The sequence below is a fragment of the Candidatus Falkowbacteria bacterium genome (assembly GCA_016699775.1).
Lineage (GTDB): Bacteria > Patescibacteriota > Patescibacteriia > Patescibacteriales > Patescibacteriaceae > Patescibacterium > Patescibacterium danicum.
Genome location: CP065010.1, coordinates 173,015 through 230,685 on the forward strand (window position 1 = coordinate 173,015; position 57,671 = coordinate 230,685).

General features: G+C 35.6%; 56 protein-coding genes and 4 tRNA genes (2 of these 60 running past the window's edge). 31 read left to right on the forward strand and 29 right to left on the reverse strand.

Translation table 11 applies throughout. The features are described from left to right. A protein-coding gene (locus tag IPN41_00920; protein ID QQS60527.1) for a T9SS type A sorting domain-containing protein crosses the window boundary here: on the reverse strand, positions 1-221 show its 5' end (the start). 1,615 nt of this gene lie to the left of the window's left edge; 221 of the gene's 1,836 nt are visible here — the first part of the coding sequence; the start codon lies at positions 219-221; its stop codon lies off the left edge, out of view. Positions 222-440: 219 nt separating this feature from the next. On the opposite strand from IPN41_00920, the gene IPN41_00925 reads away from it, so the two are divergent. The 7 genes from IPN41_00925 (at position 441) to IPN41_00955 (ending at position 7,951) form a co-directional block, all read left to right on the forward strand. Beyond that, positions 441-1,154 (forward strand): YdcF family protein, encoded by a 714-nt coding sequence (locus IPN41_00925; GenBank protein QQS60528.1) that lies wholly within the window; start codon positions 441-443, stop codon positions 1,152-1,154. A gap of 148 nt (positions 1,155-1,302) precedes the next feature. Beyond that, positions 1,303-3,288, forward strand: a complete 1,986-nt coding sequence (locus tag IPN41_00930) for a translation initiation factor IF-2 (GenBank protein ID QQS60529.1) — start codon at positions 1,303-1,305, stop codon at positions 3,286-3,288. 5 nt (positions 3,289-3,293) lie between these two features. Beyond that, entirely contained in the window at positions 3,294-3,617 is a 324-nt protein-coding gene (locus IPN41_00935) for a ribosome-binding factor A (protein QQS60530.1), read from the forward strand. Further along, a complete protein-coding gene (locus tag IPN41_00940; protein ID QQS60531.1) occupies positions 3,617-4,582 on the forward strand; it encodes a bifunctional oligoribonuclease/PAP phosphatase NrnA in 966 nt (321 codons plus the stop codon). The genes IPN41_00935 and IPN41_00940 overlap by 1 nt, the downstream gene beginning before the upstream one ends. Before the next feature lie 135 nt (positions 4,583-4,717). Then, positions 4,718-6,412 (forward strand): hypothetical protein, encoded by a 1,695-nt coding sequence (locus tag IPN41_00945; protein ID QQS60532.1) that lies wholly within the window; start codon positions 4,718-4,720, stop codon positions 6,410-6,412. Positions 6,413-6,505: 93 nt separating this feature from the next. After that, positions 6,506-7,021, forward strand: a complete 516-nt coding sequence (locus IPN41_00950; protein QQS60533.1) for a CvpA family protein — start codon at positions 6,506-6,508, stop codon at positions 7,019-7,021. Between the two features lie 87 nt (positions 7,022-7,108). Beyond that, positions 7,109-7,951 carry a TatD family hydrolase gene (locus IPN41_00955; GenBank protein QQS60534.1) on the forward strand — a complete coding sequence of 281 codons (843 nt, stop codon included), beginning with the start codon at positions 7,109-7,111 and terminating at the stop codon, positions 7,949-7,951. 1 nt (position 7,952) lies between these two features. On the opposite strand, the gene IPN41_00960 is transcribed toward IPN41_00955, so the two are convergent. Together IPN41_00960 and IPN41_00965 are read right to left on the reverse strand one after the other, a co-directional pair. Continuing rightward, positions 7,953-8,381 carry a hypothetical protein gene (locus IPN41_00960; protein QQS60535.1) on the reverse strand — a complete coding sequence of 143 codons (429 nt, stop codon included), beginning with the start codon at positions 8,379-8,381 and terminating at the stop codon, positions 7,953-7,955. 666 nt (positions 8,382-9,047) lie between these two features. Beyond that, positions 9,048-9,449, reverse strand: coding sequence for a hypothetical protein (locus IPN41_00965; GenBank protein ID QQS60536.1), 402 nt, complete (start codon positions 9,447-9,449; stop codon positions 9,048-9,050). Between the two features lie 399 nt (positions 9,450-9,848). Between IPN41_00965 and IPN41_00970 the strand changes: the two genes are divergently transcribed. From IPN41_00970 to IPN41_01020, 11 genes are all read left to right on the forward strand, one after another. Beyond that, the gene (locus IPN41_00970; GenBank protein ID QQS60537.1) at positions 9,849-10,094 is read left to right on the forward strand and encodes an AtpZ/AtpI family protein; all 246 of its coding nucleotides are present in this window, start codon (positions 9,849-9,851) and stop codon (positions 10,092-10,094) included. A gap of 1 nt (position 10,095) precedes the next feature. Next, the gene (locus IPN41_00975; GenBank protein ID QQS60538.1) at positions 10,096-10,995 is read left to right on the forward strand and encodes a F0F1 ATP synthase subunit A; all 900 of its coding nucleotides are present in this window, start codon (positions 10,096-10,098) and stop codon (positions 10,993-10,995) included. A 127-nt stretch (positions 10,996-11,122) separates the two neighbouring features. After that, positions 11,123-11,338 carry an ATP synthase F0 subunit C gene (gene atpE, locus IPN41_00980; GenBank protein QQS60539.1) on the forward strand — a complete coding sequence of 72 codons (216 nt, stop codon included), beginning with the start codon at positions 11,123-11,125 and terminating at the stop codon, positions 11,336-11,338. Positions 11,339-11,458: 120 nt separating this feature from the next. Beyond that, a complete protein-coding gene (gene atpF, locus IPN41_00985; protein ID QQS60540.1) occupies positions 11,459-11,956 on the forward strand; it encodes a F0F1 ATP synthase subunit B in 498 nt (165 codons plus the stop codon). A 1-nt stretch (position 11,957) separates the two neighbouring features. Continuing rightward, positions 11,958-12,359, forward strand: coding sequence for an ATP synthase F1 subunit delta (gene atpH / locus IPN41_00990; GenBank protein QQS60541.1), 402 nt, complete (start codon positions 11,958-11,960; stop codon positions 12,357-12,359). A gap of 11 nt (positions 12,360-12,370) precedes the next feature. Further along, a complete protein-coding gene (locus tag IPN41_00995) occupies positions 12,371-13,897 on the forward strand; it encodes a F0F1 ATP synthase subunit alpha (protein QQS60542.1) in 1,527 nt (508 codons plus the stop codon). Positions 13,898-13,992: 95 nt separating this feature from the next. Further along, positions 13,993-14,931, forward strand: a complete 939-nt coding sequence (gene atpG / locus IPN41_01000) for an ATP synthase F1 subunit gamma (GenBank protein QQS60543.1) — start codon at positions 13,993-13,995, stop codon at positions 14,929-14,931. A gap of 9 nt (positions 14,932-14,940) precedes the next feature. Continuing rightward, positions 14,941-16,317 carry a F0F1 ATP synthase subunit beta gene (atpD, locus tag IPN41_01005; GenBank protein ID QQS60544.1) on the forward strand — a complete coding sequence of 459 codons (1,377 nt, stop codon included), beginning with the start codon at positions 14,941-14,943 and terminating at the stop codon, positions 16,315-16,317. A 5-nt stretch (positions 16,318-16,322) separates the two neighbouring features. Further along, a complete protein-coding gene (gene atpC, locus IPN41_01010; protein QQS60545.1) occupies positions 16,323-16,766 on the forward strand; it encodes an ATP synthase F1 subunit epsilon in 444 nt (147 codons plus the stop codon). A gap of 29 nt (positions 16,767-16,795) precedes the next feature. Further along, complete coding sequence (locus tag IPN41_01015) at positions 16,796-17,890, forward strand: hypothetical protein (protein QQS60546.1); 1,095 nt, start codon at positions 16,796-16,798, stop codon at positions 17,888-17,890. Positions 17,891-18,032: 142 nt separating this feature from the next. Continuing rightward, positions 18,033-18,185, forward strand: coding sequence for a lysine biosynthesis protein LysW (locus tag IPN41_01020; protein ID QQS60547.1), 153 nt, complete (start codon positions 18,033-18,035; stop codon positions 18,183-18,185). 78 nt (positions 18,186-18,263) lie between these two features. On the opposite strand, the gene IPN41_01025 is transcribed toward IPN41_01020, so the two are convergent. From IPN41_01025 to IPN41_01085, 13 genes are all read right to left on the reverse strand, one after another. Then, entirely contained in the window at positions 18,264-19,577 is a 1,314-nt protein-coding gene (locus tag IPN41_01025) for a UDP-N-acetylmuramoyl-L-alanine--D-glutamate ligase (protein QQS60548.1), read from the reverse strand. Further along, positions 19,574-22,384, reverse strand: coding sequence for a DNA polymerase I (polA, locus tag IPN41_01030; protein ID QQS60549.1), 2,811 nt, complete (start codon positions 22,382-22,384; stop codon positions 19,574-19,576). Before polA ends, IPN41_01025 begins: the two co-directional genes overlap by 4 nt. 110 nt (positions 22,385-22,494) lie before the next feature. Further along, positions 22,495-22,956, reverse strand: a complete 462-nt coding sequence (locus IPN41_01035; GenBank protein ID QQS60550.1) for a hypothetical protein — start codon at positions 22,954-22,956, stop codon at positions 22,495-22,497. 102 nt (positions 22,957-23,058) lie between these two features. Then, positions 23,059-29,094 carry a fibronectin type III domain-containing protein gene (locus tag IPN41_01040; protein ID QQS60551.1) on the reverse strand — a complete coding sequence of 2,012 codons (6,036 nt, stop codon included), beginning with the start codon at positions 29,092-29,094 and terminating at the stop codon, positions 23,059-23,061. 505 nt (positions 29,095-29,599) lie between these two features. Then, complete coding sequence (locus tag IPN41_01045; protein QQS60552.1) at positions 29,600-29,779, reverse strand: hypothetical protein; 180 nt, start codon at positions 29,777-29,779, stop codon at positions 29,600-29,602. Between the two features lie 253 nt (positions 29,780-30,032). Beyond that, positions 30,033-30,365 (reverse strand): hypothetical protein, encoded by a 333-nt coding sequence (locus IPN41_01050; protein QQS60553.1) that lies wholly within the window; start codon positions 30,363-30,365, stop codon positions 30,033-30,035. 41 nt (positions 30,366-30,406) lie between these two features. Beyond that, positions 30,407-30,480: transfer RNA gene (locus tag IPN41_01055), tRNA-Ala, on the reverse strand. Positions 30,481-30,619: 139 nt separating this feature from the next. Beyond that, positions 30,620-30,874: a hypothetical protein gene (locus IPN41_01060; protein ID QQS60554.1), complete on the reverse strand. Its 255-nt coding sequence runs from the start codon at positions 30,872-30,874 to the stop codon at positions 30,620-30,622. A 43-nt stretch (positions 30,875-30,917) separates the two neighbouring features. Continuing rightward, positions 30,918-32,231 carry a M23 family metallopeptidase gene (locus IPN41_01065; GenBank protein QQS60555.1) on the reverse strand — a complete coding sequence of 438 codons (1,314 nt, stop codon included), beginning with the start codon at positions 32,229-32,231 and terminating at the stop codon, positions 30,918-30,920. Positions 32,232-32,312: 81 nt separating this feature from the next. Continuing rightward, positions 32,313-32,609, reverse strand: a complete 297-nt coding sequence (locus IPN41_01070) for a hypothetical protein (GenBank protein ID QQS60556.1) — start codon at positions 32,607-32,609, stop codon at positions 32,313-32,315. 15 nt (positions 32,610-32,624) lie between these two features. After that, positions 32,625-33,002 (reverse strand): hypothetical protein, encoded by a 378-nt coding sequence (locus IPN41_01075; GenBank protein QQS60557.1) that lies wholly within the window; start codon positions 33,000-33,002, stop codon positions 32,625-32,627. Positions 33,003-33,013: 11 nt separating this feature from the next. Beyond that, on the reverse strand, positions 33,014-33,406 hold the full coding sequence (locus IPN41_01080) for a hypothetical protein (GenBank protein QQS60558.1): 393 nt from the start codon (positions 33,404-33,406) through the stop codon (positions 33,014-33,016). A gap of 32 nt (positions 33,407-33,438) precedes the next feature. After that, complete coding sequence (locus tag IPN41_01085) at positions 33,439-36,417, reverse strand: UvrD-helicase domain-containing protein (GenBank protein QQS60559.1); 2,979 nt, start codon at positions 36,415-36,417, stop codon at positions 33,439-33,441. Positions 36,418-36,655: 238 nt separating this feature from the next. Here IPN41_01085 and IPN41_01090 point away from each other — a divergent pair, with 238 nt between their 5' ends. Both IPN41_01090 and IPN41_01095 read left to right on the forward strand, forming a co-directional pair. Then, complete coding sequence (locus tag IPN41_01090) at positions 36,656-37,009, forward strand: hypothetical protein (protein QQS60560.1); 354 nt, start codon at positions 36,656-36,658, stop codon at positions 37,007-37,009. 23 nt (positions 37,010-37,032) lie between these two features. Beyond that, on the forward strand, positions 37,033-37,653 hold the full coding sequence (locus IPN41_01095) for a hypothetical protein (protein ID QQS60561.1): 621 nt from the start codon (positions 37,033-37,035) through the stop codon (positions 37,651-37,653). A 69-nt stretch (positions 37,654-37,722) separates the two neighbouring features. Here IPN41_01095 and IPN41_01100 read toward each other — a convergent pair whose 3' ends face one another. The 5 genes from IPN41_01100 to IPN41_01120 form a co-directional block, all read right to left on the reverse strand. Continuing rightward, on the reverse strand, positions 37,723-39,000 hold the full coding sequence (locus IPN41_01100) for an insulinase family protein (GenBank protein ID QQS60562.1): 1,278 nt from the start codon (positions 38,998-39,000) through the stop codon (positions 37,723-37,725). 146 nt (positions 39,001-39,146) lie between these two features. Beyond that, entirely contained in the window at positions 39,147-40,451 is a 1,305-nt protein-coding gene (locus tag IPN41_01105; protein ID QQS60563.1) for a glycine--tRNA ligase, read from the reverse strand. Positions 40,452-40,495: 44 nt separating this feature from the next. Then, positions 40,496-41,806: an O-antigen ligase family protein gene (locus tag IPN41_01110; GenBank protein ID QQS60564.1), complete on the reverse strand. Its 1,311-nt coding sequence runs from the start codon at positions 41,804-41,806 to the stop codon at positions 40,496-40,498. A 1-nt stretch (position 41,807) separates the two neighbouring features. Continuing rightward, complete coding sequence (locus IPN41_01115; protein QQS60565.1) at positions 41,808-42,707, reverse strand: hypothetical protein; 900 nt, start codon at positions 42,705-42,707, stop codon at positions 41,808-41,810. An 8-nt stretch (positions 42,708-42,715) separates the two neighbouring features. Then, the gene (locus IPN41_01120; protein QQS60792.1) at positions 42,716-43,693 is read right to left on the reverse strand and encodes a DNA recombination protein RmuC; all 978 of its coding nucleotides are present in this window, start codon (positions 43,691-43,693) and stop codon (positions 42,716-42,718) included. 469 nt (positions 43,694-44,162) lie between these two features. Between IPN41_01120 and IPN41_01125 the strand changes: the two genes are divergently transcribed. The 4 genes from IPN41_01125 (at position 44,163) to IPN41_01140 (ending at position 45,769) form a co-directional block, all read left to right on the forward strand. Continuing rightward, a complete protein-coding gene (locus tag IPN41_01125; protein ID QQS60566.1) occupies positions 44,163-44,303 on the forward strand; it encodes a hypothetical protein in 141 nt (46 codons plus the stop codon). 191 nt (positions 44,304-44,494) lie between these two features. Continuing rightward, positions 44,495-44,920, forward strand: coding sequence for a hypothetical protein (locus tag IPN41_01130; GenBank protein ID QQS60567.1), 426 nt, complete (start codon positions 44,495-44,497; stop codon positions 44,918-44,920). Beyond that, on the forward strand, positions 44,913-45,329 hold the full coding sequence (locus IPN41_01135) for a helix-turn-helix transcriptional regulator (protein QQS60568.1): 417 nt from the start codon (positions 44,913-44,915) through the stop codon (positions 45,327-45,329). Before IPN41_01130 ends, IPN41_01135 begins: the two co-directional genes overlap by 8 nt. 5 nt (positions 45,330-45,334) lie before the next feature. Continuing rightward, a complete protein-coding gene (locus IPN41_01140) occupies positions 45,335-45,769 on the forward strand; it encodes a hypothetical protein (protein QQS60569.1) in 435 nt (144 codons plus the stop codon). Between the two features lie 50 nt (positions 45,770-45,819). On the opposite strand, the gene IPN41_01145 is transcribed toward IPN41_01140, so the two are convergent. The 7 genes from IPN41_01145 to IPN41_01175 form a co-directional block, all read right to left on the reverse strand. Further along, positions 45,820-46,194 carry a topoisomerase DNA-binding C4 zinc finger domain-containing protein gene (locus tag IPN41_01145; protein ID QQS60570.1) on the reverse strand — a complete coding sequence of 125 codons (375 nt, stop codon included), beginning with the start codon at positions 46,192-46,194 and terminating at the stop codon, positions 45,820-45,822. Next, complete coding sequence (gene topA, locus IPN41_01150) at positions 46,179-48,041, reverse strand: type I DNA topoisomerase (protein ID QQS60571.1); 1,863 nt, start codon at positions 48,039-48,041, stop codon at positions 46,179-46,181. The genes IPN41_01145 and topA overlap by 16 nt, the downstream gene beginning before the upstream one ends. A 41-nt stretch (positions 48,042-48,082) precedes the next feature. Further along, on the reverse strand, positions 48,083-49,165 hold the full coding sequence (gene dprA / locus IPN41_01155) for a DNA-protecting protein DprA (protein QQS60572.1): 1,083 nt from the start codon (positions 49,163-49,165) through the stop codon (positions 48,083-48,085). A gap of 150 nt (positions 49,166-49,315) precedes the next feature. After that, the gene (locus IPN41_01160) at positions 49,316-49,933 is read right to left on the reverse strand and encodes a DUF3800 domain-containing protein (protein ID QQS60573.1); all 618 of its coding nucleotides are present in this window, start codon (positions 49,931-49,933) and stop codon (positions 49,316-49,318) included. A 106-nt stretch (positions 49,934-50,039) separates the two neighbouring features. Then, positions 50,040-50,113, reverse strand: a tRNA-Ile gene (locus IPN41_01165). A gap of 104 nt (positions 50,114-50,217) precedes the next feature. After that, positions 50,218-50,291: transfer RNA gene (locus IPN41_01170), tRNA-Val, on the reverse strand. A gap of 50 nt (positions 50,292-50,341) precedes the next feature. Beyond that, complete coding sequence (locus IPN41_01175) at positions 50,342-51,478, reverse strand: hypothetical protein (GenBank protein ID QQS60574.1); 1,137 nt, start codon at positions 51,476-51,478, stop codon at positions 50,342-50,344. A gap of 308 nt (positions 51,479-51,786) precedes the next feature. Between IPN41_01175 and IPN41_01180 the strand changes: the two genes are divergently transcribed. After that, positions 51,787-51,858: transfer RNA gene (locus IPN41_01180), tRNA-Glu, on the forward strand. A gap of 62 nt (positions 51,859-51,920) precedes the next feature. On the opposite strand, the gene IPN41_01185 is transcribed toward IPN41_01180, so the two are convergent. Beyond that, on the reverse strand, positions 51,921-52,142 hold the full coding sequence (locus IPN41_01185; GenBank protein QQS60575.1) for a hypothetical protein: 222 nt from the start codon (positions 52,140-52,142) through the stop codon (positions 51,921-51,923). Positions 52,143-52,266: 124 nt separating this feature from the next. Here IPN41_01185 and IPN41_01190 point away from each other — a divergent pair, with 124 nt between their 5' ends. The 6 genes from IPN41_01190 to IPN41_01215 form a co-directional block, all read left to right on the forward strand. After that, positions 52,267-52,596, forward strand: a complete 330-nt coding sequence (locus tag IPN41_01190) for a nucleoside triphosphate pyrophosphohydrolase family protein (protein QQS60576.1) — start codon at positions 52,267-52,269, stop codon at positions 52,594-52,596. Between the two features lie 23 nt (positions 52,597-52,619). Then, on the forward strand, positions 52,620-53,540 hold the full coding sequence (locus IPN41_01195; GenBank protein QQS60577.1) for an FAD-dependent oxidoreductase: 921 nt from the start codon (positions 52,620-52,622) through the stop codon (positions 53,538-53,540). Positions 53,541-53,707: 167 nt separating this feature from the next. Next, positions 53,708-54,751 carry a PilT/PilU family type 4a pilus ATPase gene (locus IPN41_01200; GenBank protein QQS60578.1) on the forward strand — a complete coding sequence of 348 codons (1,044 nt, stop codon included), beginning with the start codon at positions 53,708-53,710 and terminating at the stop codon, positions 54,749-54,751. Positions 54,752-54,760: 9 nt separating this feature from the next. Beyond that, complete coding sequence (locus tag IPN41_01205; GenBank protein QQS60579.1) at positions 54,761-55,087, forward strand: hypothetical protein; 327 nt, start codon at positions 54,761-54,763, stop codon at positions 55,085-55,087. A 17-nt stretch (positions 55,088-55,104) separates the two neighbouring features. Further along, positions 55,105-57,375, forward strand: coding sequence for a beta-propeller domain-containing protein (locus IPN41_01210; protein ID QQS60580.1), 2,271 nt, complete (start codon positions 55,105-55,107; stop codon positions 57,373-57,375). Beyond that, positions 57,353-57,671 carry the 5' portion of a hypothetical protein gene (locus tag IPN41_01215; GenBank protein QQS60581.1) on the forward strand. The gene runs 98 nt beyond the window's last position, so the window shows 319 of its 417 coding nt (coding positions 1-319); it begins with the start codon at positions 57,353-57,355; its stop codon lies beyond the right edge, outside the window. Before IPN41_01210 ends, IPN41_01215 begins: the two co-directional genes overlap by 23 nt.

The window sequence follows — 57,671 nt, forward strand, 5'->3', positions numbered from 1 at the left end:
AGCTTCGTATGCATTCGGCCAGTATATGGATTAAAGGCGCCTGCAAGCATTACTTTTACAGCGACCTTTATATAGCGAAAATCTTCGCTTGTACTTGTATCTCTTTCAACGCAGTCATCGTTTTTTATGAACGTTTTAGCTGCTTGAGACTGTATCGGTTTTGAACCGATAGATCCGAGTATGAATATCACACTCAGGATCAAGAAGGAAATCTTTTTCATTTGATTCTCCTTTGATTTTTTGGTTAAAAATATTTTTAATGTATCTCCTTTCTACCTTTGCTATATCATAATTTTATTTTTTTGTCAATTATTTTTTTCAAGGGTAAAATGCTCAATAAAATATGGGTAAATATACAAATTATGCCTTGGAAAGCGTCTGATTAAATTTTAGAATTTGTATTTTTCTAATTTTACAATTTAGTCGATTTTTATTGACTTTTGACTAAAAAAATGCTAATAAAAAGAAAAGATTTTTTTGTTCATTATAAAAATGGAGGAAACTTGATAACAAGAAGCAATAATCAGGATTATGAAAACTGCAAAAAGATAATTTTCATAATTTTAGGTAAAAACTGGGAATCAAAGGACCCACTAAAATTATCCGCTGATTCCGAAATAAATGTTCTTGCGCTTGTTTGTGAAATAAAACAAGTAATTGACCAGGGTCTTGAGATTATAGTAATATTTTCCACTGGGCATACAGCCGGTCCTGAAAACATTTCAGAGGCAAAAGCAATGAAGAAATTTTTTGATGAAAAATGTAAGCAGAATCTGGAAAAAGTGACAATACTTCTGGAAGAGGATTCCCTAGATACCCTAGGGAATGCAAAAGAAGTTAAAAATAGATTTTCCTCTCAAATTGATGATGCTGATAAAATTATTTTAATTACCGTTTCGTATCATATGAAGCGGTCTAAATCAATTTTTGAGAGTATTTTGAGAAGAAAGATCTGTCCAGTAAATGCAGATGGAATTGTAGAAGATTCTAAATTGCAGATCCCTATCGAAGACAGACTTTTTATCTGTCACAGGAAAGAAACATTTGATTTCATTTGTATTGAGCCGATCAAAGAATATATCCTTCGGTCGATAAGAGTATTTGATCGCCAAGGGAAATTTATTGCTTGGCTAGCAAAAAAAGTCCGGTCATGAATTTCTTCAACTTTTTGAAAAGCCCTATATACGCATTTTGTATAATAGGGTTTTATTTTATTTAGTTTGATTGTTGATAATAGCCGTATTTATTGACATTTCTAAAATTTTATTGTAATCTTAAGGAAATAAAGATAATTTTCCCTTCATGAATATCTCTGAATTAGCGCGTATTCTCAAAATTCCACCTCAAGATCTTCGGGATAATCTCCCGAAGCTTGGTTTTGATATTGGTCAGAAGGCTATCAAAATTGATAATCACACAGCAAATAAAATTATTCGTTCCTGGGGGATGTTGTCCCGACGTCTTGCCTCTCGTCGCGTCGCTGAGGTAAAAGTAAAATTAGTCGCACCGGCTGATGTTACAAAAATTAGCGTGCCACCTTTTATTACCGTCAAAGATTTTTCGGCTTTAGTGAAGCTGCCAATTAATAAAATTTTGGCTGAGTTAATGAAGAACAATATTTTTGCCTCAATGAATGAGAAAATTGACTTTGAAACTGCAGCGGTGATTGGTGCTGATTTAGGAGTTGAAGTCTCAGCCGTTAATGATGAATCAGTAATTGACGACGCACAATCAGCTCAAGACAAAATTAAAACTTCTTTGGCAGAAAAAGAATCTACCGATAATTTAATTACCCGTCCACCCGTTGTAGTTATTATGGGTCACGTTGACCATGGAAAAACAAAATTATTAGACACAATTAGACATAGTGATGTTGTGGCTTCTGAAGCTGGAGGAATTACTCAGCATATTGGTGCTTACCAAATTTCTCATAACCAAAAACAAATTACCTTTATTGATACCCCGGGTCATGAAGCTTTTACTGCCATGCGTAATCGCGGTGCCAAAGTTGCTGACTTAGCTGTTTTGGTTGTGGCTGCTGATGATGGTGTTAAGCCACAAACCATTGAAGCTTATCGTATTATTGAAGCAGCTAAAATACCCTTTTTAGTCGCAATTAATAAAATTGATAAAAATGATGCTAATGTTGAAAAAGTAAAACAAGAATTATCGTCAATGCTTCAAATTGTTGTTGAAGATTGGGGAGGAAAAACAATTTGTGTTCCATTGTCTGCCAAGACCGCAGAAGGTGTTCCTGAGCTTTTGGATATGTTGTTATTAATGTCTGAAGTCCAGGCCGATACTCTTAAGGCTGATCCGACTGTTTCAGCCGTTGGAACAATTATTGAATCTCGTTTAGATAAAGGCGAAGGAGCGATTGCAACGGTTTTGGTTCAAAATGGAACTCTGCACGTTGGAGATCCAATTATGTTTGATGGATTCTCAGCTGGCAAAGTTCGCTCACTTAAAGATTTTACTGGTTCATTAGTTAAAGAAGCTCTGCCTGGAACACCAGTGAAATTAATTGGCTTAAAAACTGTGCCAGTGGTTGGTGATATTTTAGAAGTTGGCGAAGGTGAAAAAAATAAATCAAAAATGTATAGTCTTCATCAGCCATCCGCTTTAACGCAACTGGTTGATACCTCAGATGATACTGAAGAAAAAACTCCAGCCGCAGTTATTAATTTAATTATTAAAAGCGACATGTTGGGTTCTGGAGAGGCTATTGAGAATTCGCTTTCTAAAATTGATTCTCAAGGTGTTCGAGTTCAGATTATTAGTAAGGGCCTTGGCAATATTACTGAAGGTGATATTTTGCGAGCCGAAACAAATGGCGCCAAGATTGTTGGCTTTAACGTTAAAGTTTCACCACAAGTTGAGAATTTAGCCCGAGATAAAAATGTTTCAGTAAAATTATATAAAATTATTTATGATCTTATTAATGAGATCAAAGGAACTATTCAAGAATTAGTTAAACCTGAAGTTGAACGTGTTGACCTTGGTCGATTAAAAGTCTTGGCAATTTTTCGAACCGAACCAAAGTTTCAAATTGTTGGCGGTAAAGTACTTGATGGTGAAATAAAAGTTAATGCCATTGTTGAAGTTATGCGGGACAAAGAATTGATCAGCACTGGTACTCTGGTTGGTTTACAAAGTGCCAAAGTTGAAGTAAGTAGCGTTGAAGAAAATCAAGAATGTGGGGCTCGTTTTGAGGGTAAACCAATTGTTGAAATAGGTGACATTTTGGTTTGTTATGAAGAGAAAAAGATTATTAAGAAAGTAGGTTAATCTATATGGCTCGTATGGAACAAGTAAATGCCTTACTCCAACAGGAGTTGGCTTTTTTAATAACTCAGTATGTTCCCTTAAAAGGTGGACTAGTGACTGTGGTTTGGGTTGACTGCACACATGATTTACGCGAGGCCACAGTCGCCGTTTCGGTTTTACCAGAAAAATTTGCTGGCACTGTTCTTGGACAACTTCGTCAAAAATCAGGAATCTTTGCTTCGCACTTACGTAAGCGAATTAAAATGAAACGGTTACCTTCCTTTCGTTGGCAACTTGATACCACTGAAAGTAATGCTGCAGTTCTTGAAGATATTTTTCAATCGTTGTGATGAACTTAAAATATACACAAGCCTATGAAAAAATTCAGGGCGCCAAAAATATTTTATTAATTACCCATATTTTTCCTGATGGAGATGCCCTTGGTTCACTTGGGTTTATGTGTGAATGGTTGACACAGCTTCAAAAAAAATATCTTGCCTATACTGCTGGTCCTTTGCCAAGCAGTTTATCTTTTTTACCTCATTATCATGAGTTTAATGTTGATAAAAATTCTTTTGCTATTTCTGATTTTGATGTAATTATTAGTTTGGATTGTGGTAGTCTTGCACGCACTAATGTATCTGAAGAAATTAAACAAAGAAATAAAGACCAATTTTTTATTGAAATAGATCACCATCCCTCAATTGAAGCAGTTTCTGATTTGGAAATTAGGGAACCAACAATGGCTTCAACGACTGAGCTATTATATAAAATTTCTCAGTCACTTAATTATCGGTTGAATACTGATATGGCCCGTTCAATATTAACGGGTATTTTAACCGACACGGGTAATTTTAGTTTTTCAGCCACTAGCCAGTATACGATTGCTTCCGCTGCCAGCATGTTATTAAAAGGTGCAAGTCTTACAAAAATTATAGAAAAAACTTGGCGTACCAAAAAATTACCAGATCTTAAACTATGGGGAATTGCCTTATCACGTCTTACAAAAATAGAAGATTATGATATGACTTATACGGTAATTCTTGCCTCTGATTTTGAAGCGACCAATGCCTCTGATGAGGCGATTGAAGGATTTGCTGAGTTTATTTCATCATTATCGGAGAATAAGGCGGTTCTCGTTTTGCGAGAAGATATACACGGTTATGTACGTGGAAATTTACGAACTATTCGTGATGATATTAATGTTGGAAAAATGGCCCAAAGATTAGGTGGAGGTGGACATCGGAAAGCAGCTGGTTTTAGTATTCCTGGAAAATTACGAGCGACTAAAACAGGCTGGAGAGTTGAAACTTAGGCTTAAAAAGGCTACAGTTATAGAGGAAGGATATGCTAAACTTCAAAACTGAAAAATAAAAAACATAATTAAGATGATATATATAGAGTTGTTTGAAATTTTGTAGTTTTAGTATTTTATATTTTTTATAAACCTATGTCATCACTTGCAGCAAAACACGAAGAGCCAGAAATAATGACTGTGACACCGGGGGCAAAAAAGATTTTTCAAGCCATGTATCTTGAACAACAGCCCCAGTCTGAAGATGAAACCATTGTGCGAATACAAGTTTCAGACTTGATTTCCAAGATGTCTTTTTATTACGAAAAAATTCGTAATGCTGTCCATTATTCTGAAGATCATCTTCTTCGTAAAGATGCAATATTTCGTATTCTCAAACGCCAACTTGTAATTGAAGGTTCGGTTAGACGCGCTCGCTCTGAGGATAGTCGAACCTTAGCTCAGCATCTTTTGATTGAATTAATCCGAGCTAGTTATTTGCCAAATAATAAACTTCCGGAAAATAAGATTGATGAAGTCGCTAGTATTATTAGTAAGTATACAACTCTTCGAGATATAGCTTTAAGTGAAACAGTTAGCCAATTTAACTTTTTTTCACAAAAAAATAAAAAAAAGGGAAATCTAGAAAGACGAACAGAAATTACTAACTGGTTAATGGGCTTGGCGGCGGCTGAGATTGAAGAGCATATTGGTTTTAACCAAGTAACTCGGACAGTGGTTTTGGCAATGTATCGAATGCTTGAGAAAAGAATTGAATTACCAGATTCATTACCATATGAACAGGATTTACCAATTCAAATTTATGTAGCGATTTATCGAAGTTTATTAAAATTTGATGACGACATGCTGTCGTTGATATTATTCCGTTATTTTAACAGTGATTGGGAGAAAGTTTCTTCAGTATCTTTGAAAAAAATTGCTTTGCAATTACCAACTTTGAAACGAGTTATTGATGAGCAATTGGCTCATCCGTTATCAGCTCAGTTAAATCGAATAGTTGGTACCTATACGGTGTATTTTAAAATTCTTGAAGATGTAGTTCGCGAAGATCCGGTTGGCATTTATGAAAGCTTTAGCGAAGATCCAAAAGTCTTTGAACGTAAAATAAAGCTAGCATGTAGTCGTCGTTATGCTAAAGCTCGAAATACTCTCTGGCGGGCTGCTTGGCGAAGTATTATTTATATCTTGTTGACCAAGTCAGTGTTTGTTGTTTTGCTTGAAGTCCCAGCCACCCAGTTTTTTGGAGAAACAATTAATATTCTTTCATTGGCGATTAATGTATCTTTCCCAGCGGTGTTGATATTTCTTTCCATTATTTTTATTCGTTTACCTGGTGATGAAAATACTAAACGAATTATTACCGGAATTGAGGAGATTGTATTTAATGAAAAAAAACGTCCGCCTATTAAACTGAGAAAACCACGTGGTCGCCATCGTGTTATGAATGTTATTTTTACCTTAATTTATTCCATAACCTTTTTCATTTCATTTGGATTAACTATTTGGTTCTTGGAAATAATACATTTTAGTTGGGTAAGCGTTATTATATTCCTATTCTTCTTGGCTTTTGCCAGCTTCTTTATTATACGTATTCGTCGAACAGCCAAAGAGTGGATTGTGATTGATGCTCGTGAAAATATTATGGGCTTTTTGATTGATTTCTTCTCGGTACCAATTGTGGCGACTGGAAAATGGTTATCCGGAAAGTTTGCCCGTCTTAATGTTTTTGCCTTTATTCTTGATTTTATTATTGAAGCCCCATTTAAAGTATTAGTTGAAATTGCTGAACAGTGGACCAGGTATGTTAGAGAACGTAAGGATGAACTATAAACACTAAACAGTAAAATTTTTAAAACATAAAACTACAAAATTTTTTTCGCTTTTGTAGTTTTGATATTTAAGAGTTTTTAGTTTTGAACTTCTATGTTTATTTTTGATATTATTTTATTAATTATTCTAGCCGGTTTTGTTTTTTATGGGTTCTTTTTTGGTTTGATTAGAGCCGTGGGGATGTTGGCTGGTTTATTGGTTGGAGCTTGGATTGCATCACGTTACTATCTTTCTGTTTTCTCCTGGGTTGATCAGTGGTGGCCGGGTAATCCAAATATCGGTAAGGTTATTTGTTTTATTATTTGTTTTTCAATCATAAGTCATTTGGTTGGCTGGGTATTTATTTTATTTGAACAAGCCTTCAAAGTGATAACGATTATTCCTTTTGTAAAAACAATTAATCGCTTACTTGGAGCAGTTTTTGGTTTTGTGGAAGGAGCTTTGGCTCTTGGATTAATTTTATATATTTCTTCAAAATATTTACCAGCTGGTTTATTATTAGCTCAGTGGTTGGAGGGATCAAAAATCGCATCATTCTTAATTAGTTTCTCAAAAATTTTAGCCCCGATTTTGCCGGAGATTTATAAAAAGATTCAAACAATCATTTAGGCAATTATAAAACTATAAAAATAAAAACTGCAAAATTGGTATAGAATTTTTTTAGTTTTATCATTTTAACGTTTTGCATTTAACTCTATGTATTTTGATACTCATAGTCATATAAATACCGAAGCCTTTGCCCTTGATGCTGATAAGGTTATTAAACGTGCCCTTGATCACCACACTTCGCTAGTGATTATTGGCACCGACTATAAGTCATCAAAAAAAGCTTTAGAACAAGCTAATCGTTATGAATCAGGCGTCTGGGCAGCTATCGGTTTACACCCACAGTCCCTTCAATCATATATAGAAGAAACAGCTGATGGACCAAAAGAAATTCCAGCGGAAAAATTTAATTTTGATATGTATGCTACGTTGGCAAAATTTCCAAAAACCGTGGCGATTGGTGAAATTGGTTTAGATTATTCTTGGCGTGAAACCGATCTTGATATTGAAGCAATAAAAAGAGAACAAAAATTAGTTCTCTCTGAACAACTATTATTAGCTCGACGTTTTGATTTGCCGGCCATTATTCATTGCCGTCAGGCTCATGATGATTTACTGCCTTTACTACAAAATTTTCGTCATCAGTACAAAGAAATGATTCCTAAAGATCGGCCTTGGGGTGTTATTCATTGTTTCTCTGGTGATGAAAATTTAGCTTGGCAGTATTTTAATTTAGGTTTAATTATTTCTTTTACTGGTTTGATTACCTTTAGCCAACGGTGGGATGAATTAATTCGTAAAATTCCAGCTGATAAAATAATGATTGAAACAGATTCACCATATATGACACCCGAGCCACATCGAGGAAAACGTAATGAGCCAGTCTTGGTTCGATTTGTTGCCGAGCGTATTGCTGAAATTAGGGGAGTGAGCGTTGATAATATTGCTCAGATGACAACAGCGAATGCTAAGCAATTGTTTAAGTTGAAATAATTTAGGCTGCCTGAACATATACCTCTTTTATGCTCTCTTTAATTTCTTTTTTTTCATTGTCTTTAAATAATTCTTTTGCTCTTTTTTTTAGTTCGGCTTCAGCTTCACTAAAGCTCCTAAATACTAGTTGTTTAAAGTAATCTTCTTTTTTATCAGGAATATTACCTTCATAATTTACAGCTACAAAATCTTTTGGATCAGGGACAATATTTGGGTGTTCAGGCGGAGCAATCTCTGGTATTGCCCAAAATTGAAAAGTTGCGCCATTGAGTTTTGGATGAATAACGCCGCCTTCGAGAGTGAAAAGAGGTTCTATTTTTTTCTTTAAGGCCTCATATCCTAGGACTTCTTTATAATGTTTGTCTATTGCGTTAATAACGGACATATAGTCTGGCACAGATTCATGAAAAAATTTATTTTCTATATTCATAAAGGAAGTTATTTATAATAGATTAAGTATAGCATGGCCTTTGTTATTTCGACTCTCCTTTGTCATCCCAGCTTATACACTGTCATCCCCGACTTGGTCGGGGATCCAGTCTTGATATTGCAAAAAGATTATCCTTATTATTTTATTTAATCTTCTCTTTAATATACCAATGCCACCTTTTGAAAAAAAATGGCACCAAAATAACAAGCCTAGAGAAAATGTACTACAGGTATCGTTCATTCAAGAAGCCTCGCTTAAACTCCTCGTCCTCACTATAATGAGGACTCGTCAAACAGTAAGCTCGGCCACATTCTTGAATTCACTCACCTGTTACGTACATTTTCTAAGGCTTGTAGGAATAATTATTCTGTCATCCCCGACTTGGTCGGGGATCTCGTGAATAATAGAAAATACAAATTTTACCCAGATCCCCGCATGCGCCTGCCTGCCGGCAGGCAGGCGGGGATGACATGAAAAAATACAGGTATGACAGAGTAGAAACGTTAACGGCAAAAAATACCTTAGCTGGGTCCCAGCTTTCGCTGGGATGACAGAAAGAAGACCGGTATGACAGAGTAGATGGCAATGACAAGAATAAAAAAAGCCATCTCTGTAAAAGATGGCTCCAATTTCATTTTTCTTTTTCAATTTTAGTTTATGAACTGGTTATTCTTTTATTACTGGTCTCAAAACTGTTACCTTTGGAGCATTTGGTCCAGTATAGATCATGTCGTTCAATCCATACCATTCGCCATCTTTCTGCAAAATACTTCCTTCCCTTGATTTGCAAAAAAATGCCTTCGTATTGCTTCTTATCACTAGTACATTATAGGCATACAACCCTGCTTGTGCCTTATAGCCTTTTTGTTTAAGCTTTTCAATTATTTGGCTTAATGGCATGCTATTCGGTAATGCGGTGTCCTCGAATATTTCCGACATTGATAGTTCAGTGCTTCTATACCAAACCCCACTATGTAGCGTCGTGAAATCCTCATCTGTATAGACTGTTTGTCCATACATTGAGCTTGTTGCGACTAAAAAAAGAAGCACAGTTATTAGCATTTTCATTTTTTTTCTCCTTGCCTTTTTAAGGCGTTTTAGTTACGTTTTTGATTAAGAATCTACTGACCTTTAGGTCCTCTATTACCAGAAGAGCCAGTATATTCTTAATCAAAATAACTAAGTAGGAGATATGAGTACTAGTATTTGTCAATGAACTCTTATGACCATATTATCATATATTTGTCAAGCAATTAAGGTTATTATTTAATATTCTATTCTAATATTAGCCAAAATAATATTTTCATTTAGTTCTATAATACCTTAACCCCTTTTAATTATTAGGATTTTAATGAAAAAAGCTAAAATCATTGACTTTCCTTTTAAAATAGCCTACATTTATTAAGGGAGCCCATTGGACTCTATGAAAACCAAGGACAAGCCGCCCTTGTTTTTATTTTTCCGATTATGGTTGAAAAACCCATCAAAAAAGTTTGGTATACTGATTCCATCCAGATGTTTACAAGATTGTCTGGCTGGATTTTGGTTCCGTTAGTGGTCGGGTACACCTTGGGTCGTTATCTTGATAATAAATTTCAGAGTGAACCCAGATGGTTTTTTATTTCAATTGGTCTGGCTTTTATCATTTCCACTATCGGTATTGTGTATCAAGCTCAGGCTGAGTATAAAAAAATAATTACACCGAAAAAATAATATGGCCGAAACACATTCTACGTCTACAGGAATAGAAAATAATAAGTCTCAATCTGAAGCGTCTCATGATACTTCTTCATCAGCCACTGGTCACGAAGAATTAGTCCATGAACATACGTTGTTTGCAGAGCCGATTTTTGAATTAGGTCCTTTGACAGTAACAAATTCATTGTTAACTTCTTGGATAGCTGTATGTATTATTTTGGTTATTGGTTTAGCTTTCCGTGCTCAATTACGAGCAGTACCAAAAAAATTACAAAACATAGTTGAGATGGTGATGGAAAAATTTTTGGAAATTTTTGATGCTGTTACTGGATCAAGAAAACAATCAATTAAATTAGCTCCGTTTGTGATGAGTTTTTTTGTTTTGATCTTAATTAACAATTGGCTGGGATTAATTCCGGGGGTTGGGTCAATCGGCCAAGTTGTTATGCATGATGGACATAAAACTTTTATTCCTTTTTTGCGAGGCGGTACGGCTGATCTAAATACAACCTTAGCTCTTGCTTCGATAGCGGTGGTTGCTAGCCATATTTTTGGTGTTGTGGCTGTTGGTGCCTGGACGTATTTAAATAAGTTTATTAACATCAAAGCCATTGCGGAGATTCCAAAAAAGTTTTTAAAAGATCCAACGATCATTATTGTTAATCCGATTAAAGCTTTTGTTGGTTTGATAGAGATTATTGGTGAGGTGGCTAAGGTGGCTAGTCTTTCTTTCCGTTTATTTGGAAATATTTTTGCCGGTGAGGTTTTATTGGCCTCCATGGCAGCTATCATTGCTTTTGCCGTGCCGATTCCATTTATGTTCTTGGAAATTATTGTTGGATTGATTCAGGCTCTGATCTTTGCTATATTGGTTTTGATATATGTTTCAATCAGCACAACGGCTGAGGAACATTAAAGGTTCTTTGTTTATAAAGCTATAAGGTTATAAAGTTACAAAGTATTAGTTATGTTTTAGTGCAATTACTTTATGAGCTTTATAACGTTATAACTTTATAACAATTTTATTTATTAATTTATACTATATGATGGATAATGTCATGTTAGCGAAAGCTTTAGCTATTGGTATTGGATCAATTGCTCCGGCTCTAGGTATCGGTTTTATTGGTGCCAAGGCCATGGAAGCGATTGGTCGAAATCCGGAAGCAGCTGGAAAAATTTTAGTGCCAATGTTGTTGGCCTGTGCTTTTGCTGAAGCGGTGGCGATTTACGCTTTGGTAATTGCCTTCAGTATTAAATAGTCTTTTGATACACTGCCCCTTTTGGGCAGAAATTAACAGAGTATTGAGTGAGATATTTCTTTTATATTCCTTATTGAGCTAACCTGATTATAGGTAGCCCGGGATGACAATTATAAAACTATGGATTCATTAATTTCTACATTTCATTTAGATGGAAAACTATTGATTGCTCAAATGGTTAACTTTGCGATTGTTTTTTTAGTATTATATTTCTTTGTTTTCAAACCTTTATTTAAGGTGACTGGAGATCGTTCACTAACAATTGAAAAAAGCTTGAAAGAAGCTAAAGAAATAGAAGCTCGTTTAGAAAAAACTAAAGCTGAACAAAAAGAAATGATTAAACAAGCTAAAATGGATGCAGCGGTTGTTTTGGAAGAAGCTAATCGTCAAGCAGAGGAGCGTAAGCTTGAATTAGTCGCCAAGGCAAAAGAAGAAATTGGTGATTTAATTAACCGAGAAAAAGCCAAAATTCAAGCAGATAAATCAGAAGCTTTACGAGAAATCAGAGCAGAAGTGGCTGAGATGATTAAATTAAGTTGGGAAAAAATCATGCATGAAAAAATGGACAAGACAACAGATGAAAAAATTCTTAGTAAAGTTATAAAGCAGATGGAATAATATGGCCTCACCTATTCGTGCCTATGCTCAGGCCTTGTATGAAGCATCGGTGGATCAAAAGAAACCGGAAATAAAAAAATTGGTAGAAAATTTCTTAAAATTGTTACAGGAAAAAAATCAGCTTTCACGAATAGAGGAGGTAGTTTCAGAAATTGAGGTTATTGATAATAAGGTCAATCATAGAATCCAAGCAGAAGTAACAAGTGCTCTTCACCTTGATGAAGTAACCATAAAAAAATTAGAAAAGTTTGTTCACCAAAGGACTGGCGCAAAAGAAGTTATCTGGGAAAAGAAGATTGACAAGAATATTCTTGGTGGAGTTATATTAAAATTTCAAGATACGGTGCTTGATCTTAGTATGCTAGAGACACTTGAAGCTTTAGCAGAAGAAATTAAAAAGTAATAATTTATTGTATGTCCAAAACTAAAGATTTTATAGTTGAGCAAATTAAAGAGAGCATTGGTGCTTTTCAATCTTCGCCCAAAGAAAAAACTGTTGGACGAGTTATTCGAATTAGTGATGGTATTGCCGCTGTTTCAGGGCTGCAGTCAATTCGGATGTCGGAAATGGTTGAGTTTAAAACTCCAAGTGGAATTGTATCTGGAGTAGCCTTAAACCTGGAAGCTGACATGGTTGGAGTGGCCATTCTTGGAAATATTGAAGCTATTATTGAAGGAGCTGAAGTGCAAGCCACTGGCCGTATTTTGGAAGTACCGGTTGGTGAAGCTTTGGTGGGTAGAGTGGTGAATCCTCTTGGGGAAGCTCTTGATGGAAAAGGAAAAATAATTTCACAAGAATTTTATCCAGTTGAAAAAATTGCTCCCGGAGTTATTACTCGTCAATCAGTTAATCAACCACTTCAAACCGGAATAAAAGCTATTGACGCTATGATTCCAATTGGACGAGGTCAGAGAGAATTAATTATTGGTGATCGTCAACTTGGAAAAACGGCACTAGCGATTGATACGATTATCAACCAAAAAGGCAAGGATGTTATTTGCATTTACGTGGCCATTGGTCAAAAAGAATCTAAAGTTGCTTCAATTTTAACCAAACTTGAAGCCGCTGGGGCTATGGATTTCACCACAGTTGTGTTAGCCGGTGCTTCTGCTCCTGCTCCGTTGTTATATTTTGCTCCGTATGCCGGTTGTGCTATGGCTGAATATTTTTTGGATAAAGGAAAAGATGTTTTGGTTGTCTATGATGATCTATCAAAACACGCTGTTGCCTATCGTGAAATTGCTTTGATTCTGCGACGTCCGCCTGGTCGTGAAGCCTATCCAGGAGATGTATTCTATCTTCACTCTCGTTTACTTGAACGTGCTTGTAAATTAAATAAAGAACATGGTGGTGGATCAATTACAGCTCTGCCAATTATTGAAACCCAAGCTGGTGATAACAGTGCTTATATTCCAACTAACGTAATTTCAATTACCGACGGACAAATTTATCTTGAACCAGATTTATTCTATCAAGGAAATCGTCCGGCTATCAACGCTGGTTTGTCTGTTTCTCGTGTTGGTTCAGCCGCGCAGATTAAGGCAATGAAAAAAGTTGCTGGAAAGATTCGTCTTGAAGCTGCTCAATATCGTGAGCTAGCAGCCTTTGCTCAATTTGGATCTGATCTTGATGAAGAAACCAAACAAAAGTTGGAACGTGGTCGACGTCTGTATGAAGTCTTTAAGCAAGGGCAGTATGCACCGCTTTCAGTTTCTGAACAGGTAGCAGTTTTCTGGGCTTTGATTAATGGACACCTTGATGCAGTACCGGTTGAAAAAATAATTCAGTTTGAAACCGGTTTTCGTCACCATTTAACTGTATCTCATGCTCAATTATTAACAACAATTGAAACTGACGGAGAGTTAACTGATAGTATTGTTGAAGGGTTAACACAAGCGGTGACAGATTACAAAGCAACAGTGGATTATTTAGTAGAGTAAAAAGTTATAAAGTGCAAAGTTCATAAAGTAAAATATAAATTAATTTATCAATTTACTTTATAACATTAAAAACTTTACACTTTTAACTAGTTTATATGGCCAAGACCAAAGACATACAACGAAGAATTAAATCAATTTCTAGCACCAAGCGTATTACTCGTGCTATGGAAATGGTAGAAGCTTCAAAAATGCGTAAAGCTGTTGAGACAGTGCTTGCTTCTCGCACCTACGCTAACTTAAGTTGGGAAACCTTGATGAATTTAGCAGCCTCTAGTGAAAAAAGTTTGGCTCATCCTTTACTTGAAGTTCGCTCTGAAATTAAACGCCAAGTACTAATTTTAATTACAGCAAATCGTGGTTTATGTGGTGGATTTAATTCAGCCATTATTTCTGAAGCTCGTAAAATTACCAAAGGCTTTGAAGAAGCAACTGACATTATTTTGTTAGGTAAAAAAGGTGAAAGTATTTCTGGATCTTTGCACGTTGAAGCACAGTTTATTAAAGAAGAAACCGGTATTAATCTGGGCTCAATTGCCCCCATCGCTACTTTAGTAATTGATGGATTTCGTTCAGGTAAGTTTGATAAAGTATTAGTTGCTTATACTGATTATATTAATGCGGTTAAACAAGTCCCTCGTGTTAAGCAGATTTTACCATTAGTTACTGAGCCTTCTGATGGGACTTTGGGAGTTTTATCAAACGAGGATCGAGCTGGTTTGACGCATGATTATGTTGTTGAAAAATCCAAGCAACATTTAGGATCCGGTGGCTTTACTCATGAATATACTTTTGAGCCAGCGCCGGCAACTGTTCTTGATGAAATTATTCCCCGATTAGTGTCTGTTCAGATTTATCAAGCCTTGCTTGAATCTAATGCTTCCGAACACAGCGCTCGTATGGCCGCTATGCACCAAGCAACTAAGGCAGCCTCTGATTTAGTAGGTGAATTAACTTTATTTTATAACAAGGCCAGACAGGCCGCTATTACTGCTGAAATCGCCGAAATTACCGCAGGCGTGGCAGCACTTGAATAAACAAATTATATGACAGAAAAAAATATTGGACATATTAAACAAATTATCGGCGTTGTTGTTGACGTTGAATTTAGTGGTGAGATGCCACAAATTAATACTGCTTTAACAGTTGAGGTTGAAGCTGGTCACTTAACATTGGAAGTTGCTCAGCACCTTGGTAGTAGTTTAGTACGCACGGTAGCCATGGGAACAACTGATGGTTTGCGACGTGGTGATGTTGTAACTGATACCGGCGCTCCAATCTCTGTGCCTGTAGGCCAAGAAACGTTGGGTCGTATTTTTAATGTCCTTGGTGAAACCATTGATGGTGGAACAAAAGTAGTGGCCAAGAAAAATTATAGTATTCATCGCTCAGCGCCAAAGTTAGTTGATCAATCAACGGAAACAGAAATTTTAGAAACAGGTATTAAAGTTATTGACTTAATTTGTCCAATTCTTAAAGGTGGGAAAGTTGGATTATTCGGTGGAGCTGGTGTTGGAAAAACGGTTATTATTCAAGAATTAATTAACAACATTGCCAAAGCTCATGGTGGCGTGTCTGTTTTTGCCGGAGTTGGTGAACGTACTCGTGAAGGAAATGATTTATATCATGAAATGAAAGAAGCAAAAGTTATTGACAAACTAGCGATGGTTTTTGGACAGATGAATGAACCACCTGGAGCTCGTGCTCGTGTCGCTTTGACTGGTTTATGTATGGCAGAATATTTCCGTGATGAACAAAAGCAAGATGTGTTGTTTTTCATTGATAATATTTTCCGATTTACGCAGGCGGGTTCTGAAGTATCAGCTTTGCTTGGTCGTTTGCCTTCAGCTGTAGGGTATCAACCAACCTTGGCAACAGAAATGGGACAATTGCAAGAACGTATTACTTCAACCAAAGACGGTTCAATCACTTCAATTCAAGCTGTCTATGTTCCAGCTGACGACTTAACTGACCCAGCTCCAGCCACAACCTTTGCTCACTTAGATTCAACGGTTACCTTGTCTCGAGCATTAACTGAACTTGGTATCTATCCAGCCGTTGATCCCTTAGACTCATCTTCAACTATTCTTGATCCTTCAATTGTTGGTGAAGAACATTATCAAGTAGCTCGCGGTGTACAGAAAATTTTGCAACGCTTAAAAGATTTGCAGGATATTATCGCGATTCTTGGTATGGAAGAATTATCAGCTGAAGACAAGTTGACTGTGTTGCGTGCTCGAAAAATTCAACGTTTCTTGTCTCAACCATTTTTTGTGGCTGAAGTCTTTACCGGCCAGAGCGGAAAATATGTTTCGCTTAAAGATACCATTAAAGGCTTTAAAGAAATTTTGGACGGAAAACATGATGACAAAAATGAAAATGATTTCTATATGAAGGGAACTATTGACGAAGTTAGTAAATAATTGATATGGTTGAAAACTCATCACAATTTAGATTTGAAATTGCCTCACCTGAGCGTGTTGTTATGAAAGAAGAGGTGAAGCAAGTTACTGTGCCAACAGTGATGGGGGAGGTTACGATTTTGCCTTCACATATTCCTTTGGTCGCTTTGTTAAAACCAGGGGTTATTGAAGTCTTAACAACCGATGGTCGCAAAGAGATTATGTCTGTCTCTGGTGGTTTGCTTGAAGTTATGGCTGGTAAAGTTGTAATTTTAGCAGATACTGCTGAACGAGCGGCTGAGCTTGATGAACAACGGATTATGGAAGCCAAGGCTCGTGCTGAGGCCTTGAAAGAACAAGCTCACAATCAAGATGATGTTGCCTTTGCTCGTTTGAGTGCCTTGATTGAGAAAGAAGTGGCTCGAGGCCACGCGGTCAGAAAATGGAAGAGATTAAATATTCAAAAATAACTGCTCATTAAAAAAACTAAAAAAAGACTATGGAGTTTATCAGTTTTGCTCAGAAGAATACTGAAGAAAAAATACAAGCAATTATTGATCGTAATGATCAATATTCTAATATTTTTAAATCTCAAACTCTTGAGAGGAGAAAATATCAAAAGGAACATCCAACTGCGATTTGTGCTTTTAAATGTATGGACGGTAGAGTTCATATTCCTGTATTAACAAAATCCCCCTTGGGAATAATTAAGCCATTTCGCAGACTAGGTGGAGCCTTTGATTTAGGTTGGCCCCACTTGTCTGAGAAATTTAAGAATTGGGTAAACTATTACAAGTCTTCAAACAAAAAATGTTTAGTTTTGGATACTTATCATTTTTCTAAATCAAATCCTCACCGAGGATGTGCTGGTTTTAATTATGATACCGAAGCAGCGATAGCATATACAAAAAAATTCAAGAAACAAGTAGAAAGAGTTTTTCAATCTACTGATAATTCTGTTTTTCCAATTATTGTTGGCTTAGAAACAGATAGTGACAGTCTTGTTCTTCATAGTGAACAACGGGAACCTGTAACTGTAAATGAAATGCTAGATTTAAGTGAAGAGCAGATTTTTGAACAATTGCTAAATCTATATCCACATTTACCAGAACAAGTTCTTTATGATCTGTTTCCGTTAATTATTGGAAACCTTGAACACGTCAAAGATATTCAGAAGCAAGGAAGAGAAATTATTGACGTTGAACATAAAGAATGGATTATTGGTTTTGGAACTGGGTTTGATTGGTTGCACTCACCAAATACTGCATTGATTGTTGGTCCTTGGAGTCCTCGATTGGATAATGATTTGGAAAAAGCTTTTTCTATTATTCGAGGTAATATGCAATCTGGTAGAATCGCTGATGATGGTTTTGTAGTTATTGTTTCAGCGGAGTGGTCTGAATATCCTGAAAATCTTCTTATGGAAGAAAAAGTTAACTTTTTTATGAATTTTGCTAAGGAGATTCTAGCTCAAGATCAGTTCAAAGATATTAGCGATAAAGCTAAGTGGTTACCAGTGATTGTTGATCCTGATAAAAAATTCAGGATTATTTCAGAAGAACTTAAAACTATCCCTTATGTAAAGCGTTATTAATTTATTGGTTTTCTTATTGCCCGTTCAATTTTGAGCGGGTTTTTTTATTTTTCTTCTGTGTCTTTTTAAGTCCTACTTTTAGCTTTTAATTTTTTTTGCTATACTTACAATAGTGCTTTCTATCTATATTTTGTCTTGAGTTATGACCACTGCTCAGTGTCCGTTATGCCACAGCGACGTTATTATTGAAGATGACGTTTATGAAAATGACCTCGTAACTTGTGTTAACTGTGGAAATGATTTGGAAATTATCTCATTAACACCTTTAGAGTTGAGAGCGATTGAGGAGGAATAAAGCTTACATTTTTATATAAAATAAAAACCCGCGTTGGGTTTATTTTTTTTGGCTAATATTAAATATTTTTTAGTTTTCTTATGCAATTACAGATTTATTAAATTGTTCCCCTCTGTCTTTATAGTTCTTAAATAGGCCAAAACTGGCACAGGCAGGGGACATAAGAATAACATCACCAGGAGTAGCCTGCTTTCGAGCTTGAGTTATAGCCTCATTCATACTCCCAGCTATCTTTATATTACTAGGATTATATTTTGTTTTGTTTAAAGCAGTCACTAGTTTTTTCAATGCTGTGCCTTTAAACAAAATAACTGCTTTAGTTTTTTGTTTAATGATTCTCGCGAGTTGATTAAAGTCAGAACCTTTATCAGCCCCTCCAGCAATGAGGATAATCGGACTTTGAAAAGCTTTAAGAGCTGTGATGGTTGCTGATGGCGTAGTGGCAAAACTGTCATTATAGTAGGCTACTCTATTTTTTTCAGTAATTTTTTCTAGTCGATATGGTAAACCTTTGAAATCTTTAACTGCTTGGTTAATAATTTTTTCAGAAATTTTTATAGCTTTAGCCACTGCAACGGCTGAAGCAATATTTTCTTTGTTATGATCTCCGGGTAGTTTTGATGGTAAAGTTGATGTAGTAAAAAATATTTTTTTTGCTTTTATATTATTTTTAATTTTATTTTGTAATTTTTTGTTTATGATAGCAATATCATTCTTTCCTTGAAAGCGAAGGAGGTTTAGTTTTGACTGCCAGTAATGATGTAAAGAAGGATGATAGTTTGGATTATTTTTGTCTGCAGGAGCAAGGTGTTCAGGTGAGAAATTTGTTAGCACAGAAATATGAGTACTTGAAGTTGTATCTTCAAGTTGAAAACTGGAAAGTTCTAAAATAACCCAATCAGATTTTTTTATTTTATGAATAAAACTAAAAGGCGCGACGCCAATATTTCCAGCAAGCCAAACTCGCTTACCTGCTTTTTTTATAATAGCCTCAACTAAATTTGAAGTTGTGCCTTTGCCTTTAGTGCCAGTTACGCCAATAATATTTTTTGTTGGACAAAGATCTAAAAACAATTGCATAGCTGAGGTAATTTTTGTTCCAGCTTGTTTTAATTGTTTTCGGAGAAGAGGAGAAAAAAATGCTCCTGGAGATTTCAGAACTAAGCTATAGTTTTTTAACTGATTAAAATTGGGCTTACTAATTATCCAGTTAATATGTTTCCATTTTTTCAAAGCGGGGTAGTGTTTTTCCATTTCCTGACGACTTTGAAAAGCAAAAATTGTGATTGGAAATGTATAGCCTTTTGAATAGAGAAAATTAAGTAAGGCAAAATTTTCTGAACCCAGTCCAACCACTACAATTTTTTCTTTAGCTAGTTCAGTAATTTTCATACCGGTTTCATATCAACCCAATTTTCACCATGTTTGGCATCAACCGTAATTGGGACTGAAAGTTTAATGACATTTTCCATTATCTTTTTTATTTTTGGTACTATTTCTTTAATAATTTTTGGGTCAGCTTCAAAGACTAATTCGTCGTGTACCTGCAAGAGAAGTGATAATTTTTCTTTATATTCAGCGTCAATAAATTTCTTTATTTCTATCATGGCAAGCTTAATTAAATCAGCGGCCGTCCCTTGAATTGGGGCATTAATCGCCATTCGTTCAGCAGATTTCCTAATCATCATATTAGAAGCATTGATTTCTTCTAAGTATCGTTTTCGGCCAAAGAGAGTTTCTACGTATCCATTTTTACGCGCCTTGGTTAAAGTTGTATCAATATATTGTTTTACCCTTCCATATGCTGCAAAATAATCTTCAATAAAAGCTTGTGCCTCACTATAAGAAATGTCAGCAGTTTGGGCTAAGCCATGTGGTCCTTGGCCATATAAAATTCCAAAGTTAATCGCTTTGGCATGGCGGCGCATATCTGGTGTAACTTTTGCAATTGGAATATTAGCAATAGTTGCAGCAGTAGCGGCATGAATATCTTCTTTGTTTTTAAATGCTTTAATTAATCCAGGATCTTTTGAAAGATGAGCGGCTAAACGTAGTTCAATTTGTGAATAATCAAAGCTAATTAATTCACATCCTTTTTTCGCAATAAAAGCGGCACGTATCTTTCTTCCAAGTTCTGTACGAATTGGAATATTTTGTAAGTTTGGATCTATGGAAGATAGACGACCAGTGGCGGCAATGGTTTGATTAAAAGAAGTATGGATTCGTCCTGTGACTGGATTAATTAATTCTGGGAGAGTTCTGACATAGGTTGAAGCTAGTTTTGTAACTTCACGATATTCAATAATTAAATCAATAATTTTATGCTTACCTTTTAGTTTTACTAATTCATCAGCACCAGTTGAAATTCCAGTTTTAGTTTTTGATAATCCCGCTGAAGAAATTTCTAAATCTGTGAAGAGAATTTCTTGTAATTGTTTTGGTGAAGAAATATTAAATTCTTTACCGCATATTTTCCACGCCTCTTTTTGAATAGAAGCTATTTTTTGATCTAACTCTTTTTCTAATTTTTTTAAATAGGTAGTATTGAGGCAAATTCCGGAAAACTCCATATCAATCAAACAATCAATCAAAGGAATTTCAATAGTGTCTAATAATTTTTTTAAATTATTTTTTACTAACTCTTTTTCCAAAACTTCCCACAGTCGCAACGTAATGTCGGCATCTTCAGAGGCATAATTGCCAAGCTTTTCAACTGGTACAGCAGAGTAGGAAAGTTTGCCTTTACCTGTGCCTAGTAAATCATCACCAGATATTTTTTCAAAGTTAAGCCAACGTAAAGCAAGATTATCAAGACTATACTGACGATTGCCTGGGTTAAGGATATAAGCCGCAATCATTGTATCAAAATCAAGACCAGCCACAGTAATTCCAAATTGTTTTAAAATTTTTATATCAAACTTGGCATTATGACCAATTTTTTTTATTTCTGGTTTTTCTAGAATTGGCTTTAGTTTTAATAGCCAGGGATGTAATTTTGAAGTTGTATCTTTATTTTGCCAATTAAATAAATCACCTCCGCCCTTGCGAGCATTAAGTGATAGTTGTTTTACTGATAGAAAATAGGCTTCGCCTTGCTTCCAACTAAAACTTAATCCCAAGAGATCTGATGTAAAGGCATCAAGGTCGCTTGTTTCTGTATCAAAAGCAAAACGCTTTTGTTTCGTTAGTTTTTTTAAGAAAGTTTCAAAGGCTTTGTCAGTGGTAATTACTTCATAGGTAAAATCAGAAGTGTTGCGAGTAAATTTATCTTCTGCTCGGGCAGTAGCAAGCAAGGCTGCTGCTTTTTTATCAGCCACTCCGGTTTGGATTAAACGGGGGAGTAATGATTTAAATTCTAGCTCATTAAAAAGTTTTGTAGCTTTTTCTCGATCAAAACCTCCAAAGTGTAATGTTTGTGGATCAAAGGGAAAATCAACATCACGGTGAATAGTCGCAAGATCATGACTCATTAAGGCGTCATCTTTATATTCAATTAATAATTCACGAATACGGTCTTTAATTTTGACTGAATTAATATTTTTATACAGATTTTTAACTGTTGAAAATTCTTGTAATAATTCCACAGCGGTTTTTTCGCCAATTCCTTTTACGCCCGGAATATTATCACTTGGATCACCACGTAAGGCTTTGTATTCAATGATCTGATCTGGGTTTAAGCCATATTTAGCAACTACTTGTTTGGCGTCATATAAAATACTGTCATTTAAACCGCGACTCATGGTATAAACTTTGGTATAGTCATTTACTAATTGCAGAGTATCCATATCGCCCGTGACAATAATATTTTCTGCTTTGCCGTCCATCTTTGTTACAATCGTTCCAATGACATCATCAGCTTCACACCCGGAAATTTGAAAAACAGGAATATCGAGAATTTCTGCAACTTCACGAGCGCGTGGGATTTGAGCATATAATTCGGGCGCAGCTTTTACACGAGTAGCTTTATATTTATCATAGGTCTCATGCCGAAAGGTTGGGCCCTTCATATCAAGAGCTAAAGCCACCATCTCAGGCTTGAATTCTTTGATCGCACGAAGCAAAAAAGAGGTAAAGCCATAGACGGCATTTACCACCTCACCTTTGCTTGTTTTCATTGTTACAGGCAAGGCATGAAAACTTCGATGGATAAGGGCATTTCCATCAAAAATTAGGAGTTTTGGAAGCTTTTTGGCAGGCATAGTATTGCTATAGTATAGCATGCCCAAGAAGGCCATAAAAGCCAACCAAGGCCTGTTTGAGGCCTTGGGGATTGGTTACATAATGAGGTATGGCTTTGATAGAATTGGCACTATTCTAACTTATTATGCCAGAGCATTAATTCTATTTTTCTCTTGTTTTTGAAGGTTAGATGATGCTTAACTGGGTAGCCTTTACTAGCGCTATTACTGATTGCTTGATTTTGGCCAATATAAAAACCAATATGTTTATGACCGTGATTTTTTGCTGGAGGGGTTTCTTCGGCCCAGACAATAATACAGCCAAGACGAGGTTTAGAAATTTTTTTCCAGCCGGCTTTTTTTAAAGCAATAACGGTACCAGTAACTGTAGCGTGGATTTCTGGAATGAGTTTATGAATCATTAATAATGATGAGACAAATATGGCGCAGGCAACTCGCCCGTTCTCTAAAATATCTTTTTTCCGACCATTAACTGTGGCGTAGATATTTTTAAAGGTGCGGTTTCCAAGACTGTTATTTATTCTGGCTAAATAGGTTTCAAAGAAAAGTAGTTTAATTTTTTGAGAGGGCATAGTTTTTTGTGATTTAAATATTTTTAGTAGTAGAGAGGAAGGGGAAAGTAGAGATTTTTTTATTCTAATCAATTTTTGATAAAGGAAAGAAAAAAACCATTCTCAATTTCCAAAAACTTCTTGTAATTTAGTTCTAGTTTGGGGACCAACTACACCAAATCCAGGATCATTTTTTGAGCTAATTACTTTATATTTAATTTGAAATGCTTGGACAGCTTTTTCAGTGAGCGAACCAAAAAATCCGGTTACTAATTTTTCAGGATATATTTCTGGATGAGTTGAAAGAAGTTTTTGTAATTGGCGAACGTCATCATTTTGCATACCTTTGGATAGAAGACTTGAGAAAGCAGTTGGACGAGAAGCAGTTGGCGGTTTTATGGTAGGGGGTTGAGGGTTGTGCATCGAAGCGTTTATTAGTTGTCGCGTTAGTGGTCCAAGAAAACCTTTTTCTTTAATTATTCCAGGAATTTTATTCTTATTTGCTTCTTGAAATTTGATAAGAGTAGATGCAGTGAGTGAACCGAAATAATCAGTTTCTTTTCCAGGAGATCCAACTCCCTTAGAAGCTAATTTAAATCCGTTACGATTGAGAAATTGTTGTAATATCTTAACTTGGCTATCTTTTGCACTAAGACGTAAATCTTTGGTAAAAGTTAGAAGTGGTTTTGTTGGTTCGGGCGTGGTCGTTAAATGTATGCTGGTTGATATAATCTCAGAAGCAACACCGTATTCAGTATAAAATTTTACATAAATTATATAGTCTCCATCTGGACAGCTTACATTATTATTTATTTCGTTTGAATTTGGGCAAAGATCAATTTCTTTAGTAGGTGAGTAATTTTCTTGATTGATATTGATAAAATTATTGGTCAAGGAAATCGCCATTTTTTTAACATCTGATCCTGCATTGAAGTCTAACTTTACAATTCTATTGGTAGTAGTATTTTTTTCGGAATTAGCTAATACTTTAAAACCTCCAACCGGGACGATTGGTGGTAATGAGCATTGATAACAAGTAGTTCCACCACTTACATTTTGAGGGGTTGATGCTGCTGAGCCAAAGACACCAAAAGTTGTGAAGTGATCAGTGGTGCAGGTTATGGTATTGGCTACTGAGTTAATTGTGCAACTATTTAAGGATTCCCAAGAAGTATCATTCCAGAAGTAGAGTGCAAGAGTTGTTTCATCTAAGCCATTGATTTCATTAGTTGTATAACTGATTGTTAGCGTTAGTAGTTCGTCAAAGGTAGTTAATGTTGTGTTAACGCCAGATAGAGCTGACAAATCGTAGGTATGAGATCCAGCTACTGTTTTTCCGGAAGGACTACCGGTCGTTAATAGCAGCGTATTAGTGCTTAATTGTTTAATTTGAAAGACTGCATCATCAATACCAGTTTTGAAACTTGCAGGTACATTGAGAGAAAAATTAGCTGTACCAGATTCAAGATTAACAATAGCTCCTGTGGCTGTGGTCACGGTGTTTGAAATAATTTCGCTAACTGTTGTATTACCAGTACAGCCAGTGGTGGTGAAGGTATTATTTGATCCAGTAGCTAAGTTTGCTGAAGCGTCATTAGACTTAACTCGGTAATTATATGTTGTACAAGTAACTAGATTGTTTATTGTTATGGAATGTGAAGTGACTCTTGGATCTGTGTCAGTTTCTACTGTTGATGTGCCGTAAGAATTGGTTAATCCGTAATCCACAATACTTGATGATGATTCATCTGTGGTCCAGGTGATAGTAACCGAGGTAGTACTCGGTGTTGCTACTACTGCGGAGATAGATGGAGCTGTTCCATCGGTTGTGGTTGCAGTAGTTGATACAGTATTACCGGTTCCAGTAGCACTTGTGGTGCTAACACGAAAATCATAAGCAGTAGAACCGGAAAGACCGGTCACAGTGGCCGAAGTGCTCGTTGATGTTCCATCAGAAAATGTTGACCATGAATTGGCAGCACTTGTTTTATATTCAATTAGATAATCAGTGATAGCTGATCCACCATTTGATACTGGCGCTGTCCAAGAAAGTGCCACTGAAGTACTTGCTGGGGTGGCTGTTAGTGAAGTAGGTTTCCCAGGATATATTAAACCCAAAGAATTTTTGGTGGTTGTTGCCATGCTGGAAGCAACAGTTTTTAATCCGGCATAACTCCAGTGGTTGGTATCACGTAAGGCTGCGCCGGTTGAATCAACTACATATACATTTGCTTCTTCATAAGCAATATCACTCATAATTGCATTGTATGTAGCATAACCGGATTGGTTAGTCATTGATTGAAATTGAGTCATGATAATAATTGCTCCAGGCAAATCATTTTTTATCTTATTGATATGAGCAACCATGGCACTTTTCCAGGTAGTTAAAGCGGTTCCGGAGATTGCATCATTAATACCTAAGCTCATCCAGACAACCCATTTTCTATCCGCATCAAGTTGAGTTTTGGCTGCTGCGGTTCTTTGCAAAAATTTTGTCCAATAAGTTTGTCCTACATCCCATTGAGAAACTTGCGATCCACCGTGACCAGTTTTGACAAGATAAACTTGTTCATTGTCAGGGAAAGCATGAGCTTCAGTGGAATTTGCTAGTTGTAATTCAAAACCATGACTAGTATCATAGTATCCACCAAGGCCATCGTGATCACGTAAATTATTTGTTCCAATATCAAGATTTTCAAAGCCAAATAAACCTGAGGTTAAATTCATTATTTGAACAGCTGAGCGCGAGGCGACTTCACCGGCTGTAGCGTCAGAGTTTAAGCCAATACCTCCGGAATTACTTTCACCGGTAATAACAAAAGCTAGAGTATCAATAGCGCTTGGTGTTGCTGAGCTTGTAGTGGAAGGTGTTCCATTCCCTGCACTATTTGTTGCGCTTACGCGAAAGTCATACGCTAGATCATTAGTCAGGCCAGTGACAACTGTTTTAGTGTTTTGTGATGTGCCATCTGAAAAGGTTGTCCAGGAGTCACTGGATGAAAGTTTATATTCAATTAGATAATCAGTAATAGCCGTATACCCTGAGCTACTTGGTATATCCCAATTTAATAACACTTGTTTATTCATACCAGAACTTGAAAGGCCGGTTACTTGTCCGGGAGTTACGGCTGTGGTTTTTGTTCCATAGACTAACACGTCATCAAAAGTACTTGCAGCTGCTGAATTCTGTAAAAAAATAGGTTTATCATTTACGACTACAGCGGTATTATGTGTGCATTGTAGAACATCATTTTTATATACTTCAAAACCACCGGAAATAATTTTCATTTTATAAGTAGCTCCTGACGTAGTTGTTCCACAAGAACTTTGTTCAGAAGTTAGTCCGTCCCATGATAATGCTAGAACGTTTGCACCATGTGCTGCATAGAGTAAATAGGCTTTAGAAGAAGCTACACCAAAAGCATAATCACCATATCCGATAAGTGGGTTTGAAACAGTATTCATTACCGCGGAAATTTCTAAAGATGAGGCGGAAAAACTATCTTGTGATTGCAGGACAGTGCTTCCCCATAAACTATTAGTATAACTATCAGCAATTGATAGGGTTCCGTTTTGTAAAACTTTTCCAGCTAATCCACCACGCCCCGTTGGATCAATTTCTAGCCACTTAGTTGTATTAAGTGTTGTTCCGGCAAAATTATCAGTTAGTTGAATTCCTAAAATACTTGGTGTAATAGCGTTGGAAGCAGAAGAGGGAACCGAAGTACCGATTGCATTGGTAGCCGTAACAGTAAAAGTATATTCTACGCCATTTGTTAAACCAGTAACTGTAAGTGGGGAGCCGGCACCGGTACTGGTGAGGCCTCCAGGTGAGGATGTAGCGGTATAGCTTGTTATAGCAGATCCTCCGTTATCGGCTGGGGCGGAGAAAGCTACTATAGCTTCAGTATTTCCGGCTATTGCTGTACCAATTGTTGGTGCATCAGGAACTGTTGGAGCCCCCGGGGTTTTTGTTGCTATATTACTGGCTGAACTTGTACCAAAGGCATTCACTGCTTTAACTCGAAAATCATAACTAAGATCGTTAGTTAATCCTGTTACTGTCGCGGTAGTTCCTGTGGAAGTGCCATCAGCAAAAGTTGTCCAAGTGGTTGGCTCTGAACTTAATTTGTATTCAACTAAATAGTCTGTAATAGCAGAACCCCCGTTGTCGGCTGGGGCAGTCCAACTTAGAGAAATTAAGGTGTTGCCTTTTGATGCGCCTAAGTCAGTTGGGGCATCTGGAGCGGTTGGTCCTGCAACAGCAATTCCCCATTTCACAGATAAATAATTCTCTACAATAGCTCGATCGGTGATGTCTAGAGTTGTACTGTAAACAATTATTTCTGCAATATCACCATCCCAGTAACGTCCACCTCCATTAATCATACCAATAGCAGAGGTAGTATTTGTTGAGTTAAGAGGAAGCTCAAATGCACCAATCCAAAACTCATTTAACGGAGCAAAGTTATGGCCACTTGATCCTGCAATTAGAGTTCCGTTTCTATAGGCACTTGAATAATTACTTGTGGCTGAAGCTAGTTTTGTAGTGCCATCAACACCGTTTACAATATGTCCATTATTTGGTGAAGTTCCCGTAAAATCTCCGATGATGCCCGGGTAGTTACTAAAAGTAGTGTCATCAGATTTTGCTACAACAAATATTGTTCGATAGTTTATAGAACTATTAATATTTAAATAATCATCATCACCATCAAACCGTAATATCGAGCGACCATTTTGAATACTTGAAACAAGAGTTGGACGGACAGAATCTGAAGCAGTAGCATTTTTGTCATTACCACTTTTGTCATTTACTTGAGAAACGATGCCTGAGGATTCAGTTATTGAACTCGCATCAGAACCATCAAGCCACAAAGCGATGTTATCAATTGTAAGAGGAATTGCTTGTCCTGGAGTTCCATTGGCGGTTGAGCTTGGAGTACTTGTGCCAATGGCATTAATGGCACTGACTCGAAAATTATAGATAAGATCATTAGTAAGTCCGGTTACGGTGGTTGATGTTGAGGTTGATGTCCCATCATTAAATGTTGACCAGGTTGTTGGTTCAGAATTTAGTTTATACTCAACAAGGTAATCCGTAATTGCCGAACCGCCATTGGAAACCGGAGCAGTCCACGATAAACTAACTTGAGTGTTTCCGGATACGCCGGAAAGACCTGTTGGAGCACCGGGGGCAGTAGGAGCTGTGGGGGTAGTAGTAGCGGTTGAGCTTGGAGTGCTTGTGCCAATGGCATTAATGGCACTGACTCGAAAATTATATGAAGAACCATTACTTAAACTGGTAACCGTTGCCGTAGTATTAGTTGAAGTTCCATCGGCAAAAGTTGTCCACGTAGTTGGTTCAGAGGCAAGTTTATATTCCACTAGATAATCTGTAATAGCACTGCCACCATTACTGACTGGTGCTGTCCATGACAAACTAACTTGGGTATTCCCGGCAGTTGGAGTAAGTCCAGTTGGTGCTCCGGGAGCTGTTGGGGCAGCAGAATTACCTACCACGAGCACATCATCAAAAACACTAGCCGCCACTGAAGATTGTAAAAATATTTTTTCATCATCAATTGAAACAGCAGTATTTTGGGTGCACTGTAAAACATCGTTTTTATAAACCTCTAGACCGCCAGAAATTATTTTAATTTTATAGGTTGCCCCATCAGTAAATGTCCCACAACTAAAATTACTATCCACTAGAGCACCATTATTCCAAACTAATACATATATAGTTGTAGCGACCATATCTAATATATACGCTTTAGTACCGGCACTTTGAAAATTATAGTCGCCATAACCAAGCAGTTGATCTGAATTATTTGTCATTACAGATGAAATCTCAAGAGCATCAGAATCAAATGTATCCGCTGAGATTAAAGCATTAATTCCCCATACACTTCCGACGTAGCCGTTTGCCGTCGTTAATGTTCCATTTTGTTGAATATTTCCAGAAGTTCCACCACTGCCGGCTGTGTCAATTTCCTGCCATTTATTTGTATCAATAGTTGTTCCAGTGAAATCATCACTTAACAAAGTGGCTGCTTGAATTTCTTGAGGTGGTAGAATAAAAATGCTAGCACAAAATATTGCTAATACTGATATAATCTTAATTTTTCTGTAGTAATTTCGTTTAATCTTTTTCATAAGTGCTGGTTATTTTTCTAACTGTTCCTAACTCAAAATGGTGAAGCTTTTTGGTGAGATTTGAATTGGAGATTACGAAGCGTAATTCCTTAAATCATAGTTTGAGCTCTTAATTCTTTAATTTGTTTGAAGCTCTTGATACTCCGATTATTTTATTTATAAAATAAGCGTTGAAACTTAGAATTAACCAAAAGTAAGTTAAATAATTCAAAGAGAAGCTACAAAAATAGTTAAAGAGGCTATAATTCAAATATACCCACATTTTATCATAAAATATAAAGAAACCCAAGTATTTAATGGGTATATGTAAATTAAGGAGATTCGTGATTTTGAAGAATTATTTAAAAAAAGAACTCACTTTATTTAATAAAATGAGTTCTTATAAATGATCGGTGATTGATATAGCTGGTTAGTAGTTTATCCATTCTGGCTTTTAACCAATAAGCACCTGACAGAGTTGCGTAGAGGTAGATGTGTGTTCTTTTATGAATGCCACATAGATATCTTAATAATGGGGATGTTTTTTGTCATATTCTTCTGCATCGTATTTAGCATAATGTTCAGCTACTTCATCTAGGGTTAGTTTACGACCATTTATTTCTTCTACCCTTTTTATATATTTAGGGTTTGAAATTATTTCGAGTTGCCCTTTTACGTAATTCTCCATCATTTCTTTTTTACCCATAAAATTAGTGATTATTTATAATATCCTAATATTATCATATTAAATGGGCGCTGTTAATATCATATTTTTTTAATTCACTTTTACCCTAGTTCAATAAGTAAGTGCAACACTCCGGAATTATTGGAGTATATGGTATATGATTTTTTTAATTAAAGAGGGAGTAATCATTCTAAAATATCGTTAAGAAATTATTTTTATAAAAAAACAGGCAAACATTATAACATATTGCCTGAGTAGGGAAAATGACTGCTATTTAAAAAGCAATCATTTCTTCGGATCTATGCACAAAATGGCCAATCGCTTCAGTCGAGGAAACTCCTATTAAGATATCTCTATAGTTCTCCTTGACATCAGCAACAAATTTTTCAGCTTTTAAGTCATATCTAACAAATAAATCTACTTGTAATATATGACCATTATCATGGCCCTTGTATTTTGCAAAAATTGTGTCATCTTTTCTGTGATAGTAAATAAAAAAGAGAAAATCTTTTATTTTAGTCTGTAATTCATCAAGTTTCTCTTTTATTTTTTTATCAATTTCATTTAATTCTTTCGCTTTTTCTTCTAATTTTTCCTGGGTTTCCATAATAACCTTCCATTAGTTTTGATTTTTAAAAATCGATCTTGTGGACCTGAAGGGATTCGAACCCTTGACCTCCTGCTTGCAAAGCAGGCATTCTAACCAGCTGAACTACAGGCCCAAGAATAAATTCAAAACTACAAAACTTTAAAATGTAAAACTACAAAACTACAAAATTATGAAACAGTAAAATACTAAAATCTAAAACAATAAAATGAAAAACTATTTTTATATTTTCTTGTTTTAAATTTTTTTTGTTTTTATTGAGGCACACTATATTTAAGAAGTGGGGACAAGATCCAACTCATAAAACCTTGAATCAATCCGGTCATTGCCAAGATACCAAGTAAGGCAATTGTGATTCCGAGTAGTTTATACCCTAATCGTGAACCACCGGCACTACCAAGTTTTGTCTCAAAAAACTCACTGCGACCAAACATTTCCAAAACTTTATCAGATTTGATTGTGATAATGGCACCAACGGCCAGCATCACCAAACCAATAATAAATACCATATATGTTTTGCGTTTATAATTTAGTCCTTAATAATATAGCCTATTATCGAACATAATTCAATGGGTTATATTGACGGCCATTAATAAGCACTTCAAAGTGTAAATGGGAGCCCGTAGAGCGTCCTGTTGAGCCCATAGCCCCAATATATTGCCCCTTTGAGACCTTTTGACCTACATTGACACTGAAGGCGGAAAGGTGAGCATAACGAGTTTGTTTTCCACCACTATGAGAAATAACAATTTGATTTCCATAACCACCACGATTCCAACCTACAACAGTAACCGTCCCTGAATCAGCGGCATAGATTGGTGTTCCGGTTTTATTAGCCACATCAAGACCACTATGTCGCCACGAATAGTATTGCGTAATGCGATGGCCAGATGTTGGCCAAGCCATTCGATCTCCAGCTGGTATAACAGCTGATGAAGGACCAGGAATTAGTTTTTTTATACCACTTAAGCTGGCTGTAGTTTTGGAACCAATTCGTCCAGAGCTTGTTTGAGCAATAATTTTATTTCCACCGGGAATAATTAATTTTGCACCAATGCGAAGTTGGTTAGCGTTAGCGATTCCATTTAAGCTCATTATTCTATTTGCTTCAACGCCATAGAGACTGGCAATCTGACCAAGAGTTTGTCCGCTGCTAACAGTGTGTGATACTCCACTTGAAGGCAGAATAATTAAACGATCTCCAGGTTGAATGACACTGGCGACGGTTAAATTATTTTCCCAGAGAATTGTATTAGCAGTGATATTAAAACGTCGAGCAATGCCACTAATTGTATCTCCATTTTGAACAGTGTAGGTGATTGGTGCATTTCGAGCTACTTGTGGTTGTCCGGTTGGTGATTCAGTGCTTGGTTTATTGTTGGTGAAAAGATCAAATGGAACTTGCAACATTGTTAAAGCTTTTTCTTGTGGTTTACGCCAGCGGGCAATTTCTGGATTTGGGTAATCTTCAATAAACTGATCAAAGTCACCACTATCTTCAGAGACAAATTTAGATAATAATGTCTTTCCAACAATTTCGTCTGATGATAGTGTGGTTGATTTAGTTGTGATGTTAAAATAGGTTAAGACAATTGATAATAAAATAAAAAGAACATGTAAAACATATTTACTACTAATCAGTGTTCCAAATCTTCGACTGGTCTTTGTGGAGGCAGAAATTTTTCTGTTGGCCAAGGCGTATAAACGATATCCAGGGATAATAATAACCTTAAAAATAGCTGTTCCAATAAAGCCCACAGGAACAAATACCGCTTTAACAAAAAAAGCGGTTAGAAACCTCTTTGCGTAAATTATTATTTTGAGTGCGAATAGCAGTATTGAAACGGCAATCCGCTTAATAGACATGCTAATACGGGTAACTTACAAAGTTCTTTAAAACCTTTTAAAAATACCATATATAGGGCCTAGAGTCAATGAGAAGAATTGTTAGTGCTTACTTTTTTTGTTAGGTGTTTCTTTCTTTGAAAGCAGAGTTACAAGCTTCCCAACACCACTAACAATGAATGATAGGTAGGAGGCGCTACTGTTAAATTTTTCTTTAATCATCGTAATTAAGTCATCAATTGCATTAAGTTTTTTCTTAAACTGGTTTATCATTTCATAGATTTGTTTTGAGGCAGCTATGGCATAATACATCATCCAAGCAAAGAAAATTGTTAACCATAAAATACAAAAAGCAAGTACTAGAAAAAAGATATCTTGGCTCGTAGAAATAAAGTTCATATATTTTTGTTTAGGTTATAAATAGGCGTCAATCGGTTCGCCGACTGTTCCGCCCTTTAAAATTTTTATTCCACTATGATCTGTTCCTAATCCAAGTTCATCTTCCGCACATAACATTCCAGAAGATGGCACTCCTCGTATGATTGCTTCTTTGATTGTTACACCATTTGGTAGTGTAGCACCAAGTAGAGCGACTGGCACAAATTGCCCAGCTTCAATGTTTGGTGCGCCACAAACAATACACATAGTTTGTCCAACATCAACTACGGCGATACGTAATCGATCCGCATTGGGATGAAGTTCAACGTCAGTAATTTTTCCAACCACAACGTTAGGAAATTTTGTTGAAGCTTTAGGACTAAAAAATTTTTGTAGAGCTGAAATAAAAGTCATATTTTTTTGGATTATTCAGGAGTGGTTTTTTCATTTTCACAACTTAATAAGAAAAATTCTAAACCAGACAAGGCACAAAATAGTAAAAATACATTAAGCCAACTAAAAAGATCTTGTGAAAAAAGGAATAAGACACTTGTCACTAAGACGGCTGCGAGTAACGCTTGTCGGAAAGCTATAATAACTGACTGTGTAACCATTTCTTGTTTTAACGCAAAAAAGCGAATGATAAAACCAACAATTGCGCCAGTTCCCGTAATAGCAAAAATCAAAATTAAATAGAAAAGCCCAATGCCCATCCAGTTGGTGGCCATTGGATCAATATTAATAATAAATAAACCGAGCGCTAACCAAAAAATTAGCGTACCGATTGTCATAACCATGAGATAAGATCGGAGAGTCATAACAGTTATTGTAGCTTACCTTTAACGCAAACTCAATAATCAGCTGGCACGGGACCATGCTGACAGTACTTACAATCACTTTGTGAACGTCGTTTAAAGTTACTATGTTTTATTTCCTCAATTAGTTTGATCATATCGTTTTGAACTTTTTCAAGTTCTCCAGGCTTAGCGACAAAAGATTCTGCTTGATTATCTTTTAGGTAATGAAGTGTTAAACGACTGACGATTAGTCCATAGTTAGTTTGAAGGGCTGCTTGATATAAAAGTAGTTGTCGTTTTTCTTTATACTCTATTTTTTTTGGTTTTGTACCGGATTTATAATCAATGATTTCATAGGTTCCATCAGCGAGCTTATCAACGCGGTCAACTGTTCCAGTTAGTTGATAGGTATCAAGGGCTAAGTTAAATTTTTTTTCCAAGAAAACAACTGAAGGTTTTTTTATAGGCAATGAAGCTTGAAAATCAGCCAACATTTTTTTACCTTGCTCTCTATACTTATCAGCTTGCGTGCGATCAGTATAACCATTGTCTTCCCAATATTGATCGTAGTAGGTGAGTAGCTGTTTTAAGGACAATAATTTTTCATCAATCTTTTTTTCGCCAAATAGACTTGGTTGGAAATTACTCTCTAATAGAGGTAATAGAAACTGTCGTAAACATAAGTGTAAGCAACGTCCAAAGACAGCTTGTGGATTATCTTCAAGAGGGATTTTTAATATATAAATAAATTTATAATCCAGTGGACAACGCTCAAAAGTAGTTAGTTGAGAAAAGGAAAATTTTTCGGGAAGTTGATATTTAAATATTGGGGCTACCGTATCTAGAGAGGCAATGTCACGTTCTAGTTCAGTAATATCTTTTTGATTGATTGCTTCAATTGTTAGACCTGCTTCAGCAATAAACAGTGAAGGTTTTTTTTCACGAACCCCGCCGTAATCTTTGGCGCCAGTACAATAAACTCCTTGTTTACCACGAGTGAGAGCCACGTACATTAATCGTCGCTCTTCTTCAAGGTGTGAATCTTTGCTTAAACTTTTTGGTCCACCAAGTTCTTCTGGAATAACAATTTTTTCACCACGGTGAATGGTTGGGAATTTTTTGTCTACCATATTTGGAATAAAGACATGACCAAATTCCAAACCTTTGGCAGCATGAATTGTCATAATTTTAACAGTGTCGGCATCATCAAAGTTAAAACGTAGTCCACCTGTTTCCCCAGCTTCCATTTCTAAATTAATGACATCTAAAAAGTCTTTGAGGGTGCCAGAATTATCAGCAGTCTCAAAGTTTTTTATTTTTCCATAAAACTGATTGAGGTAGTTAAAGATTTCATGATCACGATCCTCATCAAAAAATGGCAGTAAACAATCACGAACAAAGGTCACATAAATTTTTGAGGCTTTATGTTCTTTGGTCATGAGAGCAAAGGCTCTGACGCTTTCAACTAGCTTTTTAGCAGCCTTTTTTCCTTCAGCCGAAATTTCAGTGACACTATCTATTTTTTCTATAGTTTCAAATAAAGACCAGAGCTTGCGTCGAGCCCATTTGGTTAAGATTAGAAGATCTGAATGAGACATTTTAAAGCACGGTAGGTTTAAGACGCGGTACAGGGCTGAGGGTTCATGGTAATTATCAAGTAGTTGTAGATAGGCAATACAATCAAGGATTACTGGCTTATAGTACAACCCTTTCAGTGATACAAAGTGATTAGGAATATTGCGACGAGTTAATTCTTTGGTAAAAGTGTCTGCGGTAGAATTAGCACGAACTAAAATTGCAATGTCGGCCCAGCTTTCTGCTTGCTTGTTATCGTGTAATGCTTGAACCATATCCGCAACGGCCTGAGTCTCAGAGGACTCAATTGAAAACTGTAAAGATCGCACTTCACTTTTTTTAATTTTTCCAGATGCCGTTAAATGTTTATTAATCTTTAATTTTTCTTCTAAGCGATTGGGATTATTATGTTTGATAAAGGTATAGGCAGAGTTTAAAATTTCTTGGCCGGAGCGATAATTTTCCGTTAAGACAATTTCTTGGGCTTTTGGGAAATCATCTTTAAACTGCATGATGTTTGAAAGTGAAGCACCACGAAAACGATAAATACTTTGGTCATCATCTCCAACGGCAACTAAATTATTATCTGGTGTTGCTAATAATTTAATAAGTTCATATTGCGAAGTATTGGTATCTTGAAACTCATCAACCATGATGTACTTAAATTGTGTTCGGTAGTGTTCAAGAATATTTGGTCGCTCTTTGAAGAGTTTAATTGTGTAGGTAATCAAGTCACCAAAGTCCATTAGACCATTATCAAGTAGTAATTTGTTGTAGGTGTGGTAGGCATCAGATAATTCAGTTAGCCGAGCAAGGTCAAGTTCCTCTGATTTAATTTCGTCAGTTGATTCGTCTGTAGTAATTTTTTTAGATTTTGTAGTTTTAGATTTGATTGGTTCTTGTTCATTATGCTTTGGAGTTGAATCAGTTTTTGTTTTTAGATTTTTTACATATTCAAGATACCGAGCTGGTGAAATATTCTCATCTTTAAGTCTGGAAAAATGAGAAATTAATTCATGAATAAATTTTGTTGGATCACCCAGGGGTTTATAATAATCCAAATTAAAAGCGTCAAGATTTTTTTTAATCAAAATCCATTGCTCTGTTTGTGTTAGGATCTTGAAAGCAGGGGACAACCCAATATCAAGGGCGTGATCACGTAGGATACGCTCACCAAAACTATGAAAGGTGTTGATCCATAAATTTACATATCCATAGGGAAGTAATTTGTCAGCTCGTTCTTCAAGTTCACCCGCACCTTTTTCTGTGAAAGTGGTGATTAAGATCTGGTCAGGTGAAATATTTTTTTCTTGAATTAAATAGGCGAGGCGATTAATTAAAACAGTTGTTTTTCCTGTTCCAGCTCCGGCCACAATTAAAAGAGGACCGTCAGTATGTGTGACAGCCTGTTTTTGAGCGGGGTTGAGAGTTGAGAGGAGGTCAATTTGTTGCTTCATAGATACAGTCATTTTATCATATGCAAATCAATTTAGGCAATTATAGAAAATGGCTAAGGTAAGCAGAATATTACTATTATATATTGACAAAATTTATTAAATATGCTATTAAATTATAATAGCTAGTTTTTTGACAATCTGTGATTTAGGTTATATTTATTGGATTTTTTGAGCCTTTCTTGCTGAGGAGGGTTGGGGAAATCCAATAATTAAAAAACTAAATTCAAAGGAGAAGTAAATGAAAAAGTTTCTAAATGTATTATTCATCTTATTGTTTGTTACAATCGGATGTAGTAATGAAAAAAACGAACCAAAGTTTTCAATTTCCCCCGATTCTGAGGAATATTTTAATCGGGAAAGAACATCATTAATCCTCGGATATTATATATCTCTCCGAAAGGAAATCAGTTGCGAAACAGAGCAGACACTTGATGGGCCTGGGGTATGTATTATATATATTCCAAAAGAAATAGAATACATAAGCTCTGCCGTCGGTGACCCCTACTCATCTTTAAGTGTTAAATATAAAGATGTTCAGTATACACTTAGTTGCCCTCCCGCAAAGGACATAATTATAAAATATAAAGACTAAACTAAAACGAAAGGAGTAACAAAATGAACAGTAAAAATTTAATAGCTTTAATTTTGTTTGCGATCGCAGTAATATTTTCTTCAAAACCAGTGCTAAGTCAACCCAGTGAATGTTGGAAAAATTTAGTTCTGAAACCGCAAACTGTTAGTGCGGGTGATAACTCCTATGAAATAAAGGGTCAGGTTGTATATTTTTGGGATGTTAAATATTTTCAAAAATTACAGCATGATGAAGTCGGAGTACACTACCACTTTGCAAGCGGAAAAACAGAAAGCTGGGATCACTTAACTCTTTATATAACCCCAGACAGTAATTTAACAGTTTATTCGAGGGAAGTAATGACAACAAATTTTGTTATGGGCCTGGTAAGGTGTTATAATGTTTCTCGTGCACGGGAGATAATACAGAGTAGATATTCCGATTATCTTAAAGGCGACATAGCTAAGGATACATTGAATGATCCCATTATTTATATGGGGGATGAGCATTTTCCCAAATGGGATTATGTTTCATTGTACGAAGGGAAGGTTATTATTACGTACAATATAGAGACCGGGGATACAAGCTTAGAATTTATTGGCATGAAACCCGTTGAATCAGAAATTTTTACGTTACCAACATTTGAATTAATCCCTAAAGAATAGGATTGATCAAATGATTTAGAAGGCCAGATTTCATTGTTGATTTCTGGCTTTTTTATTTCTTATACTATTTCAACAACTTTCTAAACTGTCCCTCATTCTTATATGGTCCAATAACCGCAAGGTTAAGACCTTTTGGATTAAATATTTTTTTAGCAACTCGGCGAATATCTTCGGCCGAGATTTTTTTATGATAGCCAGAAATTCGTTAGGTGTGAGAAGTGGTTTGCGATTGCCTCCTGCTTGTTGAGCTCGAATAACTAATTGTCGTCCATACCAATTAGCAATATCATCTGGACCTTCAAGACTTAGTAAAATACGACCAGTGATAAACTGCTTAATCTTTTTTAATTCTTCGTCTGGCATTAATTCAGTTGTGAGTCGTTTATATTCTTGAACAATAATTGAAATGGCTTTTTCAACTTTATCAACCGGCACACCTGCTTGGGTGGCTAGGTAGCCTGTGTCAGAATAGGTTTCAGCACCAGTGCGAACATAATAGCAAAGTCCGTTTCGTTCACGTAGATTTAGAAACAAACGAGCACTCATTGATCCACCTAGAGCAGTGGCAATAATTTTATGAATAAATTCTTCGTTATTTCCGTAAGCGGCGGTGCGAACACCAAGTGAAAGATGAGCTTGATCGGTTTTTTTGTATTCTAGTCTAATTGCAGGAGTGGTTTGTTTTTCTTTGACTGGTAGTTTTGCTTTAGCCTGTCCTTTGGCCCAGCCTTTGAAAAAGTTATTAATTAAAGTAGTGGCACCTTTTGGAATATCACCAGCCACACATACAAATGAATTTGAGGTTTTATATTGATTCTTGAAATAGGTGATAAAATCTTGACGCTTAAAACCAGCAATATTTTCTTTGGTTCCAATTGTATCCCAACCAGCTGGTGTGTCACCATATAAACATTGTTCAAAGACATCTTCAATACGCATGATTGGATTATCAAGATACATATTCACTTCCTCAATAATTACGCCTTTCTCGCGATCAATCTCTTCGGCTTCAAACTTTGAATTCAGTAACATATCTGACAAAACATCTAAGGCTAGTTTTGTTTCTTGTTTGGCAACCTTAATCCAATAGCCGGTATATTCTTTGGAAGTAAAAGCATTATATTCACCGCCAACTCGATCAAGAGTTGAGGAAATTATTTGGGTGTTAGGTCGGTTAGTTGTGCCTTTGAAAAACATGTGTTCAAGAAAGTGTGAAAGTCCACTGGTTTTTCTGTCCTCATATTTTGACCCTGTAGCTATCATCACTAAAATAGCTGTCGTTTTGGCGCCAGTCATTGGGACAGTTAGTAAGTTTAATCCGTTAGCAAGTTTTTTTATTTGTGGCATAGAGTTTTTTTATTATGTCATCCCCGCGTAGGCGGGGATCTGGGTAAAATTTTTATCTCAGATTATTCACGAGGTCCCCGACCAAGTCGGGGATGACAGTGAAGAATCGGGGATGACAGAGAGGGGGGGGGTGGCAGAGAATTATTTTACAATCTCTCTAGTATATAACTTTCCAACTCATTAATCTTAATTCTTGTTTGCTCCATTGAATCACGTTCACGGACAGTAACATCATGGTTTTCTAAACTATCAAAATCTACAGTAATACAAAATGGTGTGCCGATTTCATCTTGACGACGATAGCGCTTCCCAACATTTCCATTATCATCAAATTCACAAGGGCAGACTTTTTTAAACTTCGCATACACTTCACGGGCTTTGGCTACTAACTCAGGTTTATTTTTCATTAAGGGGAATACAGCTAGTTTAACCGGTGCAAGTTTTGCTGGGAGTCGTAGGACAACGCGTGTATCTTCGCCATTAATTTCTTCATCATAGGCTGAAAGCAAGACGGCTAGGACTGTTCGTTCAACACCGAGTGATGGTTCAATAACATGTGGTGTATATTTTTTTCCTTCATCATCTGTATAATCAAGGCCATGATTTTTTAAATCAAAGTCTGTACGATAGGCAAGGCCATATAATTCTTTGGTGCCAAATGGATATTTATATTCAAAGTCAATAGTTTTTTTTGAATAATGAGCTCGTTCACCATCTGGAACATCAACTTCATGAATTTCTGATTCATAGTCAATACCTAAATCTTTTATCCAGTTGACCATTTCCATTTTCCAAGCTTCAAAGTAACCTTCCCAATCACTGTCTTTTTCCGGAGCGGGAATAAAATACTCAATTTCCATTTGTTCAAATTCACGGGTGCGGAAAATAAAATTTCCTGGTGTAATTTCATTACGAAAGGCTTTGCCAATTTGGCCAACACCAAAAGGAAGTTTTTTGCGAGCCGTATCAATAATATTTTTAAAATTAATGAAAATACCTTGGGCAGTTTCTGGTCGGAAATAGACAGTGCTATTTTCGTTTTCCACAGGACCAAGAAAAGTTTTTAACATTAAATTAAATTGTTTGGCTTCGGTAAATTCGTGGGCTTTTTTATCAGCTGGACAGACAGAATCGATCATATCTTCTCTATATCGATTATGACATTTTTTGCATTCCACTAGCGGGTCAGAAAAGGTTGCGACGTGACCGCTCGCTTCCCAGACTTTGGTGTTTAAAAGTAATGAGCTATCTAGCCCAACCATATCATCACGCTCAGTGACAAACCGTTTCCACCAGAGTTGTTTAATATTATTTTTTAACTCAACGCCTAACGGACCATAGTCCCAGCTATTGGCAAGTCCACCATAGATTTCTGATCCAGGAAAAATAAAGCCTCGGCGTTTGCACAAAGACATGATTTTTTCCATGTGGTCTGATTGTTGTTCTTTCATAGATAAGTCTTTGAATTAATATTTTAACAATATACTACCTTATTTCATTCTGTCAAAGCTTTGCTTTTTTGACCTGAAGCTATGAGACCCAAAACCGTCGCAGAAAATACTATGCCAAAATGTAAACTAAATAGCCAATGTTCAAATACTGCAATAACCAGCAATGCTATTGATAGAGCTATGATTAACCAGCGATGCTTAGAAGCGCTCTGTTTAAAAACATAGATAAGGAAAGAGATAATGCTTAGTAGTAATAAGAGCACTCCAATGGCACCAATTTCAACCAATAATAAGGCAAGGCTATTGTGGACTGGCTGATAAAACCAACTTAATTTTTTTGGATTAATTTCTTTAAGCGCCAAGGTGTAGGTGCTAATTCCAAAACCAACCATTGGTTTTTTGAAAAATAAAGTTTTGCTTGAATCAACACCATCAAGCCGTTCAGCAATTGAAATTTGTTCTAATCTGGTATCACCTGATATTCGTGGAGTTAAAAGATAGCTATATTGAGTCGTGATCAGAAAGAGAACTATTCCAATGGCTGCTAACCAAGCAAATAAATCTACCCAGTGTTTATTTTTATTTAAAAAATAATATATCAGCGTAACAACGAGACCAAGCCCGGCGGCAATCCAGGACGCCCGAGAAAAAGAGACGATTGTTCCGGCTGTTAAGACGGCAATAGAGATAATTAAAATCCCGCCCTCAAATTTATTTTTTGCATCTTTTCGAAATAGCCATAGCCAAGAAGCTAAAATTAATGTAATTGCCATCACTCCGCCAAAGATATTTGGATGATCAAGGCTGCCATAGGCTCGTAACCAACGTTCAACAAATCCATCAGGTGCCACCGCTTCAATTACTGATGTTCCTAATTCATTTGCATCATGACTGGCAAGTCCAAGCCACTTTGTAGCAAAAGAAGATTGGTTGAGAAACTGCCAGATTCCAAGTAGACCACTGAGCATTGCACCAGACACAAAAGCCAGGGTAGCTTTTCGGAAAGGAAGTTTAGCAACTAGATATAACAAGGAAATTCCGAGAAGCCAGATAATAAATTTATAAAAAGATAAAAAGGTATCAAGACTAAACGGGATAATGATCAGACAGAAAACTACAAAGAGTAAAATCAGTGGGCGGTATAATGGTTTTCTGAGATATATAACAAGTTCTTTTTTTGAAAGAATAAAGATAGTCAGGGCAATGAGAATTAATATGTCTAGAGCATACAGACTATATGTACCATATTCCCAGACACCATTATTAATCATTCCTTGGTGAATAATCCAGCGGGTTTGCCAGGGGAGCAGAAATAAAATTAGATATAAAAAATAGGTAGTAAAACGATTCAACATATTATAAATTAATTCCAAAGTGTTGCAGTCTTTTATTATATTCAGACTTAAAATATTCACGACGATCAATAGTATGTAGTTTTAAAATGTGATCATTAATAATCACTTGTTTATTTTGGTTGGCTAATTTTTTTATTGCCGGAGACATTAAATGTTCTTGAATTTTTTTTGCGATTTTTTCTAAAAAATTAAAAGTTTTAAATGCTGTCTTTTTGGTTGATTTTTCTTGAAAGTAATATCGGGGTTGGTTGTTTGGGATTTGCCAGTTAGGTAGCTTATTTTTTAACCATGAGTTGGCTTTAATTAATGCATTAAAAATTTCTGAGCTTCCATATAACGGTAATAGGCCGCTTAGCCAATAGGTAAAGTAAAAATCATCCTCAACTTGGCATAATGATACATCTAGAGCACTATCATCAACTAAAAAACTTAAGCAGAGTTGATCCTTATTTTTTTTGGCGGTGGGTCGTAAACCAAAAATTTTTAAAATAATTGTGGCAGAAACTTTAACAAACCAGAGACGATTAGTTTTGGTAATAATAAATAAATCAGTGTCACTGCTGGCTCGTAGATTATGAGAGCCAATAATATTGGCTAAGCAAATAAGTTGAATCCCGGGTAACCAGCGAATAAGTCGTAAACGACGTTTGGCTGTTACTATTTTTCTATTAGCTTCAAGGTAGCGTTGTCGGCGGATTGAAATAAGTTCCCCGCGACCTGGTAAAAAAACAAACCCGTCTTTTGTTTCTAAAGGTAGGGTATTTGTTTCTATAGTTTCTATAATTTCATGTAGGCTGGCACCAACAGGTACATATTGCCAAATTTCAAAAGTTGAAAGTGGATAATCAAAAATATCAAAGTAGGCGACTGTTTTGATAATAGCTTGGGATAGCGAGGACATGATAATAATTAATCATTTTCTAACAAAGGCTTTTCAACTTCTATGGCATCAATTGAAGATTCCAAGCCGGTAATTTTAATTACATCTTTATCAACTTTTTTAAATTCTTTGTAGGCACTATTAAAGTGGTTAACTGTAGTTGACATACTGGTACCCAATTTTTGCATGTAGGTATTATAGACAGTCAAATGCTGACTTAATTTTTCAACATTAGCGCGAATCGTGATGGCAGTTTCTTCAATGTGCATGGCTCGTAACCCTTGCAAGACTGTTTGTAAGTAGGCTAAGAAAGAAGTTGGTGAAACAATAATAACTTTATACTTACTAGCAGCTCGTTGAATTAAATTTTCTGTTTCCTCAGTGACAGCTCCAATTTTGTTAATAATTAAATCATAGTAAATTGCTTCATGCGGAATAAACATAAAGGCAAAATCCATAGTTCCTTTTTCCGGTTGAATATATTTTGAGGTTTCAATAATTCGATTTTTTAAATCACTTAAAAATATTTTTTCGAAGCGTTCTTTTTCAACTGGGTCATTTGTCTCACTAATACGATTATAATTTTCCAAAGAAAATTTTGAGTCAATGGGAATGATTTTATCTTTCACAAAAACTGCTGCATCAACAATCGTGCCATCAGGAAAACCAAACTGCATTTGATAACTACCAGCGGGCATAACATTTTTTAATAATGTTTCCAAATAGTATTCTCCGAGTACACCTCGTTGTTTTGGATTTTTTAAAATATCTTGAAGGCTTTGTAACTGACCAGAAAAATTCACAACCTGACGATTAGTTTCATCAAGTTTAGTAAGCTTCTCAGTTACATCAGAAATGAGTTTGGCTGATTGACCACTGATGGCTTGAATAATTTTAGTTGTTTCTCCAAATTGCCGACTATGAGCAGCATGAGTTTCGGAAAGTTTTTCATCAAGGATTTTTCGCATTTCACGATTTTGTTCATTCAAGCCACTGAGCCGTTCCATTAAGGCTCCCAATTCGCCAGTACCAGAGGATTGAGGTCGTTTTAGAAAAACAATAATCGCCGTGATAATTCCACCGGTAATGAGGATGCCGAAGATAAGTATTAATGAAAATAGAGAAGAATTGTCCATATATGATAGTTTTAGTATACTCTAAATAGGAATGATAATGAAATTTGAATTTGGTTGTTTATAGGTAAGTTTTTACTTTATCATTCTGCCCTCTGAGAGGGCAAGTTTTATAACTTTTTAATTAATGAATTCTGGATTCTTATTATTAATAAGATAAGCTTTATAGCATTATAACCTTATAACTTTCTACTAATTTTTATGTCACATTCATTTTTTTCCTGGAAAGCCCGCCATTCGTTTGTTATGCCTATAGTTTATTTTCTATTGGGTTTTCTGGTGGCGTGGTTAATGTCAGCGGATACGTTTCGGTATATGTTTAATACAATGCTCGGTCAATAATATGAAAAGTAGGGGACGAACAAAGGTAGGCAGTAGTCGTGGAAATCCAGGTTATCGGACACCAAGTTTTTTTAAGAATAAACCGGTGAGTGGTAAAAATGTAATCAATAATGCAAAGATGAAAAAAGATCTTAAGTTTTAATATAAGAAAGTTAGTTTGGATTATTCTCACTTATAACTGACATTATATAAAATTGGGTGCTTACCCTTTTTTTAATATTGAATTATAATTTTTTATCTAATATTAAAGAAAATTTTTGTCTATTGACAATATTATATCCAATAGGATATAATGAAACAACCTTTATCTCCCTCCTTAATAAAGAAATAAATATGGAAGCTGTTTACTATTATGATCCAGAATTAGAATACTGCCCAGTAAAGAATTATTTTGAACAATATAGAAATCATCCACAAGATAGTCCAAAGCAAAAAGATAGAAACTTACGAATGCTAGTTGATATTCGTGGAAAAATAGATATGGTTATTCTGAACAATGGAAGGCCTATACCACCAATCTCCACACCTTTGAAGGAATATGGTTGCATTGAAATTCATCACCGAAAAAATAAAGATGTTCTTATTAGAATTATTTATTTTAGGAGTGAATCTAAAATTGTGTTAGTGCATTCGTTTGAAAAACCTAGCAATTATTCCAGTAATAAAGAAAGGAAGAAAATTGATCATGAATTTGAAATTGCGAAAAAAAGAAAATTGTTATTTATTAGTAACCCTACATTATATGAAAAATATGAATAAAAAAAATAATGATATATTGGCTGATATTAAAAGTCATAAGAAGTTTTTAGAATATTCTAATAATACTGGAGTAAGATTAAGATTGGCAGTTGAAGTATTTAATGCAAGAGAAAGATTGGGTCTTAATCAGCAGCAGTTGGCTATGAAACTTGGATCAACACAGAAAGTAGTATCAAGAATAGAGAATGGGGAGGTTAATATAGGAATCGAGTTTTTGAATAGATTAAAAATAGCTTTAAATTTTAGTACAGAAGTTTTATCTCGGGTGTTTAATTTAGAAATGCCCGCTATTCTTCAGGTGCAATTTGTTGCACGTGATAGTAGTATGGAGGATAGTATTCATAACACTTCAAAAAAATGCTTAACAGTTACAAATAGCACTGTTAATTTAAGTATAATTAATAAATAAGGTATATGAAACATATTTGGACAGTATTGTGTCAAAAATCATCCATAGATTTTGAAACTAATCTTTTAAGTCTCTTTAATTGTGTTGAGCAGCTCGATTTAGAAATTGAAAAGTCTAAACAGTTAGTCGAGAATTTAGTTTTACCTATAGAATTAAGTTTAATAAGTTTTTGGATAATTGAGGATTCAAATCAAGATAATAATTTAGAGATGAAATATCAATTAACAGACCCTAATAAAAAAATTCTTAATCAGTTTAATTACAAGTTTGAAATAAAAAAGGGTTCCGTGAGATTCAGAAATAGAATTCATATTCAAGGTTTGAATATATCGGTACCAGGAAGATATACAATAAATATAATGCAAAAAAAAGATGGTAGTATTGGAGAGTTTGTTGAAGTTTTAAATTTGCCAGTAGATGTAAATATTACTTATAAGTAATATTTTAAAGAAATACCAGATTCTATAAAAAATTTGGTATTTTTTATATTCTACTTCCCATACTCACACCCTTTAGCACTACATTTAGGTGTGTCTTTCCCTTCAACTAATGGTGCTCCACAATCAGGGCACATATCGCCTGTAGGTTTTGAGTTAAAAGCTGTTTTGCAATCAGGGTAGCGATCACAGGCATAGAAGATTCCGCGTCGACTGCGTTTTTGAACTATATTCCCTTCTTTGCATTTCGGACATTTAATGGTCGGTCCTTCGCTGACATTTAGATTTTTAATATTTTTACATTTTGGATAATTACTACAGCCAAGAAATGGTCCAAAGCGACCAGTTTTAATCACCATTGGACTTTCACATTTCTCACAAACATCATCTTTGTGTTTTTCAGTTAAAGCTTTCATTTTCTCATCCATTTCCGGTGAGTTTTTGTCATTGATTTTATATTTTTACATTCTGGGAAATTGCTACAACCAAGAAACGGACCAAAGCGACCAGTTTTAATCACCATTGGACTACCACATTTCTCACATTTCTCATCAGACATTTTTTCTGGCATGACATCATCTTTACTAACCTCATCATATTTAGCTGTGAGGTTAGCATGAAACGGACCATAGAACTCATTAAGAACTGGTTGCCATTCTTTAGCACCTTCAGCAATTTCATCTAAATCATTTTCAAGTTTCGCGGTAAATTCTAGATCAACAATCTTTGGAAAATGAGCAATTAGTAAATCAATGACAATTCCGGCAATGTCAGTTGGTTTTAATCGTTTATTTTCATCACGGTTAACATAATTTCTCGCTTCAATCGTACTGATAGTTGGAGCATAGGTTGAAGGTCGTCCAATACCAAATTTTTCTAATTCTTTAACCAAGGTTGCATCACTGTAGCGGGCTGGTGGTTTGGTAAAATGTTGCTCTGGTTTAAGTTCTTTCAAATCAACAATTTCTTTTTCTTGTACATCTGGTAATAGTGTTTCCTGACTTTTTTCAGGATAAATTTGTAAGTAACCAGGAAAGAAAATTGTTTGACCGGTAGCACGAAATTCAGCGCGTCCGGCTGTAACATCAATTGCCACTTGATCTAATTCAGCTGGTGGCATTTGACTGGCCACAGCTCGTTGCCAAATTAAACGATAGAGTTTTAATTGATTGGGTGCTAAGTATTCTTTTAGATTATCTGGAGTGCGCGTAACTTCAGAAGGACGAATTGCTTCGTGGGCTTCTTGAGCGCCTTTTGATTTTGTTTTAAAACGACGAGCTTCACTTAATGCATATTCTTTGCCAAGAGTAGAAGTTAAATGTTCGCGTGCTTCATCAAGAAATTTTTGTGATAGATTTAGTGAATCAGTTCGCATGTAGGTAATCAAACCAACACTGCCTTCGCTACCCAGTTCAATACCTTCATATAATTGTTGAGCCAACATCATTGTTTGTTTGGCGGAAAAACCAAGCATGCGGTTGGCGGTTTGCTGTAGACTTGAAGTTGTAAAAGGAGCAGGGGCTGTTTTTTTTGCTCGCTTTTTTTCAACGCTTTGGACTGTATATTTTTCTTTGCTTAATTCGGTTACTAGGGCGTTAGCGGTTTCATCATTTTTTATTTCTAATTTATCAAGAGCCTTGCCGTCAAGTTTATTAAGCTCAGCGCTAAACTCTTGTTTATCTGGTGTAATTAAATCTGCAGTTAGGCTCCAGTATTCATCAGTTTTAAAAGCCTCAATTTCTCGTTCACGCTCTACAATTAATCGAACAGCGACAGATTGCACACGTCCGGCTGATAAACCACGTGCAACTTTTTTCCATAGAAATGGAGAAAGTTCATAGCCAACTAATCGATCCAATATTCGACGAGCTTGTTGCGCATTAACTAATTTGTCATCAATCGTCCGTGGATGAGCTAAGGCTTCTTCAATAGCTTCTCGTGTAATTTCATGAAAAACAATTCGTTGAGTTTTATCAGTCGATAATTTAAGTGCTTCCGCTAAGTGCCAAGCAATAGCTTCTCCTTCGCGGTCTTCATCAGAGGCTAGAATTACTTCAGTGGCCTTATCTGCCAACTTCTTTAATTTAGTAACGGTTTTTTTTGCCTTGGTTGGAATAATATATTGAGGCATAAAGTCATGCTCAACATCAATGCCTAATTTTGATTTTGGTAAATCACGAATATGACCAAAAGAAGATTCTACAGCAAAATCTTTACCAAGAAATTTGGCAATAGTTTTGGCTTTGGTAGGTGACTCAACGATTACTAGTTTCATGAATTTTATTACAAATTAATAAAAGAGGGGAGAACATTTTTCTATAAAATACGAATATACTGCATATTTCCAATATTTTTGACGAGGCCATTTATTTCCATAATAGTCAGTCTACTGTTTATTGTACTCATGTCAAGTTGAGTCAGCTCTACTAGCTCATTAATATGACGCGGTTCAAATTCTAAAAATTTTAAAATTTCTTCTTCTTTTTCTGAAGCCTGAAGTTTGGTTGCAGTTGGTGTTTGATCTAGAGTTACATTCATTCCTAATATAGAAAAAATGTCCTGAGTTTCGGTAATCGGCCAGGCTCCAAGTTTAATAAGGTTATTTGTTCCTTGGGATGAAGGTGAAAAAATGGATCCGGGAACTGCCATTACTTCTCGATTTTCAGCCAGGGCAAAGCGAGCGGTAATTAAGGCTCCTGATTTTTCTGAAGCTTCAATAACGAGAGTTGCCTGAGCTAGCCCAGCAATTATCCGATTACGTCTTGGAAAATTATTTTTTAGCGGAGGTGTATCTGGTGGAAATTCGGATAACAAGCAACCATCTTTAATAATTTCTTCTGCTAAACTTTTATTGATTGAAGGATAAATAGTATCCAATCCAGTGCCAAGAACAGCCGCCGTTTTTCCATTATTGTCTAAAGTTACTTGATGAGCCTCAGTATCAATACCTAGTGCTAGTCCGCTTATAATAAGGAAGCCAGCTTGTGTAAGTTCACTAATAATTTTTTTTACAACTTGTTTGCCATAAAAACTAGCTTGTCGTGGACCAACCACGGCGATTGATGGCTGATCAAAAATTTCTAAATTTCCACGATAATATAATACGAGTGGAGGGTTATGAATGTGCAGTAGTAATTTTGGATATAGGAGTTCGTCGGTTGTAATAAATTCAATCCGCAAACTTTCAAGTTGATCAAGATATTTTTCTATCTCAAACGTTTTTCGGAAATTAATCAGTTCAGTAACTTCTATGGCTTGCATTCCTGATTTTAATAAATTTGTTTCCGAAGCATTCCAAATCTTTTCCCAACTATTAAAAAAGCCCCTCAAGCGTTTAAGGCGAGAGGGACTTAATGTTGGACATTGACTGAGAGCCAGAAGAAAATGTTTTTCTTGCATACGACTTATTATATTTACTTTACCTATGGATTGCAACTGCTATATAACGCAAAAGCACCCCACAGGGTGCCTTTAGACTGCATATGCTTCGATGACGGAAAACGTCACTTACTTCAAAGAAGCTCCACATAAGACTTATATCTTCTAAAATTATATATTAGAATCTCCGAACTTGTCAACGGGGAATTTGATTGATTCTGTGATTGAAAGTTGGGAATAAAAGTGGTCTTTTCTCCAATTATATTTTGCATAAATTGCGTTAGCTATAAGATCAGCCATCTGAATTAGCTTTACTTTTCTGGAGTCTCTGTAGTGAATCTTAATTGTGTATGAGAACTTCCATTGGAAATATGCTTTGATTTTTATATAATCTTCGAGTGAGTTTGAAGAACTTACTTTGGTATTTCGATTGTCTATAAAAATTTCTATATCTTGGGAAGCTTCTTTTATTGTTTTCTTTAAAAGAAAAGAAAGAAGAAAGTTAAAACAAAGATTTCCATCTTCTAAGAGGCGTTTACTTGTTACCTGTAGTTTGTCTAAGACTATATAAGAAATACTATAATCTTTATTTTTGTTTAGTTTGTTTATTAAAGTTGTTTTCTCTGGAAATTCTAAGCGACTCGTCTTTACTTCATTAATATTATAAGAAGCACAAAAATTCTTTACTAGATTTTTTATTCGTTTTGGTTTTAAAGGAATAAACATAGCAATAACAAAATAACGGTCTTGTTTTCCCCATGATCTTGATTCATCAATAAATAACTGCATATCATTTTATAATTTGCAGAGGGATTTTTTTATTTAATTATATCTTATACGAAGAAAAATTTATTGCATAAAAAAAATAATTTATGCAAGAAGTAAAATAATGTAGTACGCCTGCTTGGACTCGAACCAAGGACCCTCGAGGTATAAGCTCGATGCTCTAACCAGCTGAGCTACAGGCGCAGATTAGTTATAAAGTTCTAAAGTTATAATGTTATAAAGTTTATAAAGCAAAATGCATACTCACTTTATAACTTTTTAACCTTATAACTTTTAACTATTTCCAGTGACCACTAGTGGACTCGAACCACTGGCCTCCACAATGTCAATGTGGCGCTCTAACCAACTGAGCTAAGCGGTCATAATCTTTCTCTAAGGTAACATTTCCTCCTTTTTACTTCAAGCACTATTTTATATTTCTAAGGTGGAAATCTTTTTTTCTAAAAGAGGGATAAGCTCATTACTAGCTTCTGTTAAAGGTTTGTCAAAATGAATGGTGGATAAATTCCTTGTTCCGGTGCTGTGAAAGGAATCTGTTAATTCTAATGTATTAAAATTTTTAACACTATGCACTATGGCTTTTGTATTCTTGTTATCTTCATATAATAAAACAATAATTTGCGCTTTTGGCATATTAATAATCAATTCATCAATAATATCAGTTAGGTGAGTAGCGTCAGTTTTAGTTTCTGTAAAATCAACGCTAGAAATTTGGGACCACACTAACCGACCGTCTGGTGTTTCTTTGAGACCGGTTAAGGCACGACCCCATAATTTAAGAACGTTAAGTTTTCGGGATCGATACAGTGAATTAATAATTTCTTCTCGTCGTCCACCCATGGTTATTAGTTCTGAAGCAATAGTTAATGTGTGTGGAGTGATATTTGGAGTTTTAAAACTTTTGGTTGAAGTAATCAACCCAGTTAGTAAGCAGGTTGCCATATCTTCATCTATTTTATTTTCTGGAACTGTTGCTATTAAATCATATAAAATTTCGGCAACAGCTACGGCTTTTACATTTACAAAATTGATCTGTCCAAAATTTTCGTTGGCAGGGTTATGATCAATATTAATAATAGGTGTTTTGAAAAAGAATTCGGTATCACGATCATAAATTGAACCAAGTGATTCAAGATCAGGTGTGCCTAAAACAAATATAAGATCATAACGAAAACCGCTGGAACGAGAAGAAATATCTGAAGGGGTAAAAAATCCATTTTTAGGTGAAACAATAAAATCTAGAGTTTGTTTTTCCAAACGATACTCAACTTGATCAACTGCAGCGTTGGTTAAATTCAGTGAAATAATAAACCGGCGAATATTATCAAGCTCGTTAGAAATTAAGGCATAGCCAGGTAAAAAAGAAAAAGGGAGAACTCTATTTGATTTTTCAGCAACAATATCCGCAACCTTACCTCGTTCAGCAAGCCAATTTTTTAAAGCCAAAGCAGAAGCAATTGTATCGCCTTTCCAATCACGTCCAAAAGTAACAAGGATGCGGTTAGCCTTATCAACCTGTTCAATAATCTGTTGCTCAACGCTTAGCATACAAGATTTACCTTAAAAAGCCGCTGATGAGCGACTGATGTATAAAAGATGGGGAGAAGAGACCCTTGGTCAATATTTCAATCTAAAGGAAAGTAAGTAGCCTGTCAAGAAGCTTTTTCCATAGCTCTTAGATTAAGCGAATCATAGGGAAAATACTTGACACGACGTCTTTTCATTACTATACTTCAGAAGAAAAATAATATTGAGATTTAATCTACAAATCCTCAAACCATATTGTTTATAAGTTAGTTTTAGGTTTGTCTGTTTTGACTTCAAAACCTTATAACCTTCTAACATTTTATATTCTTGGTCCCATCGTCTAACGGTTAGGACGCCAGGTTTTCATCCTGGTAATAGGGGTTCAATTCCCCTTGGGACTACATAAAAATAATCCACCTTACAAGGTGGATTATTGGTATTAGGCAACAGAATTAAATTAATTTTATTCCTGCCGACTATTAACTATTGCCCAAGCTTCTTTAATACCTGTCTTGCCGGTAATTATCTTTGATAGAATTCTAGCCTCTATATTTTTAAAATTATCATATTCACTATCCATTCTGCCAGTTGGAACAATTTGCGTATTAAAAATTCCCCATAGAGTTGTTAGTGGATCCTCGACCTCTGTTTGCTCGTTTTCATTGAAATTTCTTATTGTTTCCATATCTATAATAATACATTAATTTTTACTTAATACATAGCAATACAATAGAGCTACATATATGGGTTGTCTGAAGTTAATTATATTGATATATTAATACCACAATTTAATCCTATATTTTATTAGTATGGAACTTAATGAGTATCAAGCTAAAGCCTTTGCCACGGCTAATTATCCATCGATTGGAGCCAGTTATGTTTATCCGGCTTTAGGTTTAGCGGGGGAGGCTGGTGAGGTAGTTGAAAAAGTGAAAAAGATTTTTCGTAATCATAATGGAGTGGTTACAGATGAGTATCGTGATCTAATAAAAAAGGAATTAGGTGATGTATTGTGGTATATGGCGGTTTTGTCTCAAGAATTTGATTTTAAACTTGAGGATGTTGCTAAGCTGAATATAGAAAAACTAGCCTCGCGTGCGAAACGGGGAGCGTTACATAGTGACGGCGATAATCGCTAAAATTTATTCATTATTTTAGATTTATGGATTACGATTTGATAATTATTGGTTCGGGTGCAGCTGGAATGACAGCGGGAATTTATGCTTCTCGTTACCAGTTAAAAAATGTTATTATCGGAGACTTAGTTGGCGGATTAACGACTGAGGCTCATAAGATTTATAATTGGCCAGGCGATCCAGGAATTTCTGGATTTGAGTTAACAAAAAAAATGGCTGATCATGTTCGTCAGTCAGAAGGGGAAATTATTTCTGATGTGGTTATTGATATTGAACAACAACCAGATGCTAGTTTTATAGTAAAAACCAAAGCTGGAAAAAATTTTACTGCCAAGCGAATTTTATTTACTTCTGGAACTAAACATAGAAAATTGAACGTACCTCGTGAAGACGAATTACTTGGAAAAGGAGTTGCCTATTGTGCTACCTGTGATGGCCCATTTTTTAAAGGCAGGGATGTTATTATGGTCGGTGGAGGAAATAGTGTTATCTCCGCAGCTCTTTACTTAGCAGATGTGGCTGCCAAGGTGTATGTTGTCTGTCGTGGAGTAGCCTTAAAAGGGGAGCCAGTGTGGCGTGATGAATTAATCAAACGAAGTAATGTTTCAATATTATATGAAACAAATATTATAGGTTTTGTTGGCCAAGATAAACTTGAAGCAGTGACACTTGATAAACCATTTTTAGATAGTACTGAATTAAAAGCTGATGGACTGTTTGTTGAAATTGGTTTGATCCCGCAAAGTGAAATATTTAAAAAATTAGGTGGAGAAGTTGATCAATTTGGTTATATTAAAGTTAAGCCAGATATGTCGACAAATCTTAAGAATGTCTATGCGGCCGGGGACTCAACTGATGCTTCTAATAACTTTCATCAAATAGTCACTGCCTGTAGTGAAGGCGCAGTGGCGGCTGATGCTATTTATAAATCACTCTCCGTTAATTAAAATATTTATCCACTTTTTATAGATATACCATAATGGTGTATCTATTGTTTATTGTGAATTCTGATACGTATACTATCAATATTAATGAAATGTATTAAGATGCATTTCTATCTAAAGAATGATATACTGACTTTGAAGATAAAGTTATAATTATTTATTATTTTTCTATGATACTGCGTGATTATTTTAAAATAGCCATTGATAATAAAGCTTCTGATATTCATTTAATTGCTCGTGCTTTGCCGTCTTTACGCATAAATGGACGTTTACAGAGTATTGGTGATGAACTATTAGACAATGATTTTTTATCATCGGAAATAGAAAAGTTAATTTCACCTGAGCAATGGAAGAAATTTATTGAAATCAGGGAGCATGATTTTTCCTATGAATTTTTTGGCAAGCGTTTTCGTGTTAATCTTCATTTTCAAAGAGAGCAAATTGGTTTATCAGCTCGTTTAATTTCTGAACTTTCGCCAAACCCGGGAGCCCTGGGTTTTACTGATGCCATGTATAATCTTACCCGCTTACGAGATGGTTTAATTTTAGTTACTGGTCCTTCGGGTAGTGGTAAATCAACAACCTTAGCGGCTATGATCAATATTATTAATCAAGAACGTGATGCTCATATTATTACCATTGAAGATCCGATTGAATATGTATTTGAAAATAAAAAATGTTTAATTGAGCAACGTGAATTTGGAAGTGACACGTTAAGTTTTGCTGATGCTTTGAAATATTCGTTGCGTCAAGATCCAAATATTATTATGGTAGGAGAAATGCGAGATCCAGAAACAATCGCTGCCGCTCTTACAGCAGCTGAAACCGGCCACCTTGTGCTTTCAACATTACATACCCCAACTTCCGCTGATACAATTTTTCGTATTGTTGACTCTTTCCCTCCCTATCAACAACAGCAAGTTCTAAATCAACTGGCTGCTATTTTACGTGGTGTTATTGGTCAGCAGCTTTTACCAAAACGCGGTGGTGGTGTGGTAGCAGCTTTTGAAATATTATTAAACAACCAAGCTACTGCCAACTTAATTCGTCGTAGTCAGATTGGACAGTTAATGTCGATTATTCAAACCAGCGCAAAAGATGGCATGATACCAATGAATAAATATATTGATCGTTTAGTTGATCAAGGATTAGTTGAAGCTGAGGTAGCGGAAACTAGAAAACGTAATTTAGAAACTCAAGCTAGTTATACGTAATGAATATTTATGAATATTGATCGCTGGCAACAAATTGTAGAAATGATTAAATCAACTTTTGAAGTTGAAGAGTCAGGAATAGTAAACAGCGACGAACGAGGAGGTACTGAAATTGAGTATATTATTTTCAATGGTCCAATGGGGCGATTAAAACTGGAATTTGCTACACACCCAGCCCTCCTTGATACAAAAACTAAATATACAAAACGAATAGGCGCTGATATTGTTATTGAAAATACCTATAGTCCCACTGATACTGTTAGTAATTTGGTTGTTTGGAAGTGGGATGATGATGCTGATGACTGGAAGGCCTTTGAAGCCTCAATGTTCCAATAAAAAATTAGTAAAAAAATATGAAATTATTATCTTCAAAAAAAGCAATTATTATAGGTGTTTGTTTAATCGTTAGTATTGGTGTTAGTGGTTGTTTTAAAAAATCTAACACAGTTCAGAAAAAAGATAATAATAGCTTCGACCAGGTTTTGGCAGCTCAGTCAGAATTAAAAAAATTTCCCAATGCAGAGGCAATGAAAGAGTTTTTTGCTAGTCATCCTCAAGGTTCTCAAGGGAGTGGTTTTCGAGGTATGGAATCACCAATGTTAGATGCATCAAATGTTGCTACTAAGCAATCAGCTCCACCAGGCATGGGCTCCGGGGCAGCTGAGGGATTTGGTGGTGAGACAGTTTTTTCCGGAACGAATATTCAAGTTACTGGGGTTGATGAAGGGGATATAGTTAAAACAGATGGGGAGTATATGTATATCGTGAAAGATCAAACCGTGGTGATTGTTAAAGCAGAACCAGTTAGCGAGATGAGTGTCGTTGCAACTATTAATCTTGAAGCTACTCCTCAGGAAATATATATTAAAGATAATATCTTAATCGCCTTTGGATATGCTCAGGGAAATTTTGAAAAAATTGCAGTTGACTCAATGATGTTGCCATACTCTTCCGGATCTTTTTTAGCTTTTTATAATATCTCGGATAGAACCAAACCTGAATTACTTCGTCGTCTTGAGTTTGAAGGTAATTACACTTCATCTCGATTAATCGATAATCGTTTATATTTCATTACAGCAAATTATAATTTTTATCCTGCAGAAAATAATATCTTGCCAAGAGTTTTTGAAAAAGGTCAGCAGATTTCCGCTACAGAAACAACTGATAAATATATCTATCCACCTGTCTATTACATAGACACACCTTCTGCCTTAAACGCATCTACTGTCACCGTTTTGAAACTTGATGATATCCAAGCTCCAGTAAATTCTCAAGTATTTCTAATGCCGGCTGGTGAAACAGTTTATGCTTCACAAAAAGCTTTGTATCTTGCTTACACAAAATATCTTAGCGAGTATCAATTACGGATGGCAGTAGCTAAAGATATTCTCTGGTCACGATTAAATGATAAGGAACGCCAACGAATTGAAGCTATTAATGCTATTGATAACACAATTCTTTCTGAGGATGAAAAATTAGGAAAAGTTAATCAAATCATTGAGAGCTTTATTCGACGCTTATCGGCTGATGAACAAAAAAATATTAATACTAATATAGAAGCTGAATTTAAACGTCAGCACCCAAACCTTGCTGATGAGTTAGAAAAAACAGTTGTTCATAAAATAAGTTTTTCTGATCAAGGTTTAACCTACGTTGCTTCCGGAGAAGTAACCGGTCATTTACTAAATCAATATTCGCTTGATGAGTTTAATGATAATTTACGTATTGCCACAACCAGAGGTCAGTCATGGTTTATGCCAATGATGTTTGGACCCGCCGTTGATATGGTAGCTCCAGCTCCAGTTAATAATTCAACAAATAATGTTTATGTTTTGGATGGAATGTTGAAAACAGTGGGACGATTAGAAAACTTAGCTCCAGGTGAAAGAATATACTCAGCTCGGTTTATGGGAGAGCGGGCGTATGTTGTGACCTTTAAACAAACCGACCCATTATTTGTGATTGATTTAGCTAAACCTGAAAGTCCTTCGGTGCTTGGTGAAGTTAAGTTGCCTGGTTTTTCCAATTACTTACATCCATATGATGAAACAACTTTAATTGGAATTGGTAGAGAAGCTATTGATAAAGGTGAACAGGGCGTTGAATTGCTTGGTTTAAAAATTAGTTTGTTTGATGTATCTGAGCCAGCCGAACCTAAAGAAGCTTCCTCAATTATCCTAGGTGGTCGTGGTAGTGATTCAATATCTTTGCATGATTATAAGGCTGTATTATTTGATAAGGCCAATAATCTTTTGGTCATTCCTGCTAGTTTAACAAATATAAATAATAATGATTATCAAACTCAATTTCAGGGTTCAGTTGTCTTTACTGTTACTAAGGAAAAAATTAGCGAGCGTGGTCGTGTTAGCTTCCGATTGCCAAGTCAATATAGTTCGGAATCTTTTTATATAGATGACTCAGTTCGTAGAAATATCTTTATAAATGATACCTTATATAGTATTTCTCCGGCGACTATTAAAGCTAGTCTATTATCTAATCTCTCATTAACTGGAACACTTGATTTGCCAAAATCACAGATGCAAAATATGCCTACACCATTTTCAACTCCGGCTTCTCCTGCAATCCCACCAGTCATGAGAAATGAAATTAATGAAACACGTTAAGAAATTATTAACTATTTTGGTAGGTATTTTAGCAGTTGGTTTGATAGTAATTATTTTTCTTGTTAGTAATAAGACTGAAGAAGTTACTAATCCTACTATAGCCATACCGTCAAATGGTCCAATATCAGCTTTAGGTTATCAATCTGAAGCTAAGCAGGCTGTGGCAGATTATGAATTGTTTTTACAAGCTCAAACTTCCAAAGCAACGATTGCTACTCGTAAACAACACTTGTTAGATTTAAAAATTTCCAAAGAATCTCAGAATTTACATGTACAGTTAGTGACAATGGCTGATA

Coding starts and splice junctions, on each gene's coding strand:
- IPN41_00930 (QQS60529.1), top strand. CDS start 1,303: ATGAATATCTCTGAATTAGCGCGTATTCTCAAAATTCCACCTCAAGAT.
- IPN41_00935 (QQS60530.1), top strand. CDS start 3,294: ATGGCTCGTATGGAACAAGTAAATGCCTTACTCCAACAGGAGTTGGCT.
- IPN41_00940 (QQS60531.1), top strand. CDS start 3,617: ATGAACTTAAAATATACACAAGCCTATGAAAAAATTCAGGGCGCCAAA.
- IPN41_00945 (QQS60532.1), top strand. CDS start 4,718: ATGTCATCACTTGCAGCAAAACACGAAGAGCCAGAAATAATGACTGTG.
- IPN41_00950 (QQS60533.1), top strand. CDS start 6,506: ATGTTTATTTTTGATATTATTTTATTAATTATTCTAGCCGGTTTTGTT.
- IPN41_00955 (QQS60534.1), top strand. CDS start 7,109: ATGTATTTTGATACTCATAGTCATATAAATACCGAAGCCTTTGCCCTT.
- IPN41_00960 (QQS60535.1), bottom strand. CDS start 8,381: ATGAATATAGAAAATAAATTTTTTCATGAATCTGTGCCAGACTATATG.
- IPN41_00965 (QQS60536.1), bottom strand. CDS start 9,449: ATGAAAATGCTAATAACTGTGCTTCTTTTTTTAGTCGCAACAAGCTCA.
- IPN41_00970 (QQS60537.1), top strand. CDS start 9,849: ATGGTTGAAAAACCCATCAAAAAAGTTTGGTATACTGATTCCATCCAG.
- IPN41_00975 (QQS60538.1), top strand. CDS start 10,096: ATGGCCGAAACACATTCTACGTCTACAGGAATAGAAAATAATAAGTCT.
- atpE (QQS60539.1), top strand. CDS start 11,123: ATGATGGATAATGTCATGTTAGCGAAAGCTTTAGCTATTGGTATTGGA.
- atpF (QQS60540.1), top strand. CDS start 11,459: ATGGATTCATTAATTTCTACATTTCATTTAGATGGAAAACTATTGATT.
- atpH (QQS60541.1), top strand. CDS start 11,958: ATGGCCTCACCTATTCGTGCCTATGCTCAGGCCTTGTATGAAGCATCG.
- IPN41_00995 (QQS60542.1), top strand. CDS start 12,371: ATGTCCAAAACTAAAGATTTTATAGTTGAGCAAATTAAAGAGAGCATT.
- atpG (QQS60543.1), top strand. CDS start 13,993: ATGGCCAAGACCAAAGACATACAACGAAGAATTAAATCAATTTCTAGC.
- atpD (QQS60544.1), top strand. CDS start 14,941: ATGACAGAAAAAAATATTGGACATATTAAACAAATTATCGGCGTTGTT.
- atpC (QQS60545.1), top strand. CDS start 16,323: ATGGTTGAAAACTCATCACAATTTAGATTTGAAATTGCCTCACCTGAG.
- IPN41_01015 (QQS60546.1), top strand. CDS start 16,796: ATGGAGTTTATCAGTTTTGCTCAGAAGAATACTGAAGAAAAAATACAA.
- IPN41_01020 (QQS60547.1), top strand. CDS start 18,033: ATGACCACTGCTCAGTGTCCGTTATGCCACAGCGACGTTATTATTGAA.
- IPN41_01025 (QQS60548.1), bottom strand. CDS start 19,577: ATGAAAATTACTGAACTAGCTAAAGAAAAAATTGTAGTGGTTGGACTG.
- polA (QQS60549.1), bottom strand. CDS start 22,384: ATGCCTGCCAAAAAGCTTCCAAAACTCCTAATTTTTGATGGAAATGCC.
- IPN41_01035 (QQS60550.1), bottom strand. CDS start 22,956: ATGCCCTCTCAAAAAATTAAACTACTTTTCTTTGAAACCTATTTAGCC.
- IPN41_01040 (QQS60551.1), bottom strand. CDS start 29,094: ATGAAAAAGATTAAACGAAATTACTACAGAAAAATTAAGATTATATCA.
- IPN41_01045 (QQS60552.1), bottom strand. CDS start 29,779: ATGGGTAAAAAAGAAATGATGGAGAATTACGTAAAAGGGCAACTCGAA.
- IPN41_01050 (QQS60553.1), bottom strand. CDS start 30,365: ATGGAAACCCAGGAAAAATTAGAAGAAAAAGCGAAAGAATTAAATGAA.
- IPN41_01060 (QQS60554.1), bottom strand. CDS start 30,874: ATGGTATTTATTATTGGTTTGGTGATGCTGGCCGTTGGTGCCATTATC.
- IPN41_01065 (QQS60555.1), bottom strand. CDS start 32,231: ATGTCTATTAAGCGGATTGCCGTTTCAATACTGCTATTCGCACTCAAA.
- IPN41_01070 (QQS60556.1), bottom strand. CDS start 32,609: ATGAACTTTATTTCTACGAGCCAAGATATCTTTTTTCTAGTACTTGCT.
- IPN41_01075 (QQS60557.1), bottom strand. CDS start 33,002: ATGACTTTTATTTCAGCTCTACAAAAATTTTTTAGTCCTAAAGCTTCA.
- IPN41_01080 (QQS60558.1), bottom strand. CDS start 33,406: ATGACTCTCCGATCTTATCTCATGGTTATGACAATCGGTACGCTAATT.
- IPN41_01085 (QQS60559.1), bottom strand. CDS start 36,417: ATGAAGCAACAAATTGACCTCCTCTCAACTCTCAACCCCGCTCAAAAA.
- IPN41_01090 (QQS60560.1), top strand. CDS start 36,656: ATGAAAAAGTTTCTAAATGTATTATTCATCTTATTGTTTGTTACAATC.
- IPN41_01095 (QQS60561.1), top strand. CDS start 37,033: ATGAACAGTAAAAATTTAATAGCTTTAATTTTGTTTGCGATCGCAGTA.
- IPN41_01100 (QQS60562.1), bottom strand. CDS start 39,000: ATGCCACAAATAAAAAAACTTGCTAACGGATTAAACTTACTAACTGTC.
- IPN41_01105 (QQS60563.1), bottom strand. CDS start 40,451: ATGAAAGAACAACAATCAGACCACATGGAAAAAATCATGTCTTTGTGC.
- IPN41_01110 (QQS60564.1), bottom strand. CDS start 41,806: ATGTTGAATCGTTTTACTACCTATTTTTTATATCTAATTTTATTTCTG.
- IPN41_01115 (QQS60565.1), bottom strand. CDS start 42,707: ATGTCCTCGCTATCCCAAGCTATTATCAAAACAGTCGCCTACTTTGAT.
- IPN41_01120 (QQS60792.1), bottom strand. CDS start 43,693: ATGGAACGGCTCAGTGGCTTGAATGAACAAAATCGTGAAATGCGAAAA.
- IPN41_01125 (QQS60566.1), top strand. CDS start 44,163: ATGAAAAGTAGGGGACGAACAAAGGTAGGCAGTAGTCGTGGAAATCCA.
- IPN41_01130 (QQS60567.1), top strand. CDS start 44,495: ATGGAAGCTGTTTACTATTATGATCCAGAATTAGAATACTGCCCAGTA.
- IPN41_01135 (QQS60568.1), top strand. CDS start 44,913: ATGAATAAAAAAAATAATGATATATTGGCTGATATTAAAAGTCATAAG.
- IPN41_01140 (QQS60569.1), top strand. CDS start 45,335: ATGAAACATATTTGGACAGTATTGTGTCAAAAATCATCCATAGATTTT.
- IPN41_01145 (QQS60570.1), bottom strand. CDS start 46,194: ATGGATGAGAAAATGAAAGCTTTAACTGAAAAACACAAAGATGATGTT.
- topA (QQS60571.1), bottom strand. CDS start 48,041: ATGAAACTAGTAATCGTTGAGTCACCTACCAAAGCCAAAACTATTGCC.
- dprA (QQS60572.1), bottom strand. CDS start 49,165: ATGCAAGAAAAACATTTTCTTCTGGCTCTCAGTCAATGTCCAACATTA.
- IPN41_01160 (QQS60573.1), bottom strand. CDS start 49,933: ATGCAGTTATTTATTGATGAATCAAGATCATGGGGAAAACAAGACCGT.
- IPN41_01175 (QQS60574.1), bottom strand. CDS start 51,478: ATGCTAAGCGTTGAGCAACAGATTATTGAACAGGTTGATAAGGCTAAC.
- IPN41_01185 (QQS60575.1), bottom strand. CDS start 52,142: ATGGAAACAATAAGAAATTTCAATGAAAACGAGCAAACAGAGGTCGAG.
- IPN41_01190 (QQS60576.1), top strand. CDS start 52,267: ATGGAACTTAATGAGTATCAAGCTAAAGCCTTTGCCACGGCTAATTAT.
- IPN41_01195 (QQS60577.1), top strand. CDS start 52,620: ATGGATTACGATTTGATAATTATTGGTTCGGGTGCAGCTGGAATGACA.
- IPN41_01200 (QQS60578.1), top strand. CDS start 53,708: ATGATACTGCGTGATTATTTTAAAATAGCCATTGATAATAAAGCTTCT.
- IPN41_01205 (QQS60579.1), top strand. CDS start 54,761: ATGAATATTGATCGCTGGCAACAAATTGTAGAAATGATTAAATCAACT.
- IPN41_01210 (QQS60580.1), top strand. CDS start 55,105: ATGAAATTATTATCTTCAAAAAAAGCAATTATTATAGGTGTTTGTTTA.